Consider the following 54,449-nt stretch of genomic DNA (forward strand, 5'->3'; position numbering starts at 1 on the left):
CAGGGAGCGCCCGTACGGGACGGGGGCGCCGTTCGCGTCGAAGAGGTGGACGTGGTCGTCGAGGTGGGCGCGGAGCCGGGGGCCGTACCGGCCGACTCGGTCACTGGGGCACCTCCCCGGGCCTCAACCTCGTGCACACCCACCTCAACCGGATCATCAAGCGGCACGGCGTCGACGTGCTGTGCGTCTGGGGTCCGGGGCACGGCGGGCCGGCCGTCCTCGCCAACTCCTGGCTGGAAGGCAGCTACAGCGAGGTCTATCCGGACGTGAGCCGGGACGAGGAGGGCATGGCCCGGCTGTTCCGGCAGTTCTCCTTCCCCGGCGGGGTGCCGAGCCACGTGGCGCCCGAGACCCCCGGCTCGATCCACGAGGGCGGCGAACTGGGCTACTCCCTGTCGCACGCCTACGGCGCCGCCCTGGACAACCCGGAGCTGCTGGTGGCGTGCGTCATCGGCGACGGCGAGGCGGAGACCGGGCCGCTCGCCGCCTCCTGGCACTCCAACAAGTTCCTCGATCCCGTCCACGACGGGGCGGTCCTGCCCGTCCTCCACCTCAACGGATACAAGATCGCCAACCCCACCGTGCTCGCGCGGCTGCCCGAGGCGGAGCTCGACGAACTGCTGCGGGGCTACGGCCACGACCCGCTGTACGTCACCGGGCACGATCCGCACCAGGTCCACCAGGCGATGGCGGCGGCCATGGACACGGCCCTGGGCCGCGTCCGGGACATCCAGCGGGCGGCCCGCGCCGGCGGCCCGGCGGGAAGGCCGCGCTGGCCCGTGATCGTCCTGCGCACGCCGAAGGGCTGGACGGGGCCCGCCGAGGTCGACGGCGTGCCCGTCGAGGGCACCTGGCGCGCCCACCAGGTACCCCTGCCGGGCGTCCGTGACGACGAGGGCCACCGGGCCCAGCTGGAGGCGTGGCTGCGCTCGTACCGTCCCGAGGAGCTCTTCGACGACGCCGGCCGGCCCCGCCCCCAGGTGCTGGCATGCGTGCCGGAGGGCGAGCGGCGGCTGGGCGCGACCCGGCACGCCAACGGCGGCCTGCTCCTGCGGGACCTGCCCCTGCCCCCGCTCGAACGCTTCGCCGTCCCCGTGGACGAGCCCGGCACGACCCGCCACGAGCCGACCGCGGTCCTCGGACAGCTCCTCGAAAGCGTCATGGCCGCCACCGGCGGGCGCCGCGACTTCCGCCTCGTCGGCCCCGACGAGACCGCCTCCAACCGCCTCCAGGCCGTCTACGCCGCGAGCGGCAAGGCGTGGCAGGACCCGGTCCTGGAAACCGACGAGGACCTCGACCGGCACGGCCGGGTCATGGAGATCCTCTCCGAACACACCTGTCAGGGCTGGCTGGAGGGCTACCTGCTCACCGGCCGGCACGGTCTGTTCTCCTGCTACGAAGCCTTCGTCCACATCGTCGACTCCATGGTCAACCAGCACATCAAGTGGCTCAAGACCTCCCGCGCCCTGCACTGGCGCGCGCCCGTCGCCTCCCTCAACTACCTGCTCACCTCACACGTGTGGCGCCAGGACCACAACGGCTTCTCCCACCAGGACCCCGGCTTCGTCGACCACGTCCTGAACAAGAGTCCCGAGGTCGTCCGCGTCTACCTGCCGCCGGACGCCAACACCCTGCTGTCCGTCGCCGACCACGCGCTGCGCAGCCGCGACTACGTGAACGTGATCGTCGCCGGCAAGCAGCCGTGCTTCGACTGGCTCTCCCTGGAGGAGGCCCGCACCCACTGCGCCCGCGGGGCCGGCGTGTGGGAATGGGCCGGCACCGAGGACGGCACGCGTGACCCGGACGTCGTCCTCGCCTGCGCTGGCGACGTCCCCACCCAGGAGGTCCTGGCGGCGGCCGGCCTCCTGCGGCGCCACCTGCCGCGGCTCGTCGTCCGCGTGGTGAACGTCGTCGACATGACCCGGCTCATGCCCCACGAGGAGCACCCGCACGGCATGACCGACCTGGAGTACGACGCCTTGTTCACCCGTGACAAGCCGGTGATCTTCGCCTACCACGGCTACCCGTGGCTCGTGCACCGTCTCGCCTACCGCCGCACCGGCCACCCGAACCTCCACGTGCGCGGCTACAAGGAGGTGGGCACCACGACGACCCCCTTCGACATGGTCGTGCGCAACGACCTCGACCGCTACCGCCTCGTCATGGACGTGATCGATCGCGTGCCCGGACTCGCCGTACGGGCCGCGGGCGTCCGACAGACCATGGCCGACGTCCGCACCCGCCACCACGCCTACGTCCGGGAACACGGCACCGACCTGCCCGAGGTCACCGACTGGACCTGGAGCGACGCCCGCCGCCGGGCATGAACCCACCGTCCGCGTGCCGCGCCCCAGGCCGCCGTTGGCCTGGGGCTTCGTTCACGAGCGGAGAGCGGGACAGCGGGATACCAGGACAGCGGGACAGCGGGACAACGGGACAACGGGACAACGGGACAGAGGGATAACGGAATAGCGGGACAACGGGAATCGCACCCGCGCCATCGGCTCGGGAGGCTTCACCCCTGCCGGCGCGGCAGGAGGCGCGGCGCGGTCCGCACCAGGGCGGCCGCCGCCAGTCCGATGGCGGCTCCCGCGGCGACGTCGGAGGGGTAGTGCGCGCCTCTGTGGACCCGCTCGATCGCCACGAGCACCGTGGGTACGGCGCACGCGGCGCCCGCCCACGGCCAGCCGGGGGCGACGGCGGCGGTGAAGGCGACGGCCGCGGCGGTGTGCCCGGAGGGGAAGGAGGAGCTGTCCGGCCGGTCCTCGACGTCCTCGGGCCGGAACCACTGCTCCGGGGGCCGGCGGCGATCCACGAGCTGCTTCGCCACCCCGTTGGAGAGCACCTGCGCCACCACCATCCCCGCGATGCCCGCCAGCGCGGCCCTGCGGCCCCTCCGCCCGCCGCCGGCCGTCATGGCGGCGGCGGCGGCCCACCACAGCTTCGTGTGCTCGGCCGCGTCCTCCACCGGAGGGAGCAGGCCGCGCACCCATGGGGAGTCCCAGGACGCCACGCGTCTGGTCAGCCCGTCCTCACGCGCCCGCAGAACCGCCAGAAGCCTCATGACCGGCAGCCTTCCCCACCGCAGCCGTCCAGAACGCGATCACTCCATCCGGCGGCGGTCCTCGTCGCTGAACTTCCGCGTGTCACGGGGCTGCACGTAGGGCTCCTCCTCCTCGGGGTGACCGCCGGCGATCGCACGCTGCCGGGCCATCTCCGCGTCGAACTCCAGCCCCAGGAGGATGGCGATGTTGGTGATCCACAACCACAGCAGGAAGACGATCACCCCGGCGAGGGTGCCGTACGTCTTGTTGTAGGAGGCGAAGTTCGCGACGTAGAACGCGAAGCCGGCCGAGGCGATCATCCAGATCACCAGCGCGAGGAAACTGCCCGGGGTCACCCACCTGAACCCGCGGCCCTTGGCATTCGGAGCGGCCCAGTACAACAGCGCGATCATGATCGTGACCAGGAGGACCAGGACCGGCCACTTGGCGATCGACCACACCGTCATCGCCGTGTCCTCGACCCCCAGGGCGGTGCCCGCCTGCCGGGCCAGCTCGCCGGTGAAGACCACGATCAGCGCGCTGGCGACGGCGAGGATCATCAGCACGACGGTGAGGACCAGGCGCAGCGGGAGGACCTTCCACACCGGCCGGCCTTCGGGCATGTCGTAGACGGCGTTGGAGGTGCGGATGAAGGCGGCCACGTACCCGGAGGCGGACCACACCGCGACCACCAGGCCCACGATCGCCACGAGCGACCCCGCACCGGCGTTGCCCTGCAACTGCTCCACCGCGTTGGTGATCACATCACGCGCCGGTCCGGGGGCGAGCTTCTGGATGTTGTCCAGGACCTGTCTGGTCGCCGACTCCCCGGCGATGCCGAGCAGGGAGACGAGGACCAGCAGGGCCGGGAAGAGGGCGAGCACCCCGTAGTAGGTCAGCGCCGCGGCCCGGTCGGCGAGCTCGTCGTCCTTGAACTCCTTGAAGGTGCCCTTCAGCACCGCCCTCCACGACCGTTTGGACAGGTCGGTGGGCTTGTCCGGGGCCCGGTCCTCCACCCGGCCGTCCGGGCCGGGGCCGCTGTCCCCGCCCGCGTCGAAGGGGTGGTGGTCTCCATGCTCTGGTTTCGGTGAGTTGCGTGCCATACCCGGCGGTTTTCCCCGCCGGCGCAACTCATGCGGCCGCTTTCCGCTCGGAGCGCGTCCGGTCCGGCCGTGCCGGGCCCCGACCGCGGCGAGTGCGTCGGGGTCTCGGCGCCCACGGTGGACCGGGGTGAGGCCCGGTGAGGGGGACGGGGTGATACGGCCGCCGGCTGGACGCGCCGGACACCGGGGAGCCGCCGCTGTTCCCGTCACCCCTCGCGACCGGTCGGCTGCTCGGCGTCGCCCCCCGGCGGGGCTCGTCACGAGGGCGCGGGAGGGGCAGCTGGAGGAAGGCGGCGTGGCGACGGACCGGACGCCCGCCTCGGAGTGGCCGGCGGCGCGGCGGGCCGGGATCACGACCGGCTGGGGAGCGTCGGCCGGAGCCCGGGCGCGGGCTTCGGCTTCGGCCGGTGGCTGCGGTGGCTGCGGTGCGGGCTTCGGTTTCGGCTTCGGCCGGTGGCTGCGGTGCGGGCCGTGGTCGGAAGGCCGGTGTCGTCACGGCGCACCGTCGCGACCGGAGGGACAAGCAGGTGTCCGGCATGGGTCACCATGTGAACGTGCCCGAACCCAGCGACGAGCAGGCGGCCACGGGCCGGCTGCTCAGCCTCGTCCGTACCCTCGTCACCACGCACGCGCCGTGGAAGCCGCTGCTCGTCGGAGCGGTCATCACCGGGGGCGATCGGATGCGCCTCTACTTCCGTTCCCCTGAGCGGGACCGCACCTACGGGGTGGACGTACGGGCCGGCCGTACGGGCCCCGGCCTGCTCGGCGCGCTGGTCTCCCCGGCGTTCCTGGCGAACGAGCAGCTGCACCGGCCCTCCGACGATCCGCACTGCGACACGGTCGTGGATCTCACCGGCTACTGACGGGCGGGGCCCCACCCGCCGCCCCGCCCGTGCCGGTCAGGACAGGGCGGCAGGCGTGAGAGGGACGGCGTCGGGCCGGCCGGGCGCGGTCGCGCGGGAAAGGGGTCCGCGCGGCGGTGTGGGGGCCGCCGTCCGGCGGCGGGGACGGGACCCGCCTCGGCTCTTCCTGCCGTTCACAGGGGCAGTGGAAGGACCGGCGGCCATGGGTAGCCCAGTTGTTCGGCGTCATGCGAGCCTCCCCAGACCTCGGCGGTGGCACGGGGGTCGCCCGCGGTCAGCCGCGCTTCGAAGCGCTCGGCTTGGAGCGACGGCGGGTCCGCGGAGATCAGGAGGGTCGTTCCGAACTGGAGCCAGGGCAGCTCCGCGTCGGTCCGGTCACGGGGGTGCAGAAGGACGACGTGGATGCGGTCCGGCTCCTTGCGGGAGGCCCAGACGCCTTCCAGTTCGCAGTCCCATCGGGCGAGCCAGTCCTCGCGTCCCCTCAGCCCCGCCTCGAGCAGCCGCGCGACCGCTCCCGCCGGCCACTCCCACCCGCGGTCCTCCTCTGCCCGCAGGACCTCGGCCTCGTACCGGTCCGCGGTGAACCGGAGCTCCGGCAGGTCGAAGTCCTGGCGGCCCGAGTCGCGCCAGCCCGCCCAGACGACCTCGTCCGCGTCGCGCGAGACCGTCACGTACAGCGCGCCGCAGCACTCCTCCACCCCGCACCCGGACAGGGCGAGACGGACCTCGTGGGGCGTCGCCGTGGCGTGCAACGGTCCGTCCCGGCCCAGCAGATACCTGGGGCTCACCCCCTGGTACCGGGCGCCGCCCGGACCACCGGGGACCGCCCCGGCCAGAAGGTCCCGGCCGTTGACGATCGGGCGGACCTCGACGGCGCCCTCGTCGGGGGGAGGGCAGACGATGCTCAAACGGAGGAGGTCCGGACTCGTGGTCATCCGCCGATGATCACAGAGCCGGCTCACGGCCGTCACGTGAATTCCCGTGGCCTCCCCTGCTCGGAACGGTGGCTCAGGCCGTCCTCAGACACGCCCGCCTTGGTCACCGGACGCCCCCCGGTCACCGCACGTCCCTTTCGCCGGGCGTCCCGGTCACCGCACCTTCCGCTCACCAGGCGTCCCTGTCACCGCACGTCCCTGTCGCCGGGCGGGTACGGAGGCGCACGAAGTCTCTGGGGTCAGTCGGTGACGGCGACGTCCTCGGCCGGCGGGGCCTTCGCCTCGACCGGTCTGCCGTAGTGCGAGAAGGTGGTCGTCCCCGGCTCCTCGCCGCCCGTCGCGACGATCTTCAGGAGGTACGGGGGGCCTTCCGCGGCGATGTAGACGGTGGTCGTCCCGCCGTCGCCGCCGACCGGCTTCGCCAGCTTCAGCGCCTTCCGTCCCCCGACCGTGGTCGCCTCGCCCTCGGCAGAGTCGTCGTCCCAGCCGTTCTCCAGCCCGGCGGGGATCCCCTTCCCGGCGCAGAGCCTCAGTTCGTCCGGGGCGTCGGGCCCGTCGACGGGCGGCTTCGTCCAACGGCCCCCGAGCGCGTCGAGCAGGGCCTCCAGGTCCTCCGGGCTCCGGTGCCGCTCCTGCACGCGCAGGAGCTTCTCGTCGCGGCGCAGGTACACGTCTTTGCCACCGATCCTGATCAGTTCGGCCGTGCCCGCCGTGCCGTAGGTCATCGTGGCGGTGCAGTTCCCCCGGTCGTCGAGGGAGACGCGGCCCTTCACCGGCACCGACAGGGAGAGACCGTCGGTGTGGACGGTCACGGACTTCGCCGACTCCGTCGCGCTGATCGCCCTGCCGAGGATCCCGGGTCCGGTCCGGTCTCCCGGGGACGAATCACAGGCGGTGGCGCAGAGCGCGACGGCCGCGCAGGCCAGGGCGGCGGCGGAGCGGCGGCGGAGTACGGCGGGCATGGCGACAGTGTCTCCTGGAGGGGTCTCGGCCGGGCTGTCGGGCGGTCAGCAAGCGGGCCCGGTACGGCAGGTCGTTCACACGGGTGCGCCATTGGGTGCGCCGTTCCTCCCGGCTGAGACCGCCGCCCGTCCGTCGGCAGACAGACGTGTGGTCGGCGAAGGACCGGAGGGGGGCGGCACCAGTGCCCTCAGGGACGGTCCGGCTTCCGCGTCGCAGGTGTCGAACCGGAGGAACTCGCCCGTGACGTGCCGGCCCACCTAAACGACATCGGTGGGGGCGTCGATGTGCCGCCAGGACAGTTCGGGGACGGCGACGAACCCGACGCCGGGAAAGAGGGGATGGGCAGGCCCGTCGTCCAGGGCCACGAAGACCCCGAACCGCTCGATCGCCGCGACGGTGCCGGACAGGATGTCGCCGGGGCGCAGGGTCCCCAGGAAGGCCCGGAGTTCCGGGCTCTCGGACTGCCCATCCACACCGCCACCCTGGCACACGGCCTCGTGGGCCGGCCATGTCCTCGACGGACCGGGGCAGCCGTCCGCGATCCCTTCGTGTCCCGGCAGCCGGCGCCTTGACCGCCCGGACGGGGCCCGGGCGGTCTCGGCGTGGTGGGGAGGCGTGGTGGGGAGGCGTGGTGCCCTGCCGGTCCGGTCGGGCACCACGCGGTCGGTTCTCGCCCCGTGCGCGCCGCAGGTCCGGCGCCGGTACGAGCTCCTCGTGTGCCTCGTGTGCCTCGTGCTCCTCGTGTGCCTCATGTTCCATATGAGGCGGGTGGTTCAGCGGACGGCGGCCTCGTCGTTCTCGCGGTCCGGTGCCCGGGGGCGGGGGTTCCTGCGCGGGGCCGGTCGGTCGGCGGGGTGGTCCGGTCGGTCGGCGGGGTGGTGGGGCGGGGCGGTGGCCCCGTCCAGGAGGGCTTCGATCCTGCGGGCGAAGGAGGGGCCCGGGAGGGGGAGTTCGCTGTCGGGCTCGCGGAGGTAGCCGACGGCGACGGCGGTGGAGATGTACTCCATCAGCTCGGTGACGGCGGCGGACCGGGGGCGGCTGACGTGCCGGGTCAGGTTGCGCAGTACGCGCATGATCGTGGTGGTGGACGCCTCGTCCTCGTGGCACAGGTCGAACAGGCCGCCGGTCGCGTGGACCTTGGTCCACATCTTCCGAGGGGGTTCGTCCTCGTTGGTCTGGGTGTGCCACCAGCGGGCGGTGTGGGTCTCGCCGAGGGCGAGGTGGTGCAGGTAGAGGCAGTAGGCGGCGCCGACGTGGCCGGCGCCGGCGGCGTACTGCCACCAGAACCGGGCGGCTTCGTCGGTGTCCGCGAGTTGCAGGATGCAGGCCAGGACCAGGGCGCTGTGAGGTTCGGGGATCTGGTCGGTGACGAAGTCGGAGACGGCGGCGGCGGGGGTCTGTCGGACCAGGGCCTCGCACAGGGCGCGCAGGTCCTGGGCGGCGTCGGCGGAGGAGGGCGTCGTACGGCCGGGGGTGACGGGAGGGCGGGTGGCCGGTTCGGTGCGGTGGGGCGGGGCGGTCTCCCGGGGGACGGCGCTGTGGGGGACGGCGCTGTGGGGGACGAGCAGCGCCCTGGAGAGGATGTCTTCGAGCTTGGTCATGGGGTGGTTCCTCCGGTGTCGGGCAGCTCGATGGTGTCTTCCAGGAATCGGATGGCGTGGCGCTCGTCGGAGCGGACGGCGGCCAGCGGGATGCCGAGGAGGTCGGAGACCTTCGCGGCGGAGAAGCCGCACAGGCGCCGGAGCACGATGACGTCGAGCTGGGCGTCGGGGAGCCGGCTGATCGCCGCGAACAGTTCGAGGCTCTCGGCCAGCTGCGCCATCTCGCCTTCGAGGGTGGTCTGCCGGTGCAGGGCGACGGTCTCGAAGGCGGCCTTGGCCAGCAGGGGCCGGTGGTCGCGGTGGTCGGCCCTGGCCTTGACGGTGGCGCGCAGGATCTCCCAGGCGTAGCGGCGGGTGTCGGGGCTGGCGAGGGCGTCGTCGAAGGAGAGCCACAGGATGGCGAAGGTGTCCTCGACGGCGGCGTCGCGGGCGTCGTCGGGCAGGAAGGCGCCGGCGTAGCGGCGGTAGTCGTCGATGACGATCGCGCGCAGGGCCCCGTGGGCGAGGGGCGGTCCGGGCGGGTCGGTGATGACGGCGTTGCTGGAGGAGCGGTCGACCCAGTCGCTGGTCTTCCCGGCGTCCAGGGCGGCCTGCCGCCACAGCCGGTACAGGGGCCAGCCGGGGATGCCGAGCTCCCCGGCCAGGCTGTGGATGACCTCCCAGCGCGGGTAGTGGCCCACGCCGCGCAGCAGCTCGGAGAGCTTGGACTTGGCCAGGTGGACGCGGAAGCTGAGGTCGCTGAGGGTGCGGCCGGTGGCCAGGTAGCGGGCGCGGGTGGGGTCCAGCCAGTACCGGTGGGCGCTGCCGACGTTGTCGGCGATGGGGCCCAGCTTGCGGCCGGGGCGGAGCGGGGCCGGCTCGTCCGGTCCCGGGGTGGTGGACGGCGTGGTCACGGGGCGTCGTCCTCCTTGTCGGAGAGCGCCGCGGCGGGGCGGCGCGAGGGCGTCGTGGTGTCCGTGCGGACGCCGTTGAGGACCTGGGTCACGGTCAGGCCCAGTACGGGGGCGGCGACGGCTATGAGGGCCGCGTGGCCCATCGCCGCCATCGTCACGCTCCAGCCGAACACCACGAGCGTCAGCGCCGGGACCGTTGCCGACGCCATCTTCTTCCTCTTCAAGTCACCCTTCCTCGGGTCGTGCCGCAGCCATCCGGAAGGCCACGCCGGTGGATCCCCCAACAAGCGGGTGCCGAGCCGCTTCTGAGGGAGGATCAGCATGGACCCGCAGAGGAAGATCACGCGACGTGATCATGAAATTGCGGAACATTACGGGTCACGGACGGTCAGCCGGACAGCGGGAAATGACCGTTCCCGCACATGTAGGGCATGCCAGGGCGACCGAGCGGGCGAAGTTCCCCGTTTTCCTTGCATTCGGACCGGGGACCCCCTCATATGGAGGCAGGACACCTCGGTGTCGCCCTTCCATCCGGAAGCGGCCCGGCCCTCGTGCCGAAAATGGGGGACGTGCCACCCCGGTCCCACCCGGCCCGTCGTAGAGGCCGGGTGGGACCGGAGCACCCCCGCAGGGGAACGACGAACGTAACGCGGGCCACTGACAACGCCCCGCCCGTGGCGACCGCGCTCCTGATCGGCCGCTTCGGCCGCCCTCTTGAGTGAACGAAACCACGCAGCCCCACCTTGTCGACCACGAATCGGTCCAGGTCGCCGTCCAGGCCGCCGCCCAGGTCGCTCGCACGCGCTGCCAGGGCGGCACCGCACCATGGCCGCCGCGGCCCTGCGACATGGCCGCTGGGCCCGCGTCAGCGGCCCCGGGGTGGAATCGGAGGGAGCCGGGCCGGAGCCGGGGTGGAGCCGGGCCGGAGCCGGAGTGGCCGTCGGGCCGGAGCCGGAGTGGCCGTCGGGGGAAGAGTACGGAGGGGCTTCCGTCCCGGGGCGCTAGAAGACGCCGCCGTACTGGGACTCCGCGAGGGCGGCGGCGCGCTGGTCGCGGAAGTTCGCCACGTACGCGTCGTGCATCTCGGAGCCGGTGTACTTCAGGAGCGCCTCGTCGTTGGCGGTGAGCGCCAGGCCGGTGTACGTGTGGCTGCCCGTGAAGACCAGCTTCTGGTCCTTCACGCCCTTGTACGAGCCCTCGATCAGCAGGTACTTGGTGTGGGTGGTCGTGCCGGAGACCTCGGGCGCGGCCGGGTTCGTCACGTCGTCGTTCGTCAGGCGGTGGAGGGAGATCCTTCCCTTCGCGGTCGACCGCGTCAGCCAGTACGCCGTCTCCCGGTGCGTGCCGGCGGCCGAGTAGTCGGAGAGCTTGCCGTGGACGACGTCGACGTAGCAGCCCGCGTCGGCGAGCTTCCACAGCTTCTCCGCCACGGCCGGCCGCGAGATGTGCCCGTTGGCGATGCGGATCACGGTGCGGCCGTCCGCCGTGCCGTGGCCCGGGGTGTTGCCGTGGCAGACCGGGGCGGTGGTCCCGTCGGCGTTCGACACGGGGGTCTCGACCATGCTCAGGATGTTCTCGACGACGTCGGTCGAGGAACGGGGGAAGAAGTAGCCCTTGGCCTGCCCGGCCTCCACGTCGATCGCCAGGTCGCTCACCGTCTTCGAGCCGTCCGGCTGCGCCTGCGAAGCGGCCATCAGGTCGAAGTAGCGGACGTAGCCGGCGTGCAGGGCGGCGTTGTCGGTGACGGTCATCGCGTCGTTCCAGCCGGACTCCCGGTCCCAGGTGGTGAGGTTGCCGGAGGACTGCACCACGATGTTCTCGACCACCGCGCCCGTGGTCGGCGAGCCGCTGCCGGTGGAGCGGGAGAACAGGAAGAACTTGTTGTGGTTCACCCCGCTCGTCCCCGCGGCCAGGCACGGCCGGCCCGCCGCGCACACCCGGAACCACGACGTCTGACCGGGCTCGGACTGCGCCGCGAAGGCGGCCTGGAGCTTGTCCCGGACCGTCTTGCCGGCCGTGCCCATCCACGTCGCGGAGACGCTGGTGTCGTCGACGAGGACCTGCACGTTCACGTTCCGCTGGTGCGCCTTCACGAGCTGGTCGGCGAGCCAGGACGATCCGAACGCGTACAGGGATATGCGGATCGTCGACCCGCTGGGGGCGCCGTTGACGAGACGCCCGAGGTGGCTGAGGATCGCGCCCTGCTCGGTGGTCGTGCCGGTCGGCTTGTTGAAGACGGCGCCGGTCTTCACGTACGTCTCGTCCTGCGCGGTGGCGGCCGGCGCGCCGGTCGCGAGGAGACCCACGGTGAGGAGGGTGGTGAGGAGCCTTTTCTTGATCATGGCCGTCACCCTAGTGCGGGGTGTACGGGGTCTATTGGGTCTATGGGGTGCGCGGGGCGTATGGGGTGCGCGGGGCGTGCGGGGCGCGCTGAGGTCTGCGGGGCGACGTGACGCGCCGAGGCCCGAGGGGTCCCGTGGGGAGGCGCACGACCGGTGCCCATGGGGAGCCGGCGAGGATCCGGTACGGCTGACCGGACCTCGTCCCGGCTTCTCCGCGTCCAGCCCTTCCGCGTCCGGCTCCTCACCCAACCGTGAGCGCGTGAACGCCGACTTCACCCACACCCGCCGCACACACGCACACACGCACGCACGCACGCACGCACGCCGAGTTCACCTGCCTACCGCCACAGGTCCGCACCGCCGCGCCCGCTCGGATCCATCGTCAGCAAGTCCTCGTGGAGGCCCGAGAGGGGGCGGCCGGTGGAGGACCCGTCCGCGCCGGTCTCCATGACCGTCCAGCCGACGTCCACGCCGGACGCGTTCACGTCCCCGCCGCAATCCAGCTCGTCGACCGTGACGAAGACGGCTTCGTAGGCGACGGCTCGGGCCAGGAGCACCAGGTCGTTCCTGTTCGCTCCCGCGTCCAGCAGGCGCCGGGCCGCCTCCACCTGTTCCAGCGCCTCCGGCTCGGCCCAGCCGTCGATCGCGCCGCGCCACAGCGAACGGAGCAGCGCGAAGCGTGCCAAGTGCGGCTGGTTCTCCTCGATCTCCGACCTCGCCCGGTCGGACGCGTCAGCCGCGCCGAGCGCCTCGAACCGCGTCCGGAGCCACTCCGCCTCGGCCCGCCCGGCCGGGGCGAGCCCGGAGAGCCACGACTGCCATGCCGCGTCGGTGTCGTCCATCGCTCCAGGATGCCCGATGCGGTACCCGGCACCTGCGCGGTCGACACTTCACGGAAGTACCGCCGCCCCTCCCCACCTGGGCTTTGTTCCGGTTCCGGTTCCGGTTCCGGGGCCGTGCCGTTGTTCGGGAGGGGTGGGGGTGACGAAGAGTCACGCGCCCTGGTCGGCGAACCCGGTCCGCCAGGACGGACGGCCCGGGGACCAGCCGAGGGCGCGGGCCCGGGTGTTGAGCGCGCCACGGGCCCAGGGCGTCCGGCCCTCGGAGCGGGGCGGGGCCGGCACGCCCAGGGCTTCCGCCAGGGCCGGCAGCCAGGTGTGGGCGGGGGCCGGCTCGTCGTCCACGACGTTGTACGCGCCCGGGGGCCAGGCCAGGGCCCGTACGGCCGCGTCGGCGGCGTCCTCGACGTGGACGAAGGAGCTCACGGAGGCGTCGGCCGCGGTGCTCCCCAGGAACCGGGCCTCCGGGTCTCCGGCCAGCGCGCCGGCGACCGCGCCGCCGGGTGCGTACCAGGTGCCGGGGCCGTAGAGGATCCCGTACCGCAGGACGACGGGCTCGGGGAGCTCGGCCACGGTGGTCTCCAGGGCCCGTACCCCGGCGACGATCCGGGCCCGCGGGAGCTCCTGCGTGTCGTCGAGCGGTACGGACTCGCCGGCCGGCGCGTTCCCGGGGGCGTACGCCCAGCTGATCGACTGCGCGACGATCCGGCCGACGCCCGCCGCCCGCGCCGCCTCGACCAGGTTCCGGGTGCCCTCGGTCCGGACCCTGTTGTTCGCGGCGCCGTCCGCCGCGCCCAGGTCCGTGAGCTGGTGCACCACCGCGTCGGGTGCCGCTTCGGCCACCGCCCGCCGCACCGCCCCGGCGTCCAGCACGTCCACCGGGCGCGGACCGCGCCGGGAGATGCCCACGACCTCGTGCCCCGCCGCCTCCAGACGAGGAACGAGCTGTCGACCCACGGCGCCTGTGGCGCCCGCGACCAATATCCGCATGGGCACAGCGTAGGAAATCGGCGCGCTCCTGCTGGATGGTGGTCACGGACGGTCGAGAGCTGTCGCGGACTGTCGCGCGTGTGCTGAGAGGCGCGGTGGGGGGCGGCGAGGCGACGGCGGGGGCACGGAGGTGGGGTTCGGGCCGCGTTATGTGCCGCGCCGATACCGAGGGCGGCCAGGCGGCCGGCCCAGTACGGCCGGTCCGCCGTCTGGGGTACGACCACCTGGGGCGCACCGGCCCGGGCGGCCGTGGCCGTGGTGTCCGCGCCGCCGTGGTGGACACCACGGCGGCAACGTGCCGGAACAAGGCGTGGTGGTCGACCTCGCCGACGGTGAGGCAGTCGTCCCGGTCGTCGGCCACGGCCAGGTCGGCCCAACCGCGGGAGAGCAGCACGCGACGGCCGCCCGGGCCACGTCGTCCGCGTCGCGCAGGGGAACGCTGCCGAACCCCGCGTACACCGGCGGTTCGCCGGCGTGGAGGAACGCCTCCACGCCGGCCGGCAGCGGGCGGTCGTCCGTCCGGAACCACGCGCCGGTCTGCACCCCGTCGAGGTCCGCCGGCTCCCGCCACAGGCTGAGGACCGGTTCGTCGGCCGGCCAGGGACGGTCGGTGGGCGTGGAGACCGGTCCCGAACAGCGCGTTCATGGTCTCGGCGTCCAGGTCCCACAGAAGTCGGTTGCCGGTCCCGCCGAGCGGGAACGGCCGGCCCGGCCGCTCGAACGGCGAGTGGTACGGCGAGGGCAGGTAAGCAAAAAGCAGGCGACGAACACGTACGGAACGCCCAGGCGTCCGGCTGCCGTCCTCGCGCCTGCCGCGGCCGGGAGCAGACCGGCCGCGAGGATCACGTCGCACCCCTCGGCGGCCGTGACGACCGCCTCGTACGTCCTGGCGGTCATCGCGGCCGCGCGCGGGCAGCCCTCTGCGGGAACCTTCGTCCTCCCGGCAAGCGCCCCCTTCACGAACGACCGCACCGGCGGAAGGCCACCGAAGTCGATCAGCTCCACGAAGTCCGGAGGCGTGCACATCCACACGTCCGCACATCCACACGTCCGCACATCCGCTCCGAACTGCCGCAGCCGCACCGCGACCGTGACCGCGACCACCATCAACGGCTCGACGCCTCCGCGCGATCCGGAGGCCATCAACAGCACGCGCATGCGGTGAGCCCGTTCCACCATGGCTGGGGGTCGCTGGTGTTGGCGTGACAGAACGCCGAAGCTCCTGCTAGACGGCGTTCGGAAACCTGTTGGCCAGGCGGTCTATGGCCGACTGGCCGCGATGTGAGGAGCCGTTGTCGACGATCCAGTACACGCGTTTCGCGCTGGCGTAGGGCTCGCTGGTCATCACCTGCTCGACCAGTTTCATGAACGGCACGATGCCGGTGGCCTGTTCACAACGGCCGAAGACTTCGGCCCGGTGGATGTCGTAGGCGGCCAGGTAGGCCAGGGCTCCGCCGCGCCCGTAGGTGTGGTTGACGCGCATCGCGCGGGCCTGGCCGGGGGCCAGGGTGGGGTGGCAGCGGCAGCGGGCCTGGATGGAGGTCTTCTCATCCGCGGAGATGACGTACTCGTCTTCGCCGAGCGGGACACTGTCGAAGGTGCGGGCGTAGAGGTCCAGGACCCGTTGAGCGGTGGCGCGGAAGTTCGGGTCGCGGATGAAGATCCAGGAGCGGTGCTGCCAGGGCTTGAGTGCGTCGTCCTTGAGCCAGCGGCGCACCGTGGAGGCGGAGATCGTCTCGGTGATGGCCCGGGTGACGGCCTCGCGCGCGAGCTCGGGGCATGACCAGCGGGAGAGCGGGGTTTCGGTTTCGGTGGGCAACTGGCAGGCCAGCGCCTTGATCTCGGCGATCTGCAGCGCGGTGAATGCCAGCGGTCGTCCCGATCGCTTGCGGTCGGCCAGGGCAGGCACCCTGCCGGCCGCAAATCGGCCGCGCCAGCGGCGCACGGTGTCCACGTGCAGGTGGGTTTCGGCGGCGATCCGGGCGTTGCCGCGACCTCGTGCCGCCAGGAGCACGATCGTCGCCCGCTGGCGTGCCTGGTGCGGGGTTTTGTGGCCGTAGGCCATCTTCTTGAGTCGGTGGCGCTCGGAAGCGGTCAGCTCCACGGGCACGGCAGAGCACACGGGCATGGAAGGAGAGCGGCCCATCTCTCGGGGTGGTGAACGGGAGGGACAGCGCCGGCTTCCGACACCGGCACAGCCCTCAAGTCCCCGGTGGCCAGGGCGTGCCCGATAGGTCGTTGACGACACGCCCCTCGGAGGTCAGCTGGTGACGTACTGCTCGCGGTACTCCGCGGTGGGGGCGATGGGCGTGATCACGTCGATCAGGACACCGTTGGGATCGGCCACGATGAAGTGCCTTTGCCCGAAGTCCTCGCTGCGCAGTTCAAGGATGGGGTGCAGCCCTTCGCTGGTGACGAGCCGTTCCCATTCCGCGTCCACGTCCTCCACCTCGAAGTTGAGCAGCAGGCCCTGTGCGGGGACCCGGTGGCCCGTGGGAACCGTCGGGTGGCTGTGGTCGAGGAGGGCGAGCTCGTACCCGGGATCTCCCGGCTGGCGCAGGCTGACGTACCAGTCGGCCTCGAACGTCGTCTCGAACCCCAGCAGCCGGGTGTAGAAGTCGTGGGACTCTCGCAGCTTCGCTGTGCCGATCACGGGATAGAAGCCGGTCAGCTTCATACCTGAACCCCTTTCACATACCATCAGTATGCGAATGACGCTATTCGCATACCTTCGGTATGTCAATGAGGAGTGCGATGCGACAGCACGGCATCCGGGCACAGCAGCGGGAGCAGACCAGGCAGGCGCTGCTGCGGGAGAGCAGGCGCCTGTTCTCAGGCAGCGGCTACGGCGCGGTGGGCCTGGCGGAAATCGTCCAGGCAGCCGGAGTGACCAAGGGTGCGCTCTATCATCACTTCACCGGCAAGGCGGACCTCTTCCGCGCCGTCCTGGAAGAGATGCAGCAGGAAGTGGGACGACGCGTGGCCGTGGCCTCCGACGCCCACGACGATCCCTGGACTCAGCTGACCGCTGGCTGCCAGGAGTTCCTCACCGCGACCACCGATCCGGACATCCAGCGCGTCATGCTGGTCGACGGGCCTGCCGTACTGGGATGGAGCCAATGGCGGGCGATGGACGAAGCCGCCTCGGCCCGCCACCTCGCCGACGCGTTGTCCTCCCTCATCGACGCAAGGATCATCGCCCCGCAGCCAGTCGCACCACTGGTCCACCTGCTGTCAGGGGCAATGAACGAGGCCGCCCTGTGGCTCGCATCCTCCTCCGACCCCGAAGACCTGGACCACACCAAAGCCGCGCTGACGCAACTGCTGCAGGCCCTGCGAGCCGGTTGACGTGATGACCACGCGACAGGGCGCAATCGCTCCGCTATCGACCCACGCACACCACACGCCCAGTGCTTAAGTCAACCCCCGAAGGACTTCCGGATCCGACCACTTAGGGACACCGTGCTGATCGTGGACGGCACCCTGGTACCGACACGGGACCACAGCGTGGCGGAGAAGTCCAAGAACCGCCGCTACTCGACCAACCACCAGGTCGTCATCGACGCCGACTCACGCCTTGTCGTCTCCGTCGGCCTGCCCGTGCCCGGCAACCGCGACGACTGCACAGCATGGGAGCCATCAGGGGCGAAGGCCGCCGTCGGGAACACCATAGTGATCGCCGACGGCGGCTATCGCGGTACCGGGTCCGTCATCCCGCATCGCCGCGCCCCTGGACAGAGCGAACTGTCCGCCTGGAAGGAAGAACACAACACCTCCCACCGCAAGGTCCGCGCTCGGGTCGAGCATGCTTTCGCTCGGATGAAGACTGGAAGATCCTGCGCGACTGCCGCCTCAAGGGCGATGGCGTGCACCACGCGATGCTCGGCATCGCTCATCTGCACAACCTTGCGCGCCGCAGCCGACCACACCCGACCGAAGCGCGGCCCGTTCAGGATCCGGCGGGCAGGAGCTGAACCAGGCCGACCCAGTTCTCCTCGTCCACCTTGGCCTGCGTGGCGCGGACCCTCCAGTGGCCGGCTGGCAGTGGGACCGGCGCCTCAGCGGGCATCCCACCGTCGGGGTACTCGACGCCCAGGTCGGAACCTGCTTCGGCGGAGTCCATGAGCACCGCCGGCCCGTCCGAGGCCCAGGTGCCGCACTCCTCCCACACCGTGGCCGGGTCTGCAAGGACGGTGTCCGCCGCGGCTCTCAGTCCGGCCTCGGACTCGGCAGCGCGCCGCCGCAGGAACGCTCGGTGTCGGGGCAGATAGCAACTGGTCGCCGGCTCGTCCGCCAACACCAGTGCCTGCGCACCGTTCTCGCCGAGGGGGATCACACCGGCCAGATCATCCACCGCGCAGGCCCGGTCGTAGTCGTCCGGGGCGGTGGCGTCTCCCGCCATAAGACCACCCTCCGTGCACCCGCCCCAAGAGGCCAGGGCGGAGACGGGGACGACAATCAGAGGACCGCCCATCGACTCCACCCAGACAAGAGAGGGGCTAGCGGCATCATCCGGGACAGATGGAGAGGTGATCATGCAGTCAGTGTGCCCTCACCCACTGACACCGCCACCACACTCATGCAGCAGTTACGGGCCAGCCTTTAGATGGGGTGTCGGTCAGGATCGACCTTCGCCGCCAGAAGCTTCGCGTGCTTGTCTCCCCGTCCGGACTGGACCTGTTCACTTCCGCACCACGGCTGCTGCGGCGGGAGCTGACCGCTCGACGCCCTCGGCACTGCAGGCGTCCGGTGCTGGGCCGACAAGACGTACCAGGGTTCCGGCCCCGCCGTCCGCGTCCCCTTCCACGACCGTTGGAACAAGCTCTCCGCCGGGAGAAGGCCGTCAACCGCGCCCACGCGACGATCCGCGCACCCGGCGAACAGGCCATGGCCACCCTCAAGCCCTGACGCCTGTCGCGGAAGTTCCGCCGCACCACCACCCCCATCCCCGACCTCGTCGATCAAGGCCGTCCTCGCCCTGGAGCCGACCGCCTCGTCCAGAGGAGGAAACCTCGCTGCCTCCTATACTCCTGGCGTGCTTGATGCCTCGAACCTCTTCCACGTTTCGTCCGTGCTCAATCGGCAGTCGATCGCGCGGCATGGCCTGGATTGGACCCGGATGGGCGCCGCACGGGGAATCGCCGGCAGCCGCCGCCCTGAGGTGGAGGGGATCTTCGTCTGTCGGGGCGAGGAGGAAACAGGGTTCTTCCTTCAGATCAACAACACCGGTGGGCCGGTCGACGTCTGGTCCGTGGACGGCGTCGATGAGGGGCTGCTCCTCGACAACGGCAACGGATTCGTCTACCTGCCCGACCGCATACCAGCCGCGCAAGTCCGCCTCGTGCGATCCGACGGCCCTTCGCAGCTCGGTTCTTGATTTCGCGCGGCGGTACGGCAGGGAGGCAGGCCCACGCGGAATCCGGCCGCGAGCCCGGCGAAGGCGTGACCGCAGCGGAGGTGGGCCAGGGCCGTCAGCGCCTGTCGGCTCCAGGTCAGCCGCCGCCGGCTGCCGATCTGTCGTCGCCGAGCGACCAACCCCCGCCGCGGCAACCGCGGCGCGGAGGTGGACAGAGACAGCCCGGTCGGGTGGGCGACGACTCGGAGCTCCAGGCGGAGAAGGTTGCTGTTTCTGAGCTTGAATGCGTGATGTCGGCCAGTCGTTCATGATCAGGCCGGTTGCGGCCATCCCGCCTGGGGGCGAGCCGGTGCGGTCCGTGAGCGGGTGAGCTGGGCGCGGTTGCGGGCCCGGGCAGCCCGGCGCTTTCCGGCCTCGGCGAGCACTGCGGCTCTGGCTTCCTCTCCGGCGTCGAACGCCGCCGGAGCGAAGCGGTCGCTGGCTCTGACGTGCTGTTTCCAGTCGTCCTGCCAGAACTCCACCGTCCAGCCCGGCCACAACTCCGGTACTTGGTAAGCCTGTGGCGTGGAGGAAAGGGACCACCAGCCCAGATGGCGGCGTTCCGGGTCGAGATGGATGCCGGAGTTGACGTGCAGGCGGCAGCCTCCGTGCCCGGGGGCGTCTGCCAGGCGGTCGAGCAGGGCGGCGCCCTCGCGGACAGGGTGGTCGAAGGCGTCGGAGGCGACGTGGCAGCGATCGGTGCTGACCGTGATCACCACACCGCCTGGGTCGGGCCCGGCCAATTCCTCGTCGTCAGGGGCGAGGAGCGGGGCCGAAGAGGGGTCCGAATCGCGGCAGCGGACGTACTCCGGGTCCAGCCCGACGTACTCACGCAGTTCGGCCGGCCCGTCGTACAGCCAGCGGACCTCCCAGCCCGGCCACGCAGCTCGGATCAGCTCGAACGTGGCCGCGCGGTGGCGGAGCTCAGTGCTGGGCCCCTCCCAGGCGAAGAACAGGAGCACTTTCCGGCCGAGGTCGAGCAGTACCCCGCCCTGGGCCATGGTGTCGTCCAACCACCAGCCGTCCTGCCGGAGTCCGGGAAGCATGGCGAGAACCGGCGCCGGCCCTTCCAGCAGGTCGAGGTCGATTCCGACCGCCCAGCCGGTCCGGTACAGCTCATGCGTGCCGTTCTCACGGACCACGATGACGTTGGCTCTGTCTCCCATCGGGCCAGGATGACCGGACGGAAGGCTGCCGGCCATCCGTTTTCGGCGGCTTCGAGGCTCCGGTATCCAGAGAGCGAAGGCGTGCCGACAGGGCGGGGGCGAGGGTCGTGGTCATGCCCCTCGGAGTGGTGCAGCGATCATGTTCCAACGGCCATGCGGTGGGCAGCGCTGACTTCGCATGCGTGATGTCGGTCAGTCGTCCATGCTCGGGCCGGTGTCGGCCAGACACCCGTCGACCAGGTCCGGACGGTACTGGATCTGCTTGAGCCTGCGCTTGACGGCGCGAGTGATCTGGCCGAGGTCGGCTGCGGCGAGGGCGCCGATGTCGCGCTTGACCAGCGACCAGATGCCCTCTTGCGGGTTCAGGTCCGCGGCGAGTAACTCTGAAGTTGGAAGACGGTGAACCAGTCCGCGCGGTCGGCGATGAACTGGCGCATCGCCTCAGCCAGGTGCATGCGCGGGTTGTCCCGGACCAGCACGATCGGGCCGCCGAGCTGGACGTGCGCTCTGACCAGCAGGTCGCACAGGTCGCGCCGGCCAATGCCCTTCGGCTCGCCTTTGCGGCCCCGGCACCCGCGGACCGAGTAGAACGTCCTCGCCCGATCCCCACAACCCGTAGGCGAGCCAGCACGTGTCAGGGTCGCCGACGCTCGTGGTGCCCGGTGCCCGGTGCCCCAGGGCCCGGTGCCCGATGCCGTGGCGCAACCGGTCTTCGCCGTCCATGGCCCGGCCGACCGGCCGACCGACCGAGCCGGTCGTCGGTGAGGCACTGGCGGTCGGTAGGGTCGCCTGGAGCGGGGAGGTAAAGCGGCGGCGGCTGCTCGGCTGCCAGGTGGACCTCACCAGGCACACGACCAGACGAAGGCCGCCTCGGCGGTAGAAGAATGGCCAGGTGAGCGACTCGGTTCGAGGATGGCCTCGACACCGGAAGGCCGAAGGGGGCCATTAAGCGGGGGCGATCGATGAGTTCGGGCGGCGACAGGAGTCTGACGGAGAACACCCGATCTCTGGAGGCTGCCCCATGACTGAACCGCACGTTCTGGAAACTCGGGAAGCTCTAAAACGGGCGATCCACGTCGAACGGCTGGCGCTCGCTCAAGACCTCGCCGAGCTCAGCGAGGCCCAGTGGGCGAAAGCGTCTCTGTGTGAACGCTGGACCGTGGAGGAGGTCGTAGCCCATCTGACGGCAGGTGCCGGCACGAGGATGTGGCGCTGGCTGCTGAGCATGCTGGCCGCGCGGTTCAACCCCGACCTGCACAACGACCGACGGCTCGCAAAGCACCGCGGTGCTACACCTGAGGAGACCTTGCGGCGCTTTCGCGAAGTCGTCGCCGGACCCTCCGGTCCGACCGGACACACCGCGGCCTGGCTCGGCGAAACAGTCGTCCACGGCGAGGACATCCGCCGGCCGTTGGGCCTTGTGCGGACGCCCCCGGTGGCCACCACGACCGCCGTGGCCCGGTTCTTCGCCGGCCGTGATTTCACCGTCGCGAGCAACACCGTGATCGCGGGCTTGCGGGTCGAGGCCACGGACGGGCCGTTCGCCACCGGCTCGGGGGATCTGCTCCGGGGGCCGACCCTCTCGCTGGTGATGGGAATGGCAGGCCGAGCAGCGGCCTGCCAGGACCTGGAGGGAGACGGCGCGGCAGTCCTGCGCGCCCGCCTGGGTTCAGGCTGAAAAGCAAGACCGACCACTATCGATACCTGGCTTTGTTCACTTCCAGGGATTCTGGTTCGACTTCCGTGAACTCTCGTCGAGTCGGTTCATGACGGTCTCGGAGCAAGCCGTTGACCTGTTGGGCTTCCCCGTCCTGTCGGCCTCCGGCGCCGAGGCCCGGAAGGTGCGCCAGAACCATTCCTCATGAACGAAGCCAGCAGGACAACCATGAGCACTGACGGCGGCCACCGCGGCAGCTGACGGCCCCGGTTGTCGGGGGGGCGGGTGGTCAGGCGTCGGGGTCGACTTCGGGATGCGTGAACCGCACGGGCTTGCCCAGCGACCTGGCGTAGGCGATTTCGGCTCGAGTGCTGTCTCCGATGTAGTCGCCGACCACGAGCACCTCATCGGCGAGCCGGATCTTCGCCCGGTGCAGATCGTCGAGCCGGACCTTCAGCGCCTCGGCCTCGACGGGATCGGACCAGAGCGCGTGCGGCGACTTCATGTCACAGCCCGGTTTGACGACGATCTTCCCGGTTGTGGTCTCCCGCAGATCGGCCTCGTTCATCTCGGACATGAAGCGGGTGGAGCCGCAGATCACGACGATACGCGGGAGGCCCAACAGCTTCTTCGCGTCGGCGAGCCTCTCCTCGGGGGTGAGCGGTTGCGGGTACGACACTGGTTCCTCCTGGTGGTGCGGGCCGAGGGGCGCCTGCGGGGACGAGAACGAGGGTGCCGCGATCGTTTCGCGACGAACGGCGTGGACATCCTCTCGACACCACGCCGGGCGGCGGTCGACGACATGCTGCGGAAGCAGCACGGCCTGGCGCCGCAGCGGTTGCGGGCTGCCCGACGTCGGGGCTCACAGGCGGGGTCCTTGTGCCTGCCGCCGCGCTCAGCCCCCTGCCGCCCGGGGTACGGCATCAGGTTGAGCGGCCCGAACTCGTCCGTACGGAAGACGGCTTCGGGCTCGTCGTCCTCGGTCTCGGTCTCGTCCTCGGCCTCGTCCCCGGCCTCGGCTATGGCTTCACCGCCGCGATGGCGTAGAGATGCTCGACGCGGGCCTTCTTGGACGCGTGGTTCAGGGTCGCGGGAGGTCTTCCAGGTCTTCAGGCGTGGAGAGGAGACGTCCTCCTCGCGGAGCGAGGGCACAGGCCCCCGTGGCTGATGTCGTCGACCGCCCCCTCGGCAACCAGGAAGCAGGCCAGTTCGGTCAGGCTCCGGATCGAAAACGGCAGGTCATGCTCGATCGGTTTGGCGGTTTGGCGGTTTGGACTTGGCGATCTTCCTGATCTCGCGGCGTTCGAACAGTGTGAAGGGCTTCAGCCGACCGCTGGAGTACTTGGGGCAGGGCGCGTCGAAACCGTCGGCGTTGAGGTTGCCGAGGTTGTCGAGGTTGGGGACCACGTCGCGCACTCGGTCGTCACTGGTGAACGACACCTCGCCGATCTTCGATCTTCACGGCCGGCATGCCCCGAGCAGGTACCTGAGCGGACAGCAGCACCATCTGCGCCCGCCGCCGGGCCACCACGGAACCCGTGCCCCTGTAGACCATCCGCGGTAACCGCCGGCCCTCGTCGTCATCGATACCGCGAACACGCACTCGTTTCTGCCACCCGCATGGCTCGGCGGCCCGATGCTGCTGGAGCGCGGTGTTCAGGGGGAGTCGTTCGCATCGGCCACGAGCGTCTTGCCCTCGGCACCTGACCGGGAGGTGCCGTCGACCGCCACACAGATGCCGAAGACACGATCGTGGCTGGTCCAGCCGTTGACGCGGCCACGGTTGTTACTGATCTGCACCCGCTTCCTGGCGGGGTCCATGGACGACACCAGGTGCAAGTAGACCGTCCCGGCGACACGGGCGAGGACGATGTCCCCAGCCTCCAGCTTCGCCGGGTCGACCGGAGCGACGACCACCTGCTGCCGACTGCGTATCAGCGGAACCATCGAGGAGCCGCTGGGCCGGAACGTCACGGTGGCCCCGCCGGCAACCCTGCCTGCCACTGCATCCAATGCGCCCATCCGTTGATCGTGGCAGATTCCCCCGCATCCACCCACCGATTTACTTCTCCGCCCTCCGCCCTCCGCCCTCCGCCCTCCGCCCTCCGCCCTCCGCCCTCCGCCCTCCGCCCTCCGCCCTCCGCCCTCCGCCCTCCGCCCTCCGCCAGCAAGGCGAACGTTGCCTGACGCGGCACTAGAAGGGGGGCCAGCAGGAATCCGGGGGAGGTGTGGGGTTGGCGCGATTCGCGCCACGCTTCTCCACCGGCCAGCGCCGGTCGATGACGGCCGCGGTCTCCTTGCAGGCACCACAGGCGTTGCTCCGATCCGGCAGCCACCAGTACGGAGAGACCGAGAGGTTCTCGTGTTCGATGCCGCACAGGGTCGCACCGGAGTCCGTGTAGGCGTAGGCCGTGTCGTAGGCGTGGGCCACGTCCTCGGGGAGGTCCGGTGATTCCGCCCGCTCCCAGCGCCCGTCCATCGGCTGGTACAGAGGCCGCGAGACCTCACCGGGACCGTGCCCCAGCTCGGTCCACGCGTAGCACCAAGAGCAGAACCACCGCTCCTTCACCGGCAAGTCCCACGCCCTCCGCGGTTCCGTCACCGGTGCCTGCCGCATCTCGTGCCCACACACATCACACGTCACAGCCGGATCCTGTCATGGCAACTCCACACCTGATCTCGGTCGGCAAGGCGTCCGGGCGCGTGCCGGTCTTGTTCCTGACGGCCTGTGGAGCGGCCCCGCTCGTGCTCGCCTCGGCTCCCAGCACCATCTGTTCGCCGACCGCCACGGAACCCCGCTCGCCGTCACGCTCACCGGCGGCAACCAGCACGACGTCACCCGGCTCCCATTCCTGCCCCTGCCCCTGCCCCCCCCAGCCATCCTCGTTGGTCCGGGGGCGGCGAGGGTGCCCTCGCCGCAAGCCCCTCTGCCTGTACGCGGACCAGGGTGACGACTTCGGCAAGTACCGTCGCCGGCGGTGGAAGCCCGGCGTCAGACCCGTGCCCGCCCGACGCGGCGAGGCCCACGGCTCCGTGCCCGCTGCGAACGTCGCAGACTTCGCCTCCATCGGCTGCGGAGTCCACATCGGCCTCCGTGTCGTTGTCGCGTGCGAAGCGGCGCTCTGCCCCGTGCACCGTGGAGGAGTAATCGTGGAGGAGTAGGTGCCGGCGTGCCCGCTCCGGTCGATCCGGCGGCGCGGACGGGCCACGCCGGGGCGGCTGGGGTGGTGGTCAGTCGTGGCGGGCGAGTTTGGCCGCGGAGACGAGCAGGACGGCGGCAAGGGCGGGGATGAGGACGGTATCGGGGAAGACGCCGAGGAGCAGTCCGCCGAGGAGGGCGCCGACGATGGAACCCGAGGCCGTGATCGCCGTGAAGCGGAGGTTGGCGCCGAGGGCGGCGAAGCTGCCGTCGCGGCTGTAGCGGGCGAACGCGACCAGCATGGTGGGCAGGGAGACCAGCAGGGACAGGCTTCCTGCGGTCTTGATGTCCTCGCCGAACAGCAGCACGATCGTCGGGATCAGCAGCTCGCCGCCGGCCACTCCCATGATCGCGGCGACGACGCCGATCCCGAACCCGGCCGCGACTCCGGCGGGGACCTGGGCCCAGAGCGGCAGCGCGAGGGTGCCCAGGGCGGTGGTGTGGGTGACCACGAGCGCGCCGGCCATGAGGACCATCAGGGCCGCCAGCACCTTGTAGAGGGTGGCTGAGCGCATGCGGACCGCCCAGGAGGCGCCGGCCCAGGCGCCGAGCAGGCTGCCGGCCAGCAGGTTGACCGCGACAGGCCAGCGGGCGGCGACCTCGGCGGCCGGGACCGCGGCCAGCCGGGCGGGCAGCGCGACCAGGACGACGACCAGGCTCATCGCCTTGTTCAGGATGACCGCCGACAACGCGGCGAATCCGAAGAGGCCGATCAGCAGCGGCAGACGGAACTCGGCACCGCCCAGCCCGATCATCCCGCCCAGCACGCCGATGGCCGCTCCCGCACCGAACACCACAGGCACCGAGTGCGCCGGCCGGAGGGACTGAAGGGGCCGGAGGGGCCGGTGGGACCGGAGGGGCCGATTGGTACGCATGACGGGCATCCTCGCTGGTGGCCTGCCTCTGCTGCTACGGCACGCTCCGACCTTCGGGGCAAGGCACCGGACGTCCACTCGCGATTCGTTCGGTCCTCCGAGAACCAGCGGCGGTGCCGCCGCTCACCTGGTCCACTGCGCTTGGCGATGTCCGGTGCCGGCGAAGCTCGGGTTACGGCGCAGCTTCCGTGAAGCCGAGCCGGCCCCCGGCGCCGGAAGCCGACAAGTCGGCGACTCGATAAGTCGGTGGAACGGCAGGTCGGGGGGGCGGGGGCCAGCAGGTCGGGGGGCGGGGGCCGGCGGCTCAGGGATCGGCATCCCATGCTGGGGGGAGCGTACGTACGCCCACCCGGAGCTCACTCGTACCGCAGCCGCAGTGACTCCCGTTCGGCCTCCTCGATCTGGTCGAGGGTCAGGCCCGGGAGGTTCAGCTGGGCCAGCGTCACCTCGGCGCTGGTCGGCTGGGCGTCGGCGGGCAGCCACCGCTCCGGTTGCCAGGCGTTGGCGCGCATCAGCGACTTCGGGCAGTGCGGGTAGACCTGTTCGACCTGCACCACTATCGCCGTGACCGGCGGTTTTCCGACGGGAGTGAGCTGGGCGAGCAGCTCCGGGCGCGCCGAGACGCAGGCGCGGCCGTTGACGCGCAGTGTGGTCGGGCGGCCCGGGACGAGGAAGAGCAGCCCGACGCGGCCGGTCTGCAGCACGTTGTGCAGGGTGTCGAGGCGCTTGTTGCCGGTCGCGTCGGGGATGGCCAGGGTCCGCTCGTCCAGCACCGAGACGAACCCGGCCGGGCCGCCACGCGGCGTCACGTCCGCCCGGCCCTCGCTGTCCGCGCTGCCGATGAACACCAGCGAGGAACAGCCGATCAGCGCCCGGGTCTCCTCGGTCAGGTGGTCGATCTCCTTGCGGAGGGCGGTGGGGTTCGGCTGCGGGTAGAGCTCGCGCAGTTGGTCCAGGCTGGTGAGGGCGTCCGCTTGGAGGGACGCGAAGGGCGAGCCGGCCGCCCCGGTGTCGATCGTCATACGGACGACCCTAGAAGGCGAAGGCAAAGGCGAAGGCGACCGGGGCAGTGCGCGGGTCAGCGAGTGGTCTCGCCCGCCCCGACCGGCCGCTGTTCCTCGGAGCGTCGGGGCATCAGGGCATCGGGGCATCAGGGCATCAGGACAGTCGGAAGAACGCGGCGGCGCGATGCCGGTCGGGCCGTGCCGAGACGGATGCCGACGGGGCAGGCGCCCCGGCAAGGGGAATACGGTGCCTGCCCGGGGCTGCTGCCGTGCCGAAGCCGCGGAGCCCGGCCGGCCTGAGGACGCTTCTTGATTCTGGCCCTGTCCGCGGTCGCGTGACGGCCCGCGTCCTCATGCCGGGTGCTGGTTCTGGTGCTTGTGCAGGGCCGCGCCCGCCCGAAAACGGAGTCGTCCGCATCGGTCCTTGTCCCCGTCCGTTGCGTCGGCGGCGCAACAGCAGGACTGCGCCGGCCATCGCGGCTCCTCCGGGAATGCCGCGCCGGCCGTCGCAGCTCTTCCGGGCCGAGCCAGAGAGCGATACGCCCTTGCGCGGTCTCGGCTCGCGGATCCGTGGGCTGGGGCGGCTCCATGAGCCCTCGACCACATGCCTGGAGCGTGCCTCTCAGTGCTCCGGTGCGACTTCGCGATCCTGTAAGTCGGTGGGTTGAATGAGCGGCGGAGAGACTGCTGCCACTGTTCGGTAGGTTCACGGTCATGGACACCGGCGAGAGCGGCCCCGCGGAACGAGCGCCTGCCCTGAACTGGGAGGACGCGTCGACGTTGCGAGGGGTCGAGCGGCCCGACGATGTCGATGCCGCCTTCGGCCGAGGAGAGCCGCTCGTCGGGGTGGCGGTGATCGCGCTGGCGTTGAACCACGACAGCGCGGACGCGATCTTGCCCCGAGTCGCCCGGGCGATGGTGGCCGATGATCCGGAGATCCGCCGCCAGGGCGTTGTCGCCCTGGCGCATGTCGCCCGGCTGCACCGATCGGTGGACCGGAGATGCGTCGACCTGCTGAGGGGCTTCGCCCGCGGCAACGAGGCCGACGATGACCTGTGGTCCTTCGTGGAGCACAGGATGCTGCCGTGGTGGCTTTGGCGGTACCACGCCGGCCGACGACTGCTCTGGCTGGTCCGTGACCGATGGCGGGGGTGAGGTGCTGGCCGTTCGCGGGAGCGAGAACGACCACCGCGTGATCATCAAGGCTTGTGTGGACGCGTGATGATCGTGGGGTGATCGCGGGCCACAGCACGGACGCCGCCCGGTGGCGGGCGATGTTCCACCGGGCCGTGGCCCGGATCGCGGGCCGGTGCTACCGGGTCGAGCCTCGTACGACGGCCCCTGCTCACCTGCTCGGACTTCTGTCCGGCGTCGGGAGGGAGACCCGCCGGCAGTCGGCCGCGCAGGCCGGCCACGCCCGTCCCGGGCCGAGGGAGCGGCTGCTGCGAACCGCCCGCTGGAGCGGCCGATGCCGTCCGTGATGATGTCCGTACTCACGTCCACACGTCCACACGTCCTTGAGCGCCTCGGCGCCGACGACGGCGTGTTGATCGTGGACGGGGCCGGGTTCGTGAAGAAGGGCCCCGGGTCGGCGGGCGTACAGCGGCCGTACACCGCACGGCTGGACGGATCGAGACCAGCCTGGTCAGCGTGTTCCTCGCCCAGGCGGTTTCTTCCGGATCAGACCTCGCCGGGTTCGCCTGCTTTACGCGTGCTGTACGAGGTGCCGGACGCGGGAACTGCAAGGGGTTCGCGCCGGCTGGTGCGTCGCCAGTAGGTGTAGGCGAGGACGACGGCCACGAGCGCGACGGCCAGCGGGCCCCGGATCTGCGAGGCGGCGGTCTGGAGCATGTAGCCGCGGGTGACGGTCTCCTCCGTGGACGCCTGCACGATCCAGACGATCAGGAGCGGAAGGACGGTCCCGAGCGCGGCGGTGCCGCTGGTCGTGTGGGCGGAGCCATGGGCGTCGTACTGGCCGGCGAGGGTAAGGACCAGGACACCCAGCGCGAGCATTCCGGCGCCGACGGCGAAGCCGCCGCGAGGGAGGCGAGGCGGTGCGTGCCCCGGAAACCGAGGGAGAGGAAGGGACGGCGCTCCTTGAGGCAGACCCAGGCGGCGACCACGGCGAGCGTCGCCGCGTTCGTGAACAGCTCCACCCACTGCGCCTTCGGCGACCCCGTCGCCGGGTCGCCGAGCAGGGCGCGGGCGGCCGGCTCTACGGCGATGTTGATGGCGATCACGCCGCCGAGGAAGACGACGAGCCAGCCGACCCACCAGCGGGTCGGACGCCGTGCTTCGAGGGCTCCTCGGACGAGCGCGGACTCGGAAATGGGCACGGCCATCAGCCTCAACTCCTGGGGAACCCATGATCCAGTTCGCCCAGCACAGGCACCGGTGCCCGATTAAAGTCAATCGGTCTCAATGGCCGAGACGGTTCGCTTTGCCCCGACCGTCCGGAAGCTGCTCCTCGGAGCATGCGTCGGACGGATCGGACAGCGGGTCTGCCGCCGGCGGCCGCCTGACGACCGGCCGGCGAGGAGGGGCCGGGCAGCCAGGTCGTGGCCTCCGGCTCACCTCGCCGACCGGATGAGGACGGCGGCGGCGTGGAGTCCGGCGGGGTAGATGGTGGCTGTCTTGTCGTAGCGGGCGGCCAGGCCGCACCACTGCTTGATCTTGTCGATGCATCGCTCGACGGTCTTTCGTTGCTTGTGCGTCGCGCGGGCGAAGGCCGGCGGACGGCCACCGATCCGGCCGCGCCGTCTGCGGTTCGCGGCCTGGTCGGCCGGCTGCGGAATCACCGCCCGGGTCGCGCGCCGGCGGAGACGGGTCCGGATCGCCCGGGACGAGGACGCCTTGTCGGCCAGGACCACGTCCGATATGGCCCGGGGCTGGCCGATCGGCCGCGGCACCCATGAGCGGGCCATGACCTGGGGAAACGCGGGTGCGTCACCGGCCTGTCCTGGGGTGAGGACGAACGCCAGTGGCCGGCATCGGCTGTCGGCGGCAAGGTGGATCTTGGTGGTCAAGCCGGCGCGGGGCCGTCCGAGAGCATGGTCGTCCGGCTCCCCGGCCGGGGCCCCTTTTGACGTGCCCCGGCGGCATGCTGATGAGCCCGGACGATGGTGAAGTCGACCGCGACGATCCAGCCGAGGTCGCCTTCGACGTCGGCCTGAGCGAGCAGGGCGGTGAAGACCTTCTCCCCAGTGCCGTCGGCGGCCCATTTCCACCGCCGGTTGTGGGCGCCTTTCCAGGAGCCGAAGTGCTCGGGCAAGTCCATCCACGGGGTTCCGGTGCGGTACTTGAAGGCGATCGCGTCGATGAGCTGCCGGTGGTCCCGCCACCGGCCGTCCCGCTTCGGTAGTTCTGTCGGCAAATGCGGTAGCGGAGGTTGCGGTCCGCTCCTGTGTTTGTGGCCGGTAGGTCCGGAGCTGTCCGACCAGTCCTCCTGGAGAGGGTCACCTGAACCTGACAGGAACGGATCCGTGTACCAGGGCTGGGACCTGGTCCGTGTTAGGGTCCGCCTCCGTGACTCCTGTACGAGGCCGGCGGCGGCGTGTCGCAGCCATATCCGCCACTGCACTGACCGCCGCGCTGACCGCTGCCTTCCTGGTGGCCGACCGGGGATCGGAACCTGCCGCTGCTTCTTCGCAGTCGTTGCCTGCGGTGATCGCGCACCGGGGCGCTTCCTCGGTGGCTCCGGAGAACACCCTGATCTCGGGTGAGGTGGCCCGCCGCGTCGGGGCGGACTGGATCGAGAACGACGTCCGGCCGAGCAAGGACGGCGTCCCCTACGTACTCCACGATGCGTACGTGGACCGGACCACCGACGGCACGGGTCACATAGGGAAGCTGACCTCGGCGGAGATCGACGCCCTGGACGCGGGCGCCTGGTTCGCCCCGGCCTACAAGGGCACGCGGATCCCGACACTCGCCGCCCAGCTGGCGGACCTGCGAGAGCGCGGCGGCCGGCTGCTGCTCGACATCACCGGCACGCGCGGCAAGGCCGACATCGAGCGGATCATCCAGATCGTGCGGGAGCAGCGCATGATGGACCGCGTCCTGGTGCAGAGTTTCTTCCCGGAGTCGCTGAAGCACGTCCGCACGCTGGCCCCGGAGGTGCCGATGGGACTGCTGCGCGACAAGCTCGACGCGGACCCGGTGGCAGTGACCCGCGAGCTCGGCGTGACGGCTTACAACGTTTCTGACAAGGCACTGTCGACGCGGCCGGAGCTGGTGGCGGAACTGCACGCCGCAGGAGTTTCGGTGAACGTCTGGACGGTGAACGAGCCGGACCGCTGGCGAGCACTGGCCGACCTGGGCGTCGACGGCATCATCACCGACCGCGCGACGGAACTGACAGGCTGGAAGGCTGCTCGCGCCACAGACCGTTAGACGGACACTTCCTGGGACAGCGGGTGCTAAACCATGGTCTCGTGGTACGTCGCCATGAACTGTCCGACGCCGAGCGGGAGTTCGTCCGGCCGTTGCTGCCCGAGTCGTTGCGGGGGCAGAAGCGGCTGGACGACCGCAAGGTCCTGAACGGGATCGTGTGGAGTTCCGCACTGGCGTCGCCTGGCACGACGTGCCCGAGCGCTTGGCTGGTGTCCGTCGACTCCACGGTCGTCCGGGCCCACCAGCATGCGGCCGGGGCCCGAAAAGAGGGATCCGCGACCGGTCCCTCGGCCGGTCCAGAGACGGGCTGACCAGCAAGATCCACCTGGCCTACGACGGCCTGGGCCGTCCGCTCGCATTCATCGTCACGGGCGGGAACACCAACAACTTCACCCGGTTCACCACCATGATGGAGGCGATCCGGGTGCCTCGGACCGGGGCGGCCCCGGGTCCGGCCCGATCACGTCCTGGGCGACAAGGGCTACAGCTCGAAGGCGATCCGCACCTGGCTCCGCCGCGAGGGCGTCGCACACACGATTCCCGAGCGGGCGGACCAGGTCCGCAACCGGGCCTGGCGCGGCAGCCGCGAAGGCCGCCTGCCGGCCTTCGACCGCGAGATCTACAAGCATCGCAACGTCGTCGAACGCTGCTTCAACCGGCTGAAGCAGTAGCGGGGCATCGCCACCCAATACAGCAAAACCGCCCAGTGCGACGAAGCAGCCGTCCCCCTTACCGCCCTGCTGATGTAGGCGTGACGTTTGATGACAGAACCTGGACCGCTGCCGGCCTGGTCGACCTGGCGCAGCCACCACCAGGCCCGCAGCCCGCAGCCCGCAGCCCGCAGCCCACAGCAGCCACCACCAGCGGCGGCGGATCTTCGCCTCCACCACGGCATGGATCACAAAGCCGCACTGGAGTATCAGGCGCTGGGCAGCCAGTCGGTGGCGCCCAGCACCTCGCGCGCTATGTCGGCCACGGAACGTCCGTCGGTCCTCACTCGTACCGTGTCCCGGGGCGTCCGCTCGTCCAGGATCCGCGCCTTACGGGCGCTGTTCTCCAGCTCGTGTTCCAGCTCCGAGCCCAGTTCCCGGCCGGTCAGCCGCTCGCGGGCGGTGGCGTCGGAGGCGGTGAGCACGACCCGTACGATCCTGACGTTCGCTCCCATGGCGCGCTGGAACATGCCCTCGTTCTCGGCCAGGACGCTCACGGTCTGCGTGTAGATCAAGCGGCGGTACCCGAGCTCGGCGTAGTTCGACCAGAGTGCCGTCAGGTTGCGTTCCGCGATCTTCCTGCGCCGGGGGTCCCCCTCCGGAGCGGGATGTGCCTGCCCCATGAAGTCGCCCTCGACCACGCAATGCGCGACCATCGCGGCGCGCAGACGCGCTGAGACCTCCCACCCCACAGTCGTCTTGCCGACGCCTGCACGCCCTCCGATGAGCAGTACCTCTGCTTGGTCCATGGCTACACCCTGCCACCGGACAGTCGAGCCGCGCTCACCGAATACGCGCGGAGCGGAGAGACGCAGGCCCCGGCAACTCCTGACGAGATGGGCTCCATAGCGGTCAGTTCCGGAACTGATGAGCCGGGGGGTGGGCGGGGTGGGTGGGGTGGGGCGGGGCGGTTCGGTCGATGCCCTGTCAGGGCGACGACGAGGTGGGGGCGGTGCGCGCTTCGCCGTGGAGAGCGTAAATCTGTCGACAGTGCTCCTCGGCACCCGGCACAGTGGCCATCCGTGACGAGCAGTGAGCTGTGGACCCGTGAGACCGCCGACCGTTACGACGCCGAGGAGGCCGAAGCGTCCTCGGCCGCCGCCCTCGGACCGACCCTCGCCTTCCTCGCCGAGCTCGCCGGAGACGGCCGGGCGCTGGAGTTCGCCATCGGAACCGGACGGGTGGGCGTCCCGCTCCGGGAACGCGGCGTGCCGGTGGTGGGCATCGAACTGTCCGAGCACATGGCGGCGGTGCTGCGGCGCAAGGTGGACGAGAAGACGCTCCCGGTGACCTTGGGGGACATGGCCACCACCGTCGTCCCCGGTGAGTTCTCCCTGGTCTACCTCGTCTACAACACCATCACGAACCTGCTCACGCAGGACGAGCAGGTCGAGTGCTTCCGCAACGCCGCACGGCATCTGGAGCCCGGCGGCCGGTTCGTCATCGAGCTGGGTGTGCCACCGCTGCGGTTCCTGCCGCCCGGCCAGGTCGCGGTGCCGTTCGACGTCTCCGAGCGGCACCTCGGCTTCGACACCTTCGACCTGGTCGAGCAGATGCTCGTCTCGCATCACTTCACCCGCGACGGCGACGACGGCCGCTACCGCCGCGAGAACTCCCGGCACAGGTACGCCTGGCCGACGGAGCTCGACCTGATGGCGCGGATCGCCGGGCTCGAACTGGAACGCCGGGTCGCGGACTGGGACGGAGCTCCGTTCACCCAGGACTCGGCGAAGCACATCTCCGTGTGGCGCAAGCCAGCCTGAGGCCGGCCGCCGAGCCTGGCCTGACCTGACCTGGCCCGGCCTCACCAGGCCCGGCCCGGCTCGGCCCGGCCTTCGGCCTTGGTCGCGTCTGTCTCGCACTTCGTATCGGGAGTTCGGGCGTCGCCGGTGGATCGGTGCGCATCCGAGGGTGAGGAAGACTTCGTGGATGCGGTTGCGGATCTCCTACTCGATGAGCGCGGGAGGCGCCCCGAAGGCGGCCAAGTCAATGTTCACGAGTTCGTTCGGGAGGCGTGCCGCTGACCCGGCGGGGACACGTACTCCGAGCCCCAGGCGTCGCGCACTGCGCACCGTGCTGCCGGCATCGGCGCCGGCCGGGACCGGGTCGGCAGCCGCGCACGGGGGCAGGAGCTTTCCACACCCTCGGATGTGTCTCTGCCGGACCGTTCTGTAGGGTCTCGGAGACGAGAGAAGAGATCCTCCGATGGACTCCCGCATCACCCGCATACGCCCCAAGCTGGCGAAGATCCCGTACCAGGCACGACGAAGCCACTCGATGTTCGAGGAGCGCCACCAGTTCCGCCTCGGCCCACGCGTCAGCACTTCGGAAGCCGACGCCTTCGAGGCCGAGCACCGCATCGTCCTGCCGGTGGCCTACCGGGCGTTTCTCATCGAACTCGGAGGCAGCGGCGCCGGCCCCTTCTACGGTCTCCTTCCGCTGGAGGAGTGCAGGCTGTTCACGATGAACCGGAAGCCGGCGGACGGCAGACCGCGGGGATTCACCCACGTGGACCGCCCGGACGCACTGCAAGGAGACCTGTTCCTTCACATCATCGAGATGGGTTGCAGCGATCTGTGCCTGATCGCAGTGACGGGCCCCCTCACCGGCCGTGTGGTCACGGGCAACGCGGACGGTTTCTGGCCTCCGAACGTCTCCTCCGCAGAGGACTTCCTCGGCTGGTACGAGCGATGGCTCAACCACATGCTCGACGGCAAGGACAACCACGCGCTGGGACTGACCTCCCCGGCGACCATCGCGACCGCCCCGTGGGGTTTCCGCGCCACAGCCGGCCCTCGCCGCGGCAGCTCAGTACATCGATCAAGCCGCACTCCGTGACCGCGTCGCGGCGCCCCCCCTCAAGGCGCCGACCCAGCCGACAGCGACTTCCCAACTCATCGACATCGATCAAGCGATTGGGTCACGCGGTGGCTCCCGAAGCCGTCGGCAAACGACTCCCGTCCTCGGGTGCAGAGCCAGCCCCCTCACCGGCGGGACTTCCTGGAGTAGTGGGATCAGCTGGGTGGCGTCGTTGCGGTTGTCGCCGGTCACGGTGATGGTCAGCGGGACATCGGTGGATCGGTGGCGTCGGCGAGCGGGCGAGCGGGTGAGCAGGTGAGCAGGTGAGCAGGTGATGCTTGTTGTCTGTTCCACCTCGGTCCACTCGGCCGGGCGGCGCCGGCAGGTCGTGTCCGAGCCGTAGCCGAGTCCCTGCGGCAGATGTTCCCAGGCGGTTGCCGAGGGCGACGTCCCACCCTCGGCAGCAGCCGCTCGGCCGCCGCCCGTAGCCGGCTCGTGGTCGACTTCCCACAGCTCCGGCCGAGTTGCTTCCAGCCTCGGATCGTCCGTCCCGGAGTGATCCGACCACGTCGATGATTGTTTCGTCAGGAGTTTTGGAAGAACGTTTTGGCCAGGTGAGGATGTTTGATGGTTCGGGCGGCGAGGTGGCTTCAGATGATCGTGCGGGTCCGCACGGCGGCTGCGCGCGGGATCGGCCGTGGTGGCAAGGGGGTATCGGGAATGGGCAGTGCGGGAACAGCGCGACTGCTGATCGGCAATGGCGGTGAGGCCCCGCTGGAGCTGACCGTGGAGCCCTGGGCGGAAACGCACCGGATGCTCCCGATGCAGACGTGGACCGTTGTCACGCACTCGCCTGCATCGGATGGTTCATGGTCGGGGACCCTGCGGAGGGATGAGCCGTTCCAGGTGGACCATCGACCCGAATCGGTCACCGTGTGGGTCAACGGCGACTGCTTTCACCTCAGCGACGCGGAGGGGAGCGCGATCGACTCGGCCGACTGGGATTGCCCTGCTCGGGGTTCTGCCTCCTGACTCAGGCATCGCGCCGGTCCGACGTGAACTCGCGGGTGGTTCCGCGGCTCATGAGGTCGGTCGTCGCTGGTTGATCTTGGATTCGGAGCGGCGCGGGTGGGTTGCGCAGTCGCGGACGAGGTGGCGGTGGTGCACGGGCCGGCCGAAGGTTCGCTCGGCGGCCCTGCACCGCGGGGTCACCTCGGAACCCTTCGCGGCCGGGGCGCGAGGGACGGCTTCGGCGTCGGTGCCCAGGCGTACCCCGTGCTCAATGGCCTTGATTCGGTAGCCGCCGCCGGCCCAGGGCTCGGTCACGCGCGGATGGGCCTTCGAGATCTGTGAGAACACCTACCTGGATGCCGTCAGCGTCGTCGGAGACGCTCGCGGCGGTGACCGGCACGGTCAGGAGGAGGCCGAGCGCGTCGACGCCGGTAGGGCGTTCGCGGCCGGTGATCTCCTTGCCCGCCTCGGCGCCGGTAGGGCGTTCGCGGCCTGTGATCTCCTTGCCCGCCTCGGCGCCGGCAGGGCGTTTGCGGCCGGCGGTCTTCTTGCCCGCCTCGACGCCCTGGTCCCTGGTCGACTGCGGGGACGTTCGCAGGAGCCTTGATGCTCTGCACGTCCAGCCCGCACGCGCTCGGCACGTCGTCGCCGCCCTCCGCCTCCCTGGCCGGACGGCGGAGGAGCCTGCTGACCCGTCGAAGACCCGTCTTTCTGTCGGGCGGCAAAGTACCCGTAGGCCGTTTTCCATGGCGGGAAGTCGTGCGGCAGGTACCGCCAGGGGATGCCGGTGCGGTCGGCGTAGAGGACCGTTCCCGTGGTCCGCCGCAGGTCTCGCTCGGGCGGTCGGCTCGTGCCCGTACCCCTCCCTCTCCGCTCGGCCCGCCAGGCTGTGGGGTCGGACGGGAGCAAAGGGACCGGAACGAGTCCTCGCGGGCTGCCACCCGCCTCGCCCGTCACGAGAGACGTCTACGTCTGATCGTCCCGGGATGACGTGGGCGTATGACGAGACGTCACTCACGGTCGGGGTGGTGGTCGAGGGTCTCGTCCCATACGTCGCCGCCATCAGCCCAGGTCCAGAGCCAATGCCGCAGGGACGACGATGCGTGGCGCAGGCCGTCATGCGGGTTCTCGCCCCATGCGGGCTCCCAACCGTCGGCGTCGTAAAGGAGCACCGGGTTGTCGACCGCGGTCAACGAGAGGTGCCACTCCATCGTGCAGCCGCCGTACGCGAGGTGGAGCCACGACGCCGGCACACCTCGAGTCCGGTTCCGTTCGTAGATGCTGACCGCGCACGGCCAGTCGTGGAGGTGCCCGGGCGGACGGTTGCCCTCGGTCAGGGAGGCGAGCCCGGTGTCGGGGCCGAAGCCGCCGTCGGCGACCTCGGTGTAGACGCGTCGGAGCAGTTCGGGGAGAGGGCGTCCGATCCGCCGTTCCGCCTTCTCCACCTCGGCCGGGGCGACCGGTGGGAACAGCGGTCCACGGGGAGCATCGGCGTAGTAGACGGCCACCTCCTCGGTCCCCGACTTGAGCTGGACCGTTCCGTCGCTGCTGTACGACACGATGTCGTCCCGGTCCCGGTCCAACCGCGCGCTGCCGTAACGCTCGGTCATCCACGCGACGGGAACGTCCGCTGCGTCGAAGCGCCGGCCCGGGTCCCACGCGCGCGCCCTCAGCCTCTCGATCAGCATGTTGTCGTCCCTCTCCCCGGTCTCGGGTTCAGGGAGGGGCTCGCGGCAACGCGTCGCGGACGTGTCGTAGGGGAGGTGGGTCATACGCCGGGAGCTTACTGCCGGCCTGTGACTGTGTGCCCGGAGCCGCCGGAGCCGCCGGAGTCGCCGGAGTCGCCGGAAGCAGGTGAGGGTGCAGGCGAGTTCGAGCAGATCTTGGTGGAGGGGGCGCGCTGCTCGTAGCTGATGCGGAGTCGTTCGAACGGGGGGAGGCAGGGGCGTCCCGTAACCCCCGGGAGTGCGCCGCGGCCCTGTGGCCGCGAGGGTCTCAGGCTTGGTCGTGGCTTCCTGAGGCATGGCGATCACGCCGCTGGGCGCTGGACGACTCCAGCCACTGGTCCACCACGTCGTCCGCTTCGTCCAGGGCCGGATCACGACTTCCGCCGGGTGCGTAGGCCGGTGACCGGTCAGCGCGTAGGGGCAGGTGCGCGCAGTACCAGGCCCTCCTGGCACCTGCTTGCTCCGCGGTCGTGCCCGTGCGGAGATAGCCGAGCAGTGCTGTCATGACCCTGCGGCGCCCGAATGCGTAGAGCGCCGGCTCGACGAACCAGCGGCAGAAGCTCGGGTCCGGGTCGTAGACGGCAGCGGCCATCAGCGGATCGAAGAACTCCTCTGGCAGCGTGGCGCGTTCCAGCAGCGGCCTTCGTGCGGTTCCTGCCAGGTGCCGCGCACGTCGGTTTTCCGGCACGCCGGCCGCGGCCTCAAGGTTCAGCAGACGAGCCACTTCGGCTGCGCATGCAAGGAAGGAACGTGTGGATGTCTCGTGGCGGTCGCCTTCGGTCATGGCAGGATTCTCGGCCCCGGGCCTGAGCAGATGGAGGCGCGGGGGCGATGTGATCTCGATGCGGCTGGTGTGATCACGGCGTCGGAGCCGTCCTGGACAGCCCCGTTCGCCGGGTTGGGCCCGCGTGCCTTGGGGAAGCTGGTGACGGTGCTGCGGCGCGTGGGTGCGGACGCCGGCCGCAGGGGCCGGCCGTGGAGCCTTCCGCTGGCGAACCGTGCGCTGCTGGTCGCGGCGTACTGGCGAACGAACCAGACCATGCGGCAGCTCGCCCCGTTGTTGGGGGTGTCGAAGTCGGCGGCGGACCGGATCATCGACCGTCTCGGGCCGCTGCTGGCCCTCCAACCCCGCGAACGGTTGTCGAAGGGCGCCGTGCTCGTCCTGTGCCATCGAAGGTTGAGCACGTGCCAGCGAACCTAGACCGACGCTCGCTCGTGTCATCGAAGGTCGGTCACGCTGGGCCGGCCTTGAAGAGGCCGATCGGCTGTGTGCTTCGGGTAGGTGGGCGGAGGAGATACTCGCGAAGGCCGCCGCTTCCTCTCCCCGGGACCTCCTACAGTGATCTCATGGAGATTCGCTGGGGCGGCTCGGTCTGGGAACTGATGGTGGTGAAGCGCGCGGTCGGGACAGCCTTGTCGAACTCGGCGAGCGGCGGATACAGCACGCTCCTGCGTGACGGTGCCCGGAACTTGGTCGGCCACGCGGACCTGCTCAAAGGAGGACGAGCCGTCGCCGGGCTTGTCGCGCTCTCCGCGGTAGCGGGCGGTGCGGCCACTGTCGTCACCATGAAGGTGGCGCCGCACCTCAAGACGAAGGTCCGCCCCACGGCCCAGGACACGGCAGATGAGGGGGCAGAAGCCACCTCAGGCACCCCTGTTGAAGTGCCGGACGCTCTCCAGGAGCCGCGGCTACGCTCTGACTGACCACCGGTCGTATCCACTCCAACGGACTAGAGCATGTTGTGAAAGTGATCGGTCTCGCTGCCTGACAGCTCACAGTCCACGGATGGCTTCGGCCAGGTCAGGGCCATAGGAAGCCCAGCAGATCACAGACCCATCGGTGTCGATCTGTCCCATGAACCACTCGTCACCGGCTCTTGCAAGGCACAGGTCACGGAAGGAGAGGATGAGGTCAGGCTGGAGGACGTCGTAGTCGGCGGAGCCGTACTGCTCGACAACGACGAGTCGTTCGAGGGAGAGCAGATCCGCTTCGGCGTCGCTTGATGCGCGGCGGACCCGCTCGATTGTCCAGCCGTCGGGGAGATCTGCGTTCACGGTCGCATGGTCGCATGGTCACAGCCGATGGTGTCTCACAGCCACTCGTTTACCGCTGCGGCCAGCACGGTTGCGTGATAGCGGACGGTGAGCTCGTCACACCTCTTGGCGACCGCGCGATGGCGCTTGAGCCGGTTGATCCCGCACTCGACCGCGTGCCGCTGCTTGTAGTCGTCCCGGTCAAATTCGGGCGGGCGGCCACCACGGGAACCGAGCTTCTGACGGTTGCGGATCTGGTCGGCCTTCTCCGGGATGGTGCACTTCACGCCGCGTCGTCACAGGCAGGCGCGGTTCGCCCGGGACCCGTACGCCTTGTCTGCGCGGACCCTGTCCGGCTTCGTGCGAGGCCGGCCCCGGCCGATGCGGGGCACCCGTATGCCGTCCAGGACCGGCTGGAACTGGGGGCTGTCATGACGCTGGCCGGCGGTGACGAACAGGGACAGCGGCTTCTGTCCCTGCTCGACCGCCAGGTGCAGCTTGGTGGTCAGCCCGCCGCGCGAGCGCCCGAGGCCGTGGTCGACCGGCTCGGTGCCGACGCCTTCGGGAGGCTCCTTCTGGAGATCCCCTTTCTGCGCGCCCCGGCGGCGTGCTGATGGGCGCAGGCGATGGTGGAGTCCACGCTCACGTCCCACGTGATCAGGCCCTTCACGTCGGCCTCGGCCTGAAGTTGCTCGAAGATCCGCTTCCAGGTGCCGTCACGCTGCCACCGCCGGAACAGGTCGTAGGCCCGGTCCCATGGCCCGTGGCGGTCCGGCAGGTCACGCCACACCGTCGCCGAGCGGTCGAAGAACTACCGGTACTCCCCCGGCCATCAGGTCGTCATCGAGGCCGACATCCGTCTGGTCGTCGTGGTCGGCCGGCCGCTCGCCGGGAACCGCGACGACTGCAAGGCGCGGGAGGAATCCGGAGCCCAGGCGAAGGTCTCCGTCCGACGGCTCATCGGGTGCGCCCGGGTCCAGAGCCGTGGACGACACCGTGGCGGGCGGTCAGTGGCGTGATTTCGTGTTTCCAGAGCAATCAGTGGTACTTGTCGTAGTCGCCCCCTCGGTCGGCGAAGAGTCGCTTCGGCTGGTTTCGTGGGCGCTCGCGTCCGCGTCGGCCTCGGATCCGGGGTGTCGCGTCCAGGAGAGGGATCAGTCGTGTGACGCCGTGCCGATTTCCGCCAGGCACGGAAAGGAACGGCGTCGCAATCGCCTTCACCGGCTTCCGGCTCTGCGCGGCCTTCGTCGATCGTCTCGCTGTTGTCCGTGTGTGTGCGTGGAGAGCTCGGCCGGCCGGCTTTCCGGTCGTTCCGCATGTTCTGTTTGGAGAAGGGCTATCGCGTCGGCCAGGAGGCACGCATCGGCCGGCCGGTCGGGCGGACGTCGACAAGATCGAAGCCGTCCTCGTGGCGGACGAGATGTTGGACCTGGTCCAAGCCGGAGTCACGGACAAAGCCGACCCACCCTTGTGTGGTCGCGTGTCGGAGAAGCCACCCGACGACGTCCATCATCACCCCGAAGTCGTCCTCGTGGAGGCACGTCCGGACGGTCAGGGCCCACGCTTCGCTGCCGTCCAGGTTCGGCCTGTCCGTGGCGCGGACCAGCAGGGAGACGTCGGCCCCGTCGAACGAGTGGCTCGCCGAGCCACCGGCGAAGACCTGCCAGGGGCCGCCCCATGACTCCCAGTCGGCCGACTTCAATTCGGCCGGCATGTCCGCCTGCCCCAGGAGCCACCTCAGCTCCAGAAGCACCGGCTCCGGGAGGTTCGGCGGCAGGTCCACCGCCAGGAACAGGTCGTAGTAGTCGCTCACGTCCAGGACCCTAGACCCAGCCGCTGACAATCCTCTGGGGGCTTGGGGGGCCTCCGGCGAGGAGCCTTGCGCTGTCCGGGAGTTGTCAGGGGCGGGCGGTGGGTCGGGCGGGCGGGTCGAGCGGGCGGTGGGTCGGTCGGCTGGCGGGTCGGTCGGTCGTTGAGGTCGTTTCCTACGTGGTGGGGTGGCGAGCGCGAGCCGGTACTTCGCGTCGGCACCGATCGCGTGCTTCCGTCGGCCTGGTCGCGCGCATCCGCCCTGTCTGTGGCGGCATCTCGGCCCGGCCTCCCCGAGCCCTTCCGCCCGGCTCGCCGTCGGACCCATCAGCCCGCGCGGACGTCTCCCATGAGCTGGTCCACGTCAGACGGGAACGACAGCCGCTTCGTCCTCGGCAGGTCAAAACCGAGCGGCCCGGCAGGGACTGGCCGGCCTGCCGACGTACACGTGTACGTGAACGTGAACGTACACAGTCGAGCGCGGAGGGCCGCGCCCACCTGCGGGCACGGTCAAGCAGCTTCTTGACCTGAAGATTGATTGAGGTTTTAGCGTGTCGCCTGCTCGATCATCTGACGACCTGACGACGGGAGACACACTCATGATCCTCGTGACCGGAGCCACCGGAAACATAGGCCGTGCTCTGCTGGAGGAGCTGCACGCGCGCGGTGCCGGGCCGCTGAGGGGGCTCACCCGTGATGCCGCCCGGGCCGTCTTCCCCCAAGGAGTCGAGGCCGTGGAGGGCGACTTCGCAGAGCCGGCGTCGTGGGGGCCCGCGTTGAAGGGGGTGCGCTCGCTGTTTCTCCTGTCGCGCCTGGGCTCGGACGCCGACATCCTCGAAGCCGCCCGGCAGGCGGGAGTGGAGCACGTCGTGCTGGTGTCGTCCATCACCGTCCAGACCCACCCGCACCTGGGCCCCGCCCGGGAGAACCTGGCAGTGGAGCAGATGCTCAAGGGAACCGGCATGGCCTGGACGATCCTGCGGCCGACGCAGTTCGCGTCGAACGCCCTGATGTGGGCTCCGACCATCCGTGACCGCGAGACCGTCCGCGCGCCGTACGCCGGGACCGCGCTGCCCACCATCCACCCCGCGGACATCGCGGCGGTGGCACGGACGGCGCTGACCGAGCCCGGCCACCACGGGCGCACGTACGCCCTCACCGGGCCGGAACCGGTGACCGCCCGGCAGCAGGTCGAGGCCATCGCGGCGGTGCTGGGCCGGGAGGTTCCCTTCGCGGAGATCAGCCGCCGGCAGGCCCACGGGCAGATGGTCGCGGTCTTCGGGCCCGAGGCCGCGGACGCGGTGCTCGACGTCACCGGTGGAGATGTGAACCCCGAACTGCTGAAGGTGCGCGACACGGTTTCTCAGGTCACCGGGGCACCGGCTCGTCCGTTCCGGCAGTGGGCTGTGGAGAACGTCGACGCCTTTCGTTGAATCGCCAGGGCCTGAGGACGTCCGTCCGCAGCCAGGCGCGTACTTTCAGGAGTACGCCGGTGAGGGGAGGAGCGCCCGTCGAAGGAGTGCCCTTCACCCTGATTCGCCGGTGAGGCAGGCGTGGCACAGGCATCGGTCCGGGTGCGGGGAGGACGGCGCGATCTCGGCGCGGTACTGGCGTGCGTACCGTTCCAGCGTCGCGGCGACGTCCGCTGCGTAGTCCGCGCTGAGGCCGCCTTCGTGTCCTGTCTCACGCAGCCGCTCCAAGACCCGGGGGGTGTGGACGAGTTTCGGCCGGAAGCCGTGAAGATGGCGCGTCGCCGTATCGATGAAGATCCACCGACTGGTGTGCCGCTCGCGTCCGAGCGTCGTGATCCGCTCGCCCCCGGGGCCCCAGTAGACGTTGGTGACGTAGACCTTCGCCCCGCCCTTGAAGAACTTCGTTCCCGGGCGCAGTTCCTGGCCGCCGACTCCGCACCGACGCCAGGCCACGACGTTCGCCGCCACCAGCCAGACCGGCCCCTGCCGGGAAACATCCGCCTCGGTCACTCGCCCCCCCTGCCTCGCCGACGTCCTGCCGGATTCGGAGCAGCAATCGTAGGCCAGGCGTCCGCCGTCGCCCCGTCGGGTCTGCCGTCCTGGTCGGCGCTCGACGGAGAGGACGGCAGACCCGGGAGATCTCTTTCCGATCGTCTGATTGTTGGTCCGGCGCCGCCAGGTTCTTGGGGGCGTTGTGTTCGGGTACTCGGCGGGGCCGGTGCCGGGGCACCGTTCCAGAGCGGGGGCTCGGGGCGGGCGCGGTCGCCGGTGTGGGCGCCGGCGGTGTCGGCGCGGGCCAGGGCGTGGTCGGTCTGGGTGGCGGTGGCGTCGCCACGCGGGTGATCGAGGACGGTGGAACAGGCGCGGCAGCCGGTGAGGGGTGTCGTAGCCGTTACGTACGGCATCCCGCCGACGTGTGTCCCGGGTCCCGGAGGGGGTGGTCTGTGTGCGGCTGCTTCTCCGGGTGCTGTCAGCGGCGGGCTCCGCCGTTGCGGCTTCTGGCGGAGGGCAGGGGTGGGGTGCCGGCGGGTCGGTGCGGTGTGGTGCGGTGCGGTGCACCGCCCGGATGCTGCGGATCTTTAGCATCAGGTTTTCGTGGTACGTGGTTCTGTACTGGTTGTTGTGGGTGCCTTTTCCACCGCTGGTGCTGGGCTCAAGCGGAACGCGCAGGCGTCCGCGCACGGTCCGACCGGCTAGCGAACCGGCCCGCGTTCATCGACGATCACGGTCGGCTCCGGCAGGAAGACATCTGGGGCGACGGGGCCGTAGGCGACGTTGAACGTGTCGAGCCGGTACGATCGACCGCGGATTCCCAGGGCGCTGGTGAACCGGTAGTTCAACTGCCAGCGGACCCACTGAGCCTTTTCCACCCTCGCTACGAGCAGGTCAGATGCGGGGTGAGGACGGCTCGGACGATGTTGGTGATGCGGATGGTGCTACATCTCAGCTTCCGCAGGAGGCGCCAGGTCTTCCGGGTGGCCATGGCTTGTTCGTCCAGAGCCCGGATCCGCGCGTGGGAGTGATTGTCGGCCTGCTGACCTGGGGAAAGCCTGCCCCATCGGCCGCGGAAGGGGACTCGGACGGTACCGCCGACGCCCTGGTAGCCCTTGTTCGCCCAGCAGGGCAGGCCCGCGCTGGTAAGGGCGTCGATGATGTCGTGGGTGCGGGCCGCCCTGATGTCATGGGTGCTACCGGACAGTGCTGGTGAGGCCCACAGCAGTCGGCCGTGTGGATCGGCGAGGACCTGCACGTTCATGCCGCGCCTCTTGTGTTTTCCGGAGTAGAAGGGTTGGTCGGCGGCGATCCGGTCGATCGGTAGAAGGGTGTCGTCCAGGATCACGAACGCCTTTCGGGGCGCGGTCTTCATCGCGGTGGCGAGATCCGGGGCGAGCGCGGCCAAGAGCTCGACGGCTCGGTGACGTACCGGTAGGCGGTGGTGGTGCCGATACCGAACCCGGCGGCGAGCTGAGTGTAGGTGTGGCCACACCGCAGGTGGGCCAGGGCCAGAGAGCCTGGCGGTCCGCACTCAGCCGACGCCAGCGGGTGCCGCGTTGCCGACGGATGCCGCGTTGCCAGCAGGTGCCGCGTTGCCGACGACGGGCCCGCAGCCGGGCGGACGAAAAGCGCAGAGACGAGCTGACACGTCGATCCCGGATGGGGAGACAAGCATATGAAGCCTCTGGCGGAGACGGCTCTTCTGGTCGAAAACCCGTCTTCCAGGGGCTTCGCTGCATTGTCAGGCCAACTGGCCACCAGCCAGGTCAGGTGGGAAAGGAGCTTGCCGTGCTCGGTCATGCGCTGGCCCGGACGCCGTCGGCCCCATGCTCTCGGAATGCACGCAGCGGGTGACAAGACACCGCGGCCGTTCGGATTCCGTGCGTACCCGTACGCACGTACGGTGCTCTGAGGTCACGCCCGTGATACTGGCGTGGTCCGCATCAGGAAGTGAGCAGCTGGGGGCGCATATGGATAGCTTTCGCGTGAGTCGAGAAACGTCGTTCGGGGAATGGGGGAACCCGGCGATCGCTGCCGAGGTCTACGCGAGATGTATCACTCCCCGCGGTGAGGTGACCCTCACCCGGGAACGCGGCCCACTGACCCGTCCAGAGGACCATGCCGATGCGGTGGAGAGCTGGACAGTGTCCCTGCGGGACGGAGAGGCCACGCTCAGGATCCACCGGCTCGTGGCGGACCCCCTGTGGTTGCGGTGGCGGATCTGGAAGGGCTTCGAAGGTGAGGTGGACGGGGAACCGTTCCGTTTCACCGGCACGTCCGCGCTGCGGCGCTCCCGCCGATCCGTCACGTATGAAGGACCCGCCATCGATGTCCGGATCGTGCCGCGTGCGTTCAGCCTCCGTCTTGTCGAGAAGGGAGAAGAGGTCGGATTCCGCTCGTTCAGCAACCAGTGGGAGCTGCCAGACCCCACGGATCACGCCGTGCTGGCCGTCTGCCTCTTCGAGTGGGCCGGGTTGGAGGACCTGCTCAGGGCACCCGTGCTCCGGGACCTATGACTGGTTGACGCATGCCTCGTCGTTCAGCACCGCCGGAACACCTCAACCCGACTGATTCGTGAGCAGGTTGGAAAAGGCTCGCTGCCCGGGAAGCAGTCGCACCGCCGGCGGTCTGCGCGGCCGGGGCGGCAACCCGAAGAGCGGTTCCACACGCGCGAGCACTCGGAGCCGATCCCCCTCGTCCCGCAGGCCGACACCGACCTCGCGGTGGGCCTTCCGGCTCGAACGGGGCTCGAAGCCGTCCCGCTCGGACAGCTGGACGACGTGGGCGAAACCGGAGAGCACCCGGGCAACGACAAACCGACCGGCACCGCGTTCCTGCGGGCGACGGCCTCCCCGCCCCGGGACCGCTTCGTCCAGGACGTCTCGATCCACTGCACCGTGATGTCCACCGCACCCGCCCTTCACCGAGAGCCCACGGTCACCATTCGCCTGACGTCACCCAGGTTCCGACGCACCTGTTCGCTGTCAGTTCTCGGCAACATCTCAGGGGGGCGGAGACCCTGATCGCTCTCCGGAACCTCCTGCACATGCTCTCCGATCCCCCTGCGCAGCCAGTGCCTCTTGTCGGCTTCGCCGGGGTCGGCCGAGCGTGCCACCACGAGGTCTTCACCTGCGGAATTCTTGCCGGAGCCTCGTTCGCATGGGCGCCGGCACCTCGCTTCCGGGGTGGGGCAGGATGGCGCCATGGCACAGCAGATCTTGTCCCCGTCGGAATCCTGGCGTCGGATCGACGCCTGGCTGGCGGTTCACTCGGCGTCCGATTTCGCACGGCTCAATCCGCCTGCGGCACGGGACGACATCCAGCGGGCGGAGCAGCTTCTCGGCATCCCGCTGCCCGGTGACCTCGTCGAGTCCCTGCGGTGCCATGACGGGGTGAGCGCCTGGGCGGCCTTCCTGCCGGAGCAGTCGCCTCTCACGGTGAGCGGCATCGTGGACCGGTGGCAGACCTGCATGGCTGTCGCGGCGGAGAACGACGGTCTGGCTCGTCGTCCCTGGGACGACGAGCCCTGGTGGCATCCTCTCTGGGTTCCCTGGGCCGAGAGTGCCGATGGCGGGGCGCAGGTGATCGACCAGCGTCCCGGTCCGGAGACCGGTCGCATCGGCTGGGCGGGCCACGGCGGTGGCGGCGACTTCACCGACTCCTGGCCCGACCTGGCACATCTTCTCCACGCGGTCGCGCATACGCTTCACGAAGGCGGTGACGTGCGCGGGCTGCGTCCCTACCTCACCGTCCGAGGTGAGCTTTGGTGGGACGAAGAAGGCTGCGAGGAGCTCGACGGTCACCCGCTGAGGGCGGCACCCGTCGGGCTGTCCTGACCATTAGCGTCGTCCCTGGACGTCAGCGTCGCCGCCCTGCCGCCGAGCCGGCGGCACGAACCACGCGGCTGCTCTTGCCCCTCGGGGGTGGTGGGGTGCGGTGGGGTGGGCGAACGCGCTGATCGTGGTGGTCCAGCTGCTTGTTCCCCCTTCGGTGGAAGGGCCGTCGATCGGGTTCCCGAGGCCGTTCGTGCCGCACTCGTAGAACGGCAGCCGGCCGGTTCCGTCGCCGGTCGGCCGCATCGGGCTCGACCGGCACGACGCCTACTGATCGTTTCAGAAGGAGTCGAGTCGCTGGATGGGTGGGTACGCGAGGCTCCTGACAGACACGGGTAACCTCGGCCGGGACCCGTGTCTGCCAGGAGCTTCACAGTCATGCGGGCGTGCCCGGGTTCGCAGTCAGCACCGCGAACCCGGGAGGGATCAGTGGGTCGGGCGTCGCGGGGCGCTCGCCACCCCTGTGTGCCGGCCGCTCAGGGCGGCGTCCAGCGTCTCCTGGGCCATGCGCATCGACTCCGCGTACTTCGGCTCGAGCATTCGCTCCCAGGCCCGGTCCGGTGCGACGTCCTCGACCCGGCTCACCACCCACCAGATGTTGCCGAACGGGTCCCGCACCCGGCCGCCGCGATCCCCCCACGCGCTGTCAGCGCTCTCGGTGATCACCTGCGCCCCGTGCTCTACGGCAGCGGCCATGGCGGCGTCCGCGTCCGGGACGTAGATCCGTAGCAGCGAGGGCATCACCGGCCAGTCGGGCCGTCGGTCGAAGGCCAGCACCACCGTGTCGCCGACGCGGATCTCACCGTGGCCGATGGTGCCGTCCTCGACCGGCACCCGTGCGAGTTCCTCGCCGTCGAACGCGGCGGCGATGAAGTCGAGCAGCGCACCGGTGTCGTCCGTGACCACCCACGGTGCAACGCTGGTGTAACCCTCGGGCGTGGTGTGCCTCATCGGTCTCATCCCCTCGTCGTCCTTCGCGATGTGACGAACCTAGGGTCCCAACAGGACAACTACTGACTAGGGCCTGTTGCGAAAGTTGATCAAGGTCGTGGATGATCGCCAGCCGTGGGACGTGGTGATCTGACGGGCGACCAGTGGGAGCGTCTGGAGCCGTTGCTGCCGGTGGGAAAGAAGCCCGGCCGCCCTCGGATTTGGACGCATCGGCAGTTGATCGACGGCATACGGTGGCGGACCAGGACCGGGGCGCCGTGGCGGGATCTCCCTGAGCGCTACGGGCCGTGGGACCGAGCTTATGACCTGTTCCGGCGATGGCAGCGCAACGGCACCTGGAATCGGATCTTCGAGAAGCTGCAGGCTGCAGCTGATGCACAAGGTCTGATCACGTGGGACGTCAGCGTGGACTCCACAATCTCTCGGGTCCACCAGCACGCTGCCGGAGCGCGTAAAAGAGGGGACCTGCAGAAGGAGCCTCCTGGAGGCATCGACACCGAGCCCGACGACCACTCCACCGGGCGCTCGCGCGGCGGCCTGACGACCAAGTTGCATCTGGCGGTCGAGCAGGGGCAGAAGCCGCTGTCCCTGCTCGTCACCGCCGGCCAGCGACACGACAGCACCCAGTTCCAGCTGGTCTTGGAAAGTATCCAGGTGCCCCGAACCGGACCGGGCCGACCGCGTACGAAACCGGACAAGGTTCGTGCGGACAAGGCGTACGGCTCCCGCGCGAACCGCGCCTACCTGCGCAGACGAGGTGTGCGATGCACCATCCCGGAGAAGGCCGACCAGGTTCGCAACCGCAAGAAGCTCGGTTCCCGGGGCGGTCGCCCGCCGAAGTTCGATAAGGACGACTACAAGGAGCGCCACGCTGTCGAGTGCGGAATCAACCGCCTGAAGCGCCACCGCGCAGTCGCCACGAGGTACGACAAACTCGCTGTCCGATATCACGCGATCGTGCTGGTCGCAGCCATCAACGAGTAGCTGTGACCAGCAGGGCCGCGACACCCCTTACTGGTTGGCGGGCCGTGGTTCACCGGAGTAACGGTCCAAGCCCGCCTTCCAGCGACGCTGCTGCGTGAGCCAGTGCACGTAGCGTGGTGAGGCGTCGTGGAGATCGATGCTGATCGGGTAAGGGTCGAACTCGTCCAGGAGCAGCTTGCGGAGGAATTCGACCATGCCGCAGGGGAACAGGGTGAAGTCCTCACGGGTGTGGCGACCGCAGATCAGGACCGGCCACCGATCAGGATCGGGGTCGGTGGTCAGCCAGCACAGGATGTCCGCGCCGGAGGTGACACCCCAGGCGAGGATGTGGTCCGGGTTGATATCGAGGCTTTCCTGGCCGTCCAGCACCTCCCAGGTGTACCGGGCGTTCTCCGTCTCCTCCTCGAAGGTCCCGGGATCCCATTGGATGTACTCCTTCGGCAAGGGCATGAGGATAGAGACTTCCCCGGAGGCCCCGATGGAGCCGGCACCCCACACGGACATGAAGGCCATGTAGTCCCGCGGGAGCCGCGTGCCCCACCGCGCTTCCGCGGCCGCCCAGTCGATCTCCTCGTCAGTGCCAAGATCAGGAGAGAGAATCCTGGCCAGCGCTGCGATACCCGTCGGGTCTTCCATGGCAATCCCTTCGATCAGACCGCCGAGAGCCTACGAGAGCACACTGACAACCAGCACGACGGAGCCAGACATCCCTGGGCGGGGCCACCACTTTCCCAACAGCCCCTAGATCGGGCGCGGGGTCGAAGCCGAATCTCATTCTGAGACGACCGGGAAGGGACGGGGTCGGCTGGGGCTGGTCGGAGAAGGAGGCGAGGCGTCGGCAGTGTTACGTCTGATCAGCGATGGACGGCGTGGGAGAGGCGATTCCCCGGGCCGTCCGGACCGATGCCGGCGGCGCTGTGTCTTTTCTCGGTTCTGTCTCCTTGGCCGGCGTCGGGGCCGGATGCGGATCGCGGCGAGGGTGGGGTGCCGCCTGCCAGTCCGTCTTCCCGAGCGGAGAATCCGGTTGCCTGGGCTGCCAGTTCGTCCGCAGACTCGCGATCATGATGTCTCACGCGCGCGGTCTGGTCCTTGAACGCTTCCGTTGGATCGACGGCCATGCTGACGTCTGGCAGGTCTTCCGTGACCCCGAGGCTCTTGCCGCCGTGGTCCGTGGATTGGCCGGGTCGTTTCGGGAAGACGGCGTCACGGCCGTCTGCGGCATTGAGTCACGCGGTTTCCTCCTGGGCGCGGCGGTGGCCGTAGAGCTCGGCGTCGGCTTCGTCGCGGTACGCAAGGGCGTGGGGATCTTCCCCGGGGAGAAGGTCACCCGGCGCTGCGACCCCGACTACCGGGGCACTCGCCAGGAGCTGCGTCTGCAGCGGACGGCGGTGGGTCCCGAGGACCGAGTGCTGCTGGTCGACGACTGGATCGAGACCGGCAGCCAGGCGTCAGCCGTGCGGGCGATGGTCGAGGAATGCGGCGGGCAGTGGGCCGGCTGCTCCGTCGTCGTCGACCAGACGGCTCCGGCCCGGCGGGCGGACCTGGGCGTCCGCAGCATTGTCGCCGCCACCGAACTTCCGGCTTGGGACGGGCAGTCCTGACACGTGTCCGCCTGGCTGGTCGCTCGGTCGACTGGGTGTGTCTGTCCGACTGGTGATCACTGATGCGATGTGGGAGAGGATCGCGCCGTCGATGCCGGCCGATCCGGTTCGCGGGCGGCCGTGGGCTGACCACCACCGCACCCTTGAGGCCATCACGTGGAAGCACCGCACCAGTTCGCCGCGGCGAGACCTGCCGGAAGAGCTCGGCCCGTTCCAAACTGCTCACAAGCGCCTGATCAGACGGGCCGCCGACGGCACCTGGGGTCCTGGCCGGCCGTGCGTATTCTGCATGCGCCATTCGTACCCACCTGCGGCGTCGGGGTGTCCGCGCTGTCATTCCACAGCCGTCCGACCAGGCTGGGCGCCGCCTGAGGAGGGGCCGATTCGGAGGCCGGTCGCCAGGCTGCGGCAGCGAGGCGTACAAGCAGCGGAACACTGTCGAGCGGTGCATCAACCACCTCAAGCAGTGGCGCGGTCCGGCCACACGAGCCGACAAGCTCGCGATCGCCTACCAGGCAGCCCTGTACCTCGCGGACACCCTCATCGGGGCTCGGCGCTGGCCAAAGAGCCAGGGCCTAGATCCAGTTCGCCCAGCCGAAGGTGAAGAGGTAGGCGCGGCAACCCGCGTCCGGTCTCCGGATGCCCCGAGGGAGCATGACCGCCAGGGCGACAAGGAACAGAGCGGCGAAGGATCCCGCCACGAGGGCTCCAGTGAGGGGTCCTCCGAACAGGCCCACAGCCACACTCGCCACGATGACGATTCCGAGGCCGAGGTGTGCGGCAGGCAGGTCGGCCCTGATCGCCTCTCGCAGAGCCTTGCGCCCCGTCCGCAGATCAGAGGCGTAACGCTCCCGGGCCGCCTCCGGATCGGCGGCGACCCCCTCAGGCCACGGTTCCATCGTCATCCCCCGAATTCCGTTCGAACGGAGCCTAATGCCTGGCTCCTCTCGCGGGCGATCAGCTGCTACAGCCCATGGCGCGATCGGACTCGACCTGGGCGGACCACCATCGGACGGGGGGCGACAAGGCGTCCGTGTCGGCCGGCCGCCTTCCGCGCCCTGCCCTGGGCGTCGCCCTGGTGCGGGCGGTCCCCGCACGCCTTCCGGCCGCTTGCGGAGAGGTTCCTCCGGGCCGCCGCGCGCTCTCTCGCACCTTCTGATCGGCCTTCAGGTCGTGGGGGCAGGTGTTTTCGGTTTCGGAGGGGTGGGGGAGGTCGGCGGCGACGCTGCTGGTGAGGGCCTGCCTCTCGGATCCGTCCGTGAGATCGTCGTGCTCGTGATCGAGTCTTGGGTGATCAATGACGACAGCCCTGTCCCTGTGTCGTCGACGGGGGTGGTGGAGGCTCTTCGGTCGAGGATCGACAGCGGGCAGCTTGAGACGTGGCTGACCAGTTCGTCTGGACGGTTGCTGGCCTTCGTGACGAATGCCGAGCGAGCGATGGTGGTGCTGCTCGAAGGCGAGGGTGGCCCCGGCGAGCATGCCGTGGACCCCGGAACCGCGGGGTCGAGCGACGGGTTCATCCTCTCCAACGGGCAGGGCGACGAGTATCCGGACGAGGACACCGTCCCCATCCGTGAGGCATTCAGGATCGTGGAGCACATCGTTGGCACGGGTTCTTGGCCTGCGGACGCACGTTGGGTGGCCGATCGCTGAGCGGGCTGTCGCCGTGCCTAGATGAGGGTCGCGGCGAGGTGGAGCGCGGCCTGGTGGGCGATGGCGAGCTTGTCCGTTCGCATGGCCAGGCCGCGCCACTGCTTGAGCCGGTTGATGCTGCGTTCGACTGGGTTGTGCTGCTTGTACGCCTCGGCGTCGAAGGCGGGTGGGCGGCCTCCGGCGCTGCCTCGCCGCAGCCGGTGGCCGATCCGGTCGGACGGCTGGGGATGACCGCGCGGATTCCGCGTTGGCGGAGGTGACTTCGGATCGTGCGGGAGGAGTACGCGCGGTCCGCCAGGGCGGCATCGGGGCAGGTCCTCGGTCGTCGGGGGCCGCTTCGCAGAACGCGGACGGCGGCCATGAAGGGTCTCGAAGGCCGGAGCGTCGCCCGCCTGGCCTGCGGTGATGTGGAGGGCCAGGGGCCGTGCCCGGGTGTCGCCGGCGAGGTGGACTTTCGTGCTCAGGCCGCCGCGGGAGCGTCCGAGCGCGTGGTCATCGGGTTCGGCCCGGTCTGGAGCCCCTTCTCCTGGCGTCGGTGGCGTGCTGGTGGGTCCGGCAGACGGTCGAGTCCACCGAGACGGTCCAGCCGATGTCGGCATCACCCTCGGCCGCTGTCAGGATCGCGGCGAGGATGCGTTCCCTGGTGCCGTCCACGGCCCACCTGATCAGGCGTTTGTGGGTGGTCTGGAACGAGCCGAGCTCGTTCGGCAGATTCCGCCAGGGTGAGCAGGTGCGGTACTTCCACGCGATGGCCTCCAGGGTTCGGCAGTGAACCGCCCACCGCGGACCGCCGACCGCCGACCGCCCACCGCCGGCCACCGACTGCGGACCGCCCATCGCAGACCGCCCACCGCAGACCGGATCGGCCGGCATCAGCGGCTCGATCCGGTCCCATGTCGCATCAGTGATCACCGACCGGACGGACGCGTCCGATCAACTGACCAACCACCCCAAGAGACTCGCTCTAGAGTGCGGGCGTGGACGCTGCTGATCTTGACGACCGGGCCCGGACGCGGTCCGGCTGTATTCCGCCGGAGCTGGTCGCGCGGCTGCTCGAACACGGTCACGTCGACGTGGTGGCGCGGCAGGCCGGTCGCGGGGAGTGGTTCTGCGCGCTGGCGTGGGCGCGGTTGCTGGGCGAGCGGGGGCGGCAGGACGACGCGCTGGAGAGGCTCGCCCCGTATCTGGCGACCGGCTGGTGGACGGCCGTGGTGGGCGCGGCCGAGCTGCTGGAGGAGTGGGGTCGCGTCGACGAGGCGATCGAGATCACCCGGGTCCGCATGGAGGCCGGGCACCCGAGGGCGCTGGAGTTCTACGCCCGCCTGCTCGCCCGGCACGGCCGCGCCGAGGAGGCGTTCGCTCTGCTGAGTCCGTACCTCGGCGAGTGGTCCCTCGCCGTGGCACTGGTCGACGTCGCGGGCGCGGCCGGCCGCGACGAAGAGGCCGCCGCGATGCTGGCCGCCCTGGCCGAGCACCGGTGTTCCGACTTCCCGTGGTGCTGCCGGGGCCTCGATCCCGACACGGCGATCGGGCTGCTCGCCGCGATCCGCGAGCGTCAAGGCAGTACCGATCAGGCGGTCGCCCTGCTGCGGACCAGGGGCGCCCGTCCGGTCAACGGCCGAGACCGACTGGCCGATCTGCTGGCCCGGCACGACCGGACCGAGGAGTTGCGCGCCTACGCGGCGGCCGACGACCTGGGACACGCCGCGCAGCGCCTCGCGGAACTGCTGGAGGAACGCGGTGACGTGGAAGGGGCGATCGCCGTGTACCGGCAGGCCCGCGACTCGTCCGTTCGACGGGGCGACCTGACGGTGCAGCTCGCGCGGCTCCTGGCCCGGCACGGGCGGGGCGACGAGGCGATCGACGTGATGCGTGCCCTGGCCGACGCCCGCGACGGGGAGGACTGGATCCTCCACACCCTGTCCGAGCTGTACCTCGACCGAGGTCGCCCCGGGGACGGTCTGGCGCACCTCGACGCCCTCGCCGCCGCCCGCGGGGGCGAGGAGGAGTGGGACCTGTACGGGATACGGCTGCCGCTGATCGCCGCCCGTGACGGCGTCGACGAAGCGATCGCGCGGGCCCGGTCCCATCCCGAGGGCTCCAGCTCGT

General features: G+C 70.3%; 51 protein-coding genes and 18 pseudogenes (1 of these 69 running past the window's edge). 25 read left to right on the forward strand and 44 right to left on the reverse strand.

Features of this window, described 5'->3' with window-relative positions:
- Window positions 1–95: 95 nt before the first annotated feature.
- Window positions 96–2,327 (forward strand): annotated as a pseudogene (locus tag AB0E83_RS03285) (phosphoketolase family protein); the annotation flags it as partial.
- A 188-nt stretch (window positions 2,328–2,515) separates the two neighbouring features.
- Here the strand turns inward: AB0E83_RS03285 and AB0E83_RS03290 are convergent.
- Both AB0E83_RS03290 and AB0E83_RS03295 read right to left on the reverse strand, forming a co-directional pair.
- Window positions 2,516–3,064: a phosphatase PAP2 family protein gene (locus tag AB0E83_RS03290; RefSeq protein ID WP_362105111.1), complete on the reverse strand. Its 549-nt coding sequence runs from the start codon at window positions 3,062–3,064 to the stop codon at window positions 2,516–2,518.
- A 39-nt stretch (window positions 3,065–3,103) separates the two neighbouring features.
- Window positions 3,104–4,147, reverse strand: coding sequence for a YihY/virulence factor BrkB family protein (locus AB0E83_RS03295; protein ID WP_362105114.1), 1,044 nt, complete (start codon window positions 4,145–4,147; stop codon window positions 3,104–3,106).
- Window positions 4,148–4,701: 554 nt separating this feature from the next.
- Here AB0E83_RS03295 and AB0E83_RS03300 point away from each other — a divergent pair.
- A complete protein-coding gene (locus AB0E83_RS03300; RefSeq protein ID WP_362105117.1) occupies window positions 4,702–5,010 on the forward strand; it encodes a hypothetical protein in 309 nt (102 codons plus the stop codon).
- Between the two features lie 173 nt (window positions 5,011–5,183).
- Here the strand turns inward: AB0E83_RS03300 and AB0E83_RS03305 are convergent, their stop codons facing one another.
- The 13 genes and pseudogenes from AB0E83_RS03305 to AB0E83_RS03365 all read right to left on the reverse strand — a co-directional run bounded on the left by AB0E83_RS03305 (window position 5,184) and on the right by AB0E83_RS03365 (window position 16,250).
- The gene (locus AB0E83_RS03305; protein ID WP_362105120.1) at window positions 5,184–5,945 is read right to left on the reverse strand and encodes a hypothetical protein; all 762 of its coding nucleotides are present in this window, start codon (window positions 5,943–5,945) and stop codon (window positions 5,184–5,186) included.
- Window positions 5,946–6,184: 239 nt separating this feature from the next.
- The gene (locus tag AB0E83_RS03310; protein ID WP_362105123.1) at window positions 6,185–6,907 is read right to left on the reverse strand and encodes a hypothetical protein; all 723 of its coding nucleotides are present in this window, start codon (window positions 6,905–6,907) and stop codon (window positions 6,185–6,187) included.
- Between the two features lie 258 nt (window positions 6,908–7,165).
- The gene (locus tag AB0E83_RS03315; protein ID WP_362105125.1) at window positions 7,166–7,381 is read right to left on the reverse strand and encodes a S1 RNA-binding domain-containing protein; all 216 of its coding nucleotides are present in this window, start codon (window positions 7,379–7,381) and stop codon (window positions 7,166–7,168) included.
- Between the two features lie 300 nt (window positions 7,382–7,681).
- Window positions 7,682–8,509, reverse strand: coding sequence for a hypothetical protein (locus AB0E83_RS03320; protein WP_362105128.1), 828 nt, complete (start codon window positions 8,507–8,509; stop codon window positions 7,682–7,684).
- Window positions 8,506–9,402, reverse strand: coding sequence for a sigma-70 family RNA polymerase sigma factor (locus AB0E83_RS03325; RefSeq protein ID WP_362105131.1), 897 nt, complete (start codon window positions 9,400–9,402; stop codon window positions 8,506–8,508). The genes AB0E83_RS03320 and AB0E83_RS03325 overlap by 4 nt, the downstream gene beginning before the upstream one ends.
- A complete protein-coding gene (locus AB0E83_RS03330) occupies window positions 9,399–9,626 on the reverse strand; it encodes a hypothetical protein (protein ID WP_362105134.1) in 228 nt (75 codons plus the stop codon). The genes AB0E83_RS03325 and AB0E83_RS03330 overlap by 4 nt, the downstream gene beginning before the upstream one ends.
- Window positions 9,627–10,403: 777 nt before the next feature.
- Window positions 10,404–11,744 (reverse strand): phospholipase D-like domain-containing protein, encoded by a 1,341-nt coding sequence (locus AB0E83_RS03335; protein WP_362105137.1) that lies wholly within the window; start codon window positions 11,742–11,744, stop codon window positions 10,404–10,406.
- 338 nt (window positions 11,745–12,082) lie between these two features.
- On the reverse strand, window positions 12,083–12,586 hold the full coding sequence (locus AB0E83_RS03340) for a hypothetical protein (protein WP_362105139.1): 504 nt from the start codon (window positions 12,584–12,586) through the stop codon (window positions 12,083–12,085).
- A 150-nt stretch (window positions 12,587–12,736) separates the two neighbouring features.
- Entirely contained in the window at window positions 12,737–13,573 is an 837-nt protein-coding gene (locus tag AB0E83_RS03345) for an NAD(P)-dependent oxidoreductase (RefSeq protein ID WP_362105142.1), read from the reverse strand.
- A gap of 212 nt (window positions 13,574–13,785) precedes the next feature.
- A pseudogene (locus tag AB0E83_RS03350) lies at window positions 13,786–14,241 on the reverse strand (hypothetical protein); the annotation flags it as partial.
- On the reverse strand, window positions 14,216–14,731 hold the full coding sequence (locus AB0E83_RS03355) for a hypothetical protein (RefSeq protein ID WP_362105145.1): 516 nt from the start codon (window positions 14,729–14,731) through the stop codon (window positions 14,216–14,218). The gene AB0E83_RS03355 and the pseudogene AB0E83_RS03350, both read right to left, overlap by 26 nt.
- A gap of 67 nt (window positions 14,732–14,798) precedes the next feature.
- Entirely contained in the window at window positions 14,799–15,677 is an 879-nt protein-coding gene (locus AB0E83_RS03360) for an IS630 family transposase (RefSeq protein ID WP_362105148.1), read from the reverse strand.
- A 156-nt stretch (window positions 15,678–15,833) separates the two neighbouring features.
- Entirely contained in the window at window positions 15,834–16,250 is a 417-nt protein-coding gene (locus AB0E83_RS03365; protein WP_345626840.1) for a VOC family protein, read from the reverse strand.
- A gap of 77 nt (window positions 16,251–16,327) precedes the next feature.
- On the opposite strand from AB0E83_RS03365, the gene AB0E83_RS03370 reads away from it, so the two are divergent.
- Together AB0E83_RS03370 and AB0E83_RS03375 are read left to right on the forward strand one after the other, a co-directional pair.
- The gene (locus AB0E83_RS03370) at window positions 16,328–16,921 is read left to right on the forward strand and encodes a TetR/AcrR family transcriptional regulator (protein WP_362105152.1); all 594 of its coding nucleotides are present in this window, start codon (window positions 16,328–16,330) and stop codon (window positions 16,919–16,921) included.
- Between the two features lie 105 nt (window positions 16,922–17,026).
- Window positions 17,027–17,547 (forward strand): annotated as a pseudogene (locus AB0E83_RS03375) (transposase); the annotation flags it as partial.
- On the opposite strand, the gene AB0E83_RS03380 reads toward AB0E83_RS03375, so the two are convergent.
- Window positions 17,523–18,110: an Imm21 family immunity protein gene (locus AB0E83_RS03380; protein WP_362105155.1), complete on the reverse strand. Its 588-nt coding sequence runs from the start codon at window positions 18,108–18,110 to the stop codon at window positions 17,523–17,525. The pseudogene AB0E83_RS03375 and the gene AB0E83_RS03380 sit on opposite strands and share 25 nt — an antisense overlap.
- A 183-nt stretch (window positions 18,111–18,293) precedes the next feature.
- Here AB0E83_RS03380 and AB0E83_RS03385 point away from each other — a divergent pair.
- Window positions 18,294–18,554 (forward strand): annotated as a pseudogene (locus tag AB0E83_RS03385) (IS5/IS1182 family transposase); the annotation flags it as partial.
- Window positions 18,555–18,608: 54 nt separating this feature from the next.
- The gene (locus tag AB0E83_RS03390) at window positions 18,609–18,950 is read left to right on the forward strand and encodes a hypothetical protein (RefSeq protein WP_362105428.1); all 342 of its coding nucleotides are present in this window, start codon (window positions 18,609–18,611) and stop codon (window positions 18,948–18,950) included.
- A gap of 290 nt (window positions 18,951–19,240) precedes the next feature.
- Here the strand turns inward: AB0E83_RS03390 and AB0E83_RS03395 are convergent, their stop codons facing one another.
- Entirely contained in the window at window positions 19,241–20,134 is an 894-nt protein-coding gene (locus tag AB0E83_RS03395) for a hypothetical protein (protein ID WP_362105157.1), read from the reverse strand.
- Window positions 20,135–21,155: 1,021 nt separating this feature from the next.
- Here AB0E83_RS03395 and AB0E83_RS03400 point away from each other — a divergent pair.
- The gene (locus tag AB0E83_RS03400; protein WP_362105160.1) at window positions 21,156–21,812 is read left to right on the forward strand and encodes a maleylpyruvate isomerase family mycothiol-dependent enzyme; all 657 of its coding nucleotides are present in this window, start codon (window positions 21,156–21,158) and stop codon (window positions 21,810–21,812) included.
- 268 nt (window positions 21,813–22,080) lie between these two features.
- Here AB0E83_RS03400 and AB0E83_RS03405 read toward each other — a convergent pair whose 3' ends face one another.
- The 4 genes and pseudogenes from AB0E83_RS03405 to AB0E83_RS03420 form a co-directional block, all read right to left on the reverse strand.
- Window positions 22,081–22,470: a hypothetical protein gene (locus AB0E83_RS03405; protein ID WP_362105162.1), complete on the reverse strand. Its 390-nt coding sequence runs from the start codon at window positions 22,468–22,470 to the stop codon at window positions 22,081–22,083.
- Window positions 22,471–22,619: 149 nt separating this feature from the next.
- Window positions 22,620–23,346 (reverse strand): annotated as a pseudogene (locus tag AB0E83_RS03410) (hypothetical protein); the annotation flags it as partial.
- Window positions 23,347–23,447: 101 nt separating this feature from the next.
- On the reverse strand, window positions 23,448–23,813 hold the full coding sequence (locus AB0E83_RS03415; RefSeq protein ID WP_362105165.1) for a S26 family signal peptidase: 366 nt from the start codon (window positions 23,811–23,813) through the stop codon (window positions 23,448–23,450).
- 172 nt (window positions 23,814–23,985) lie between these two features.
- Window positions 23,986–24,270 carry a hypothetical protein gene (locus AB0E83_RS03420; protein ID WP_362105168.1) on the reverse strand — a complete coding sequence of 95 codons (285 nt, stop codon included), beginning with the start codon at window positions 24,268–24,270 and terminating at the stop codon, window positions 23,986–23,988.
- 265 nt (window positions 24,271–24,535) lie between these two features.
- Between AB0E83_RS03420 and AB0E83_RS03425 the strand changes: the two are divergent.
- Window positions 24,536–24,824, forward strand: a pseudogene (locus AB0E83_RS03425) (IS5/IS1182 family transposase); the annotation flags it as partial.
- Window positions 24,825–25,022: 198 nt separating this feature from the next.
- Here AB0E83_RS03425 and AB0E83_RS03430 read toward each other — a convergent pair.
- On the reverse strand, window positions 25,023–25,865 hold the full coding sequence (locus AB0E83_RS03430) for a sulfite exporter TauE/SafE family protein (protein ID WP_362105171.1): 843 nt from the start codon (window positions 25,863–25,865) through the stop codon (window positions 25,023–25,025).
- A gap of 356 nt (window positions 25,866–26,221) precedes the next feature.
- Window positions 26,222–26,887 carry an MSMEG_1061 family FMN-dependent PPOX-type flavoprotein gene (locus tag AB0E83_RS03435; protein ID WP_362105174.1) on the reverse strand — a complete coding sequence of 222 codons (666 nt, stop codon included), beginning with the start codon at window positions 26,885–26,887 and terminating at the stop codon, window positions 26,222–26,224.
- Between the two features lie 696 nt (window positions 26,888–27,583).
- Between AB0E83_RS03435 and AB0E83_RS03440 the strand changes: the two genes are divergently transcribed.
- Window positions 27,584–28,024 carry a hypothetical protein gene (locus AB0E83_RS03440; protein ID WP_362105177.1) on the forward strand — a complete coding sequence of 147 codons (441 nt, stop codon included), beginning with the start codon at window positions 27,584–27,586 and terminating at the stop codon, window positions 28,022–28,024.
- A gap of 525 nt (window positions 28,025–28,549) precedes the next feature.
- Here AB0E83_RS03440 and AB0E83_RS03445 read toward each other — a convergent pair.
- The 3 genes and pseudogenes from AB0E83_RS03445 to AB0E83_RS03455 form a co-directional block, all read right to left on the reverse strand.
- Window positions 28,550–28,759, reverse strand: coding sequence for a hypothetical protein (locus AB0E83_RS03445; protein ID WP_362105180.1), 210 nt, complete (start codon window positions 28,757–28,759; stop codon window positions 28,550–28,552).
- A gap of 11 nt (window positions 28,760–28,770) precedes the next feature.
- The gene (locus tag AB0E83_RS03450) at window positions 28,771–29,211 is read right to left on the reverse strand and encodes a hypothetical protein (RefSeq protein ID WP_362105183.1); all 441 of its coding nucleotides are present in this window, start codon (window positions 29,209–29,211) and stop codon (window positions 28,771–28,773) included.
- A 228-nt stretch (window positions 29,212–29,439) separates the two neighbouring features.
- Window positions 29,440–30,242: pseudogene (locus AB0E83_RS03455) on the reverse strand (IS5 family transposase).
- 152 nt (window positions 30,243–30,394) lie between these two features.
- Here AB0E83_RS03455 and AB0E83_RS03460 point away from each other — a divergent pair.
- A complete protein-coding gene (locus tag AB0E83_RS03460; RefSeq protein ID WP_362105186.1) occupies window positions 30,395–31,261 on the forward strand; it encodes a glycerophosphodiester phosphodiesterase family protein in 867 nt (288 codons plus the stop codon).
- Window positions 31,262–31,302: 41 nt separating this feature from the next.
- Window positions 31,303–32,010 (forward strand): annotated as a pseudogene (locus AB0E83_RS03465) (IS5 family transposase).
- 170 nt (window positions 32,011–32,180) lie between these two features.
- On the opposite strand, the gene AB0E83_RS03470 reads toward AB0E83_RS03465, so the two are convergent.
- Window positions 32,181–32,720: an AAA family ATPase gene (locus AB0E83_RS03470; RefSeq protein WP_362105189.1), complete on the reverse strand. Its 540-nt coding sequence runs from the start codon at window positions 32,718–32,720 to the stop codon at window positions 32,181–32,183.
- A gap of 273 nt (window positions 32,721–32,993) precedes the next feature.
- On the opposite strand from AB0E83_RS03470, the gene AB0E83_RS03475 reads away from it, so the two are divergent.
- Entirely contained in the window at window positions 32,994–33,734 is a 741-nt protein-coding gene (locus AB0E83_RS03475; RefSeq protein WP_362105191.1) for a class I SAM-dependent methyltransferase, read from the forward strand.
- A 442-nt stretch (window positions 33,735–34,176) separates the two neighbouring features.
- On the forward strand, window positions 34,177–34,809 hold the full coding sequence (locus AB0E83_RS03480; protein WP_362105194.1) for an SMI1/KNR4 family protein: 633 nt from the start codon (window positions 34,177–34,179) through the stop codon (window positions 34,807–34,809).
- 141 nt (window positions 34,810–34,950) lie between these two features.
- Here AB0E83_RS03480 and AB0E83_RS03485 read toward each other — a convergent pair.
- Window positions 34,951–35,152, reverse strand: a pseudogene (locus tag AB0E83_RS03485) (hypothetical protein); the annotation flags it as partial.
- Between the two features lie 272 nt (window positions 35,153–35,424).
- On the opposite strand from AB0E83_RS03485, the gene AB0E83_RS03490 reads away from it, so the two are divergent.
- Window positions 35,425–35,802: a hypothetical protein gene (locus tag AB0E83_RS03490; protein ID WP_362105197.1), complete on the forward strand. Its 378-nt coding sequence runs from the start codon at window positions 35,425–35,427 to the stop codon at window positions 35,800–35,802.
- A 1-nt stretch (window position 35,803) separates the two neighbouring features.
- Here the strand turns inward: AB0E83_RS03490 and AB0E83_RS03495 are convergent.
- The 3 genes and pseudogenes from AB0E83_RS03495 to AB0E83_RS03505 all read right to left on the reverse strand — a co-directional run.
- Window positions 35,804–36,672 (reverse strand): annotated as a pseudogene (locus AB0E83_RS03495) (transposase); the annotation flags it as partial.
- A gap of 119 nt (window positions 36,673–36,791) precedes the next feature.
- Entirely contained in the window at window positions 36,792–37,391 is a 600-nt protein-coding gene (locus tag AB0E83_RS03500; protein ID WP_362105200.1) for a hypothetical protein, read from the reverse strand.
- A gap of 385 nt (window positions 37,392–37,776) precedes the next feature.
- Window positions 37,777–38,292, reverse strand: coding sequence for a hypothetical protein (locus tag AB0E83_RS03505; protein WP_362105202.1), 516 nt, complete (start codon window positions 38,290–38,292; stop codon window positions 37,777–37,779).
- 30 nt (window positions 38,293–38,322) lie between these two features.
- Between AB0E83_RS03505 and AB0E83_RS03510 the strand changes: the two are divergent.
- A pseudogene (locus AB0E83_RS03510) lies at window positions 38,323–38,673 on the forward strand (transposase family protein); the annotation flags it as partial.
- A 182-nt stretch (window positions 38,674–38,855) separates the two neighbouring features.
- Window positions 38,856–39,212, forward strand: a complete 357-nt coding sequence (locus AB0E83_RS03515; RefSeq protein ID WP_362105205.1) for a hypothetical protein — start codon at window positions 38,856–38,858, stop codon at window positions 39,210–39,212.
- A gap of 69 nt (window positions 39,213–39,281) precedes the next feature.
- Here the strand turns inward: AB0E83_RS03515 and AB0E83_RS03520 are convergent, their stop codons facing one another.
- The 4 genes and pseudogenes from AB0E83_RS03520 to AB0E83_RS03535 all read right to left on the reverse strand — a co-directional run.
- The gene (locus tag AB0E83_RS03520) at window positions 39,282–39,563 is read right to left on the reverse strand and encodes a hypothetical protein (RefSeq protein WP_362105207.1); all 282 of its coding nucleotides are present in this window, start codon (window positions 39,561–39,563) and stop codon (window positions 39,282–39,284) included.
- Window positions 39,564–39,598: 35 nt separating this feature from the next.
- Window positions 39,599–39,829 (reverse strand): hypothetical protein, encoded by a 231-nt coding sequence (locus tag AB0E83_RS03525; RefSeq protein WP_362105210.1) that lies wholly within the window; start codon window positions 39,827–39,829, stop codon window positions 39,599–39,601.
- A 9-nt stretch (window positions 39,830–39,838) separates the two neighbouring features.
- Window positions 39,839–40,195: a transposase gene (locus tag AB0E83_RS03530; RefSeq protein ID WP_362105213.1), complete on the reverse strand. Its 357-nt coding sequence runs from the start codon at window positions 40,193–40,195 to the stop codon at window positions 39,839–39,841.
- A gap of 92 nt (window positions 40,196–40,287) precedes the next feature.
- Window positions 40,288–40,332 (reverse strand): annotated as a pseudogene (locus AB0E83_RS03535) (hypothetical protein); the annotation flags it as partial.
- Here AB0E83_RS03535 and AB0E83_RS03540 point away from each other — a divergent pair.
- Window positions 40,328–40,480: pseudogene (locus AB0E83_RS03540) on the forward strand (IS5/IS1182 family transposase); the annotation flags it as partial. The pseudogenes AB0E83_RS03535 and AB0E83_RS03540 sit on opposite strands and share 5 nt — an antisense overlap.
- A 22-nt stretch (window positions 40,481–40,502) precedes the next feature.
- On the opposite strand, the pseudogene AB0E83_RS03545 reads toward AB0E83_RS03540, so the two are convergent.
- Window positions 40,503–40,727, reverse strand: a pseudogene (locus tag AB0E83_RS03545) (IS5/IS1182 family transposase); the annotation flags it as partial.
- 151 nt (window positions 40,728–40,878) lie between these two features.
- Entirely contained in the window at window positions 40,879–41,355 is a 477-nt protein-coding gene (locus AB0E83_RS03550; RefSeq protein ID WP_362105216.1) for a hypothetical protein, read from the reverse strand.
- Window positions 41,356–41,950: 595 nt separating this feature from the next.
- Here AB0E83_RS03550 and AB0E83_RS03555 point away from each other — a divergent pair.
- Window positions 41,951–42,784: an NAD(P)H-binding protein gene (locus AB0E83_RS03555; protein WP_362105219.1), complete on the forward strand. Its 834-nt coding sequence runs from the start codon at window positions 41,951–41,953 to the stop codon at window positions 42,782–42,784.
- Window positions 42,785–42,877: 93 nt separating this feature from the next.
- Here the strand turns inward: AB0E83_RS03555 and AB0E83_RS03560 are convergent, their stop codons facing one another.
- The 3 genes and pseudogenes from AB0E83_RS03560 to AB0E83_RS03570 form a co-directional block, all read right to left on the reverse strand.
- Window positions 42,878–43,333: a hypothetical protein gene (locus AB0E83_RS03560; protein ID WP_362105222.1), complete on the reverse strand. Its 456-nt coding sequence runs from the start codon at window positions 43,331–43,333 to the stop codon at window positions 42,878–42,880.
- Between the two features lie 683 nt (window positions 43,334–44,016).
- The gene (locus AB0E83_RS03565; protein ID WP_362105448.1) at window positions 44,017–44,193 is read right to left on the reverse strand and encodes a hypothetical protein; all 177 of its coding nucleotides are present in this window, start codon (window positions 44,191–44,193) and stop codon (window positions 44,017–44,019) included.
- 5 nt (window positions 44,194–44,198) lie between these two features.
- Window positions 44,199–44,993 (reverse strand): annotated as a pseudogene (locus AB0E83_RS03570) (transposase family protein).
- A gap of 310 nt (window positions 44,994–45,303) precedes the next feature.
- Here AB0E83_RS03570 and AB0E83_RS03575 point away from each other — a divergent pair.
- The gene (locus AB0E83_RS03575) at window positions 45,304–45,834 is read left to right on the forward strand and encodes a hypothetical protein (RefSeq protein ID WP_362105224.1); all 531 of its coding nucleotides are present in this window, start codon (window positions 45,304–45,306) and stop codon (window positions 45,832–45,834) included.
- Window positions 45,835–45,915: 81 nt separating this feature from the next.
- On the opposite strand, the pseudogene AB0E83_RS03580 reads toward AB0E83_RS03575, so the two are convergent.
- Window positions 45,916–46,226 (reverse strand): annotated as a pseudogene (locus AB0E83_RS03580) (hypothetical protein); the annotation flags it as partial.
- Window positions 46,227–46,521: 295 nt separating this feature from the next.
- Here AB0E83_RS03580 and AB0E83_RS03585 point away from each other — a divergent pair.
- Complete coding sequence (locus AB0E83_RS03585; RefSeq protein ID WP_362105227.1) at window positions 46,522–47,154, forward strand: SMI1/KNR4 family protein; 633 nt, start codon at window positions 46,522–46,524, stop codon at window positions 47,152–47,154.
- A gap of 423 nt (window positions 47,155–47,577) precedes the next feature.
- On the opposite strand, the gene AB0E83_RS03590 is transcribed toward AB0E83_RS03585, so the two are convergent.
- Window positions 47,578–48,102, reverse strand: coding sequence for a VOC family protein (locus AB0E83_RS03590; protein ID WP_362105230.1), 525 nt, complete (start codon window positions 48,100–48,102; stop codon window positions 47,578–47,580).
- A 114-nt stretch (window positions 48,103–48,216) separates the two neighbouring features.
- On the opposite strand from AB0E83_RS03590, the gene AB0E83_RS03595 reads away from it, so the two are divergent.
- The gene (locus AB0E83_RS03595) at window positions 48,217–49,086 is read left to right on the forward strand and encodes an IS5 family transposase (RefSeq protein WP_362105233.1); all 870 of its coding nucleotides are present in this window, start codon (window positions 48,217–48,219) and stop codon (window positions 49,084–49,086) included.
- A 27-nt stretch (window positions 49,087–49,113) separates the two neighbouring features.
- Here AB0E83_RS03595 and AB0E83_RS03600 read toward each other — a convergent pair whose 3' ends face one another.
- Window positions 49,114–49,722 (reverse strand): SMI1/KNR4 family protein, encoded by a 609-nt coding sequence (locus tag AB0E83_RS03600; RefSeq protein WP_362105236.1) that lies wholly within the window; start codon window positions 49,720–49,722, stop codon window positions 49,114–49,116.
- 425 nt (window positions 49,723–50,147) lie between these two features.
- On the opposite strand from AB0E83_RS03600, the gene AB0E83_RS03605 reads away from it, so the two are divergent.
- The 3 genes and pseudogenes from AB0E83_RS03605 to AB0E83_RS03615 all read left to right on the forward strand — a co-directional run bounded on the left by AB0E83_RS03605 (window position 50,148) and on the right by AB0E83_RS03615 (window position 52,340).
- Entirely contained in the window at window positions 50,148–50,687 is a 540-nt protein-coding gene (locus tag AB0E83_RS03605) for a phosphoribosyltransferase family protein (RefSeq protein WP_362105239.1), read from the forward strand.
- Between the two features lie 37 nt (window positions 50,688–50,724).
- Window positions 50,725–51,232, forward strand: a pseudogene (locus tag AB0E83_RS03610) (transposase); the annotation flags it as partial.
- A gap of 724 nt (window positions 51,233–51,956) precedes the next feature.
- Window positions 51,957–52,340 (forward strand): hypothetical protein, encoded by a 384-nt coding sequence (locus AB0E83_RS03615; protein WP_362105242.1) that lies wholly within the window; start codon window positions 51,957–51,959, stop codon window positions 52,338–52,340.
- A 17-nt stretch (window positions 52,341–52,357) separates the two neighbouring features.
- Here the strand turns inward: AB0E83_RS03615 and AB0E83_RS03620 are convergent.
- Window positions 52,358–53,213 (reverse strand): annotated as a pseudogene (locus AB0E83_RS03620) (IS5 family transposase).
- A gap of 104 nt (window positions 53,214–53,317) precedes the next feature.
- Between AB0E83_RS03620 and AB0E83_RS03625 the strand changes: the two are divergent.
- Window positions 53,318–54,449 carry the 5' portion of a hypothetical protein gene (locus AB0E83_RS03625; RefSeq protein ID WP_362105245.1) on the forward strand. Its footprint extends 218 nt past the window's final position, so 1,132 of the gene's 1,350 nt are visible here — the first part of the coding sequence; it begins with the start codon at window positions 53,318–53,320; the stop codon falls past the right edge of the window.

The organism is Streptomyces sp. NPDC035033, assembly GCF_040636735.1.
Lineage (GTDB): Bacteria > Actinomycetota > Actinomycetes > Streptomycetales > Streptomycetaceae > Streptomyces.

Bases quoted from the DNA above. Each gene is read 5' to 3' on its own strand.
- AB0E83_RS03605 (WP_362105239.1), top strand. From the start codon at position 50,148: ATGATGTCTCACGCGCGCGGTCTGGTCCTTGAACGCTTCCGTTGGATC.
- AB0E83_RS03335 (WP_362105137.1), bottom strand. From the start codon at position 11,744: ATGATCAAGAAAAGGCTCCTCACCACCCTCCTCACCGTGGGTCTCCTC.
- AB0E83_RS03380 (WP_362105155.1), bottom strand. From the start codon at position 18,110: ATGATCACCTCTCCATCTGTCCCGGATGATGCCGCTAGCCCCTCTCTT.
- AB0E83_RS03480 (WP_362105194.1), top strand. From the start codon at position 34,177: ATGGACTCCCGCATCACCCGCATACGCCCCAAGCTGGCGAAGATCCCG.
- AB0E83_RS03490 (WP_362105197.1), top strand. From the start codon at position 35,425: ATGATCGTGCGGGTCCGCACGGCGGCTGCGCGCGGGATCGGCCGTGGT.
- AB0E83_RS03320 (WP_362105128.1), bottom strand. From the start codon at position 8,509: ATGACCAAGCTCGAAGACATCCTCTCCAGGGCGCTGCTCGTCCCCCAC.
- AB0E83_RS03345 (WP_362105142.1), bottom strand. From the start codon at position 13,573: ATGCGGATATTGGTCGCGGGCGCCACAGGCGCCGTGGGTCGACAGCTC.
- AB0E83_RS03435 (WP_362105174.1), bottom strand. From the start codon at position 26,887: ATGACGATCGACACCGGGGCGGCCGGCTCGCCCTTCGCGTCCCTCCAA.
- AB0E83_RS03600 (WP_362105236.1), bottom strand. From the start codon at position 49,722: ATGGAAGACCCGACGGGTATCGCAGCGCTGGCCAGGATTCTCTCTCCT.
- AB0E83_RS03290 (WP_362105111.1), bottom strand. From the start codon at position 3,064: ATGAGGCTTCTGGCGGTTCTGCGGGCGCGTGAGGACGGGCTGACCAGA.
- AB0E83_RS03355 (WP_362105145.1), bottom strand. From the start codon at position 14,731: ATGCGCGTGCTGTTGATGGCCTCCGGATCGCGCGGAGGCGTCGAGCCG.
- AB0E83_RS03470 (WP_362105189.1), bottom strand. From the start codon at position 32,720: ATGGACCAAGCAGAGGTACTGCTCATCGGAGGGCGTGCAGGCGTCGGC.
- AB0E83_RS03430 (WP_362105171.1), bottom strand. From the start codon at position 25,865: ATGCGTACCAATCGGCCCCTCCGGTCCCACCGGCCCCTCCGGCCCCTT.
- AB0E83_RS03310 (WP_362105123.1), bottom strand. From the start codon at position 6,907: ATGCCCGCCGTACTCCGCCGCCGCTCCGCCGCCGCCCTGGCCTGCGCG.
- AB0E83_RS03505 (WP_362105202.1), bottom strand. From the start codon at position 38,292: ATGACCGAAGGCGACCGCCACGAGACATCCACACGTTCCTTCCTTGCA.
- AB0E83_RS03365 (WP_345626840.1), bottom strand. From the start codon at position 16,250: ATGAAGCTGACCGGCTTCTATCCCGTGATCGGCACAGCGAAGCTGCGA.
- AB0E83_RS03400 (WP_362105160.1), top strand. From the start codon at position 21,156: ATGACTGAACCGCACGTTCTGGAAACTCGGGAAGCTCTAAAACGGGCG.
- AB0E83_RS03305 (WP_362105120.1), bottom strand. From the start codon at position 5,945: ATGACCACGAGTCCGGACCTCCTCCGTTTGAGCATCGTCTGCCCTCCC.
- AB0E83_RS03340 (WP_362105139.1), bottom strand. From the start codon at position 12,586: ATGGACGACACCGACGCGGCATGGCAGTCGTGGCTCTCCGGGCTCGCC.
- AB0E83_RS03440 (WP_362105177.1), top strand. From the start codon at position 27,584: ATGGACACCGGCGAGAGCGGCCCCGCGGAACGAGCGCCTGCCCTGAAC.
- AB0E83_RS03585 (WP_362105227.1), top strand. From the start codon at position 46,522: ATGGCACAGCAGATCTTGTCCCCGTCGGAATCCTGGCGTCGGATCGAC.
- AB0E83_RS03450 (WP_362105183.1), bottom strand. From the start codon at position 29,211: ATGGCCGTGCCCATTTCCGAGTCCGCGCTCGTCCGAGGAGCCCTCGAA.
- AB0E83_RS03295 (WP_362105114.1), bottom strand. From the start codon at position 4,147: ATGGCACGCAACTCACCGAAACCAGAGCATGGAGACCACCACCCCTTC.
- AB0E83_RS03555 (WP_362105219.1), top strand. From the start codon at position 41,951: ATGATCCTCGTGACCGGAGCCACCGGAAACATAGGCCGTGCTCTGCTG.
- AB0E83_RS03370 (WP_362105152.1), top strand. From the start codon at position 16,328: ATGCGACAGCACGGCATCCGGGCACAGCAGCGGGAGCAGACCAGGCAG.
- AB0E83_RS03500 (WP_362105200.1), bottom strand. From the start codon at position 37,391: ATGACCGAGCGTTACGGCAGCGCGCGGTTGGACCGGGACCGGGACGAC.
- AB0E83_RS03515 (WP_362105205.1), top strand. From the start codon at position 38,856: ATGGAGATTCGCTGGGGCGGCTCGGTCTGGGAACTGATGGTGGTGAAG.
- AB0E83_RS03590 (WP_362105230.1), bottom strand. From the start codon at position 48,102: ATGAGGCACACCACGCCCGAGGGTTACACCAGCGTTGCACCGTGGGTG.
- AB0E83_RS03420 (WP_362105168.1), bottom strand. From the start codon at position 24,270: ATGGACGGGCGCTGGGAGCGGGCGGAATCACCGGACCTCCCCGAGGAC.
- AB0E83_RS03415 (WP_362105165.1), bottom strand. From the start codon at position 23,813: ATGGGCGCATTGGATGCAGTGGCAGGCAGGGTTGCCGGCGGGGCCACC.
- AB0E83_RS03395 (WP_362105157.1), bottom strand. From the start codon at position 20,134: ATGGGAGACAGAGCCAACGTCATCGTGGTCCGTGAGAACGGCACGCAT.